This is a genomic window from Enterococcus sp. BWT-B8 (assembly GCF_020567625.1).
In the GTDB taxonomy this organism is placed as follows: domain Bacteria; phylum Bacillota; class Bacilli; order Lactobacillales; family Enterococcaceae; genus Enterococcus_L.
On record NZ_JAJDJV010000011.1, the window covers coordinates 57672 to 115342 of the forward strand.

The following is a 57671-nucleotide window of genomic DNA, read 5'->3' on the forward strand; positions in this document are numbered from 1 at the left end:
CATGACCCCTCAGATATGCGACGAGCATTCGAAGAAGCGTAGGAGCACGTTCTTACATGACCCTCAGACATGCGACGAGCATTCGAAGAAGCGTAGGAGCACGCTCTTACATGACCCCTCAGATATGCGACGAGCATTCGAAGAAGCGTAGGAGCACGCTCTTGCATGACCCTCAGACATGCGACGAGCATTCGAAGAAGCGTAGGAGCACGCTTTGTCACAGCATCATTTTCTCCTGCCATTTTAGTTCGCCGTCAATTTTTATATCAAGCTAAATCAACAGCTGCCTGATCAGCAACATCCGGTCCAATCTGCTGCAGATAGCAAGTCACTGCACCCTTATCTTTTTCTTCTGCATACGTCACAAGTTTTTCAGCAAATTCTTTTCCTTGTTCACTTCTGGATATTTCGTTGGTTAAAATCAGCATTTTTTCCATCTCATCATCCCCTCACAAGAAAAAAACAAGACCGGAGCAACGGTTAATCCTGCAGCTCCAGCCTTATAAAACAAAAGATTCTCAACCGCTTTTACTTATTGATTTTGGCATTCAGCTCAGCAATTTTTACAATTACATCTGTTGCCTTTTCCATTGCCTGAAGTGAAACATATTCAAAACGTCCATGCATGTTTTCTCCGCCGGCAAAAATATTTGGGGTCGGTATTCCCATAAAAGAAATTTTTGAGCCGTCTGTTCCACCACGAATCGGTTCAATGACTGGTTTTATATCCAGTTCAATCATCGCCTGTTTTGCCACTTCAATAATACTCATGTCTTTTTCAATAATTTCGCCCATATTGTAGTATTGATCAAACAAGTTCATCACAACACGTTCCTGATCAAACTGACTGTTTAATTTAGCCTGAATCTCCGTAATCATCTCTTTACGAGCTTCAAATTTCTCGCGGTCATGGTCACGGATGATGTAAATCATCTGTGCTTCTTCCGGAGTTCCTGACAATTGATGGAGATGGAAAAAGCCTTCTCTGCCCTCTGTCTTTTCAGGTACTTCCTCTGCAGGCAATTCATTATGAAAATCAATAGCCAGCTGTAACGCATTAATCATGGTGTCTTTTGCAGTTCCAGGATGAACATTTTTTCCAAGAAGCGTAATTTCTGCCTGTGCTCCATTAAAGGTTTCAAACTGCAGTTCCCCGACAGGTCCACCATCCACTGTATACGCAAAATCAACATTAAACTGGTCAACATCAAATTTATTTGCACCTATCCCGATTTCTTCATCGGGGCCGAATGCCACCCGAATCGTTCCATGTTCAATTGATGGATTCTTAATTAAGATTTCCATAGCAGTCATTATTTCAGCAATCCCGGATTTATCGTCAGCACCTAACAAAGTTGTCCCATCTGTCGTAATAAGTGTCTGTCCGGCATAATTTTTTAAGTTCGGAAAATCATTCGTATTTAGCGTGTATTTCCCTTCAGCATCTAATTTAATGGCCGATTTTCCATCATAATTTTCAACAATCTGAGGATTTACATTTTCTGCATTAAAATCAGCAGTATCCATATGTGCAATAAAACCAATTGTACGCACGTCTTTGTCTGTATTTCCCGGCAGCGTGGCTATCACAAAACCATTATCCTCATTATAAAAAACCTCTGACATTCCCAGTTCTTCCAGTTCCTTTTTCAGTGTGCGGGCAAAAGCAACCTGAGTCTCTGTTGAAGGGGTCGTTTTACTCAGCGGATTTGACCGTGTTTCAGTCTTTACATAGCGTAAAAAACGAGGTAATAAATTTTCGTACATTCTCATTACTCCTATCTAAGTTTAAATGGATTTGTATTTACTTCTGATTGAATAAATGTTACTTCCCAAGTATAGTCTTTTTTCCACTGATTGAACAGTTTGACCAACTCAGGCATACACAATTCTTCGATGTGGTGCCCCGGATCAATAACTGTGAGTCCTTCTTCTTCCATGTCATGAGCAGTATGATAATAGACATCTCCTGTGATGTAAACATCAGCGCCCTTATTTAAGGCCTCCCGGTAAAACTTTTCTCCGCTGCCGCCGCAGATCGCCACTTTTTTGATCTTCTTCTCCTCGTCCTTTGTAATCAGCCGAAGTCCTTCCACACCAAACTTATTTTTCACCAATTTTATAAATTCTGTCAGAGTCACTGCTTCATTCAGTTCTCCAATCCGCCCTAGTCCATATTCTTTTTTTAGGTTGCTAATAGTATAAACATCAAACGCTGGTTCTTCATATGGATGAACAGAATACATTGCATTGAGGACAGCTGTTTCCAGTGTTTCAGGAAAAATCACTTCAATTTTGGCTTCCTGAACGCTTTCTTCCTGATTCAGCCGACCGATTGACGGACTTGCTCCTTCAACTGGCGTAAAGCGTCCTGTTCCAATAATTGAATAACTGGTATTACGATAATCCCCCTGAGTACCTGCTCCCGCTTCCCCCAATGCCGCTCTCATTTCTGCTGCCTGCTCCACCGGAACAAAGACTGCCAGCTTTTTATAGGGAACGGTATGTGTTTTTGCCAGGTAGACAGTGGTCTCAATTCCAAGCAATTCGCAAAGCCAGTCGTTCAATCCATTTTCAACAATATCTAGATTCGTATGGGCTGCAAATACTGCAATATCATGCTTTAAAAGATCTGCATACATCTTCGTTTGCGGCTGATCCAAGTCTAATCTTTTAGCCGGTCGAAAAATTGGCGGATGTTTGGCAATAATTAAATCCACTTTTTTTTCAATTGCTTCTACCACGACTTCAGGACGCACATCCAGTGTGACCATCACTGTATTCAGTTCCTTGTTAGTTGTGCCGATATGCAATCCTACGGGGTCTCCTTCTTCGGCCAGCCATTGAGGACAGTAAGCTTCAAATTTTTCGAAAAATTGTTTCCCGGACAAACTCATTCTAAAGAACCTCCTCGATTTTTCTGATTTCTGATTCTATTTTTTTTATTTTTTCCGATTGATCTGCGGCTGACCTTTTTAGCTGTTCAACCACATTCTGCCGCTGTTTCAATTCCCGCTGCCATTTCTTCCGGAAAGCATCTCCTTTTTTAGTGATAAGAACAGGGCCAAACAATAATTCTGCTTCTGTATATTGAACAGTTCTCACTTCTCGTTTTGCACAGATAATCTCATAAATTTTTTGATTTTCTTCAAGGATAGCCTCTTCCAAAATGGTATATCCGCGCTGCTGCAGCCAGACGCGCAGTTCTCTTTCTCCAATGTTAGGTTGAAGAATCAGCAATTCACTGCCATTTATCCGTTTTGCGTTCCATCCCCGCTCCAGAATATCTCTGATGAGTACTCCGCCCATTCCACAAATTGAAACAGCATCAATTTTATCCTGCTCCTCAACCGCGTCCAAGCCATCAGCAAGACGGACCACTATTTTGTTCTCAAGCCCGCTTTTCCGAACTTGCTTTACAGCTGATGCATACGGTCCTCTGACCACTTCACCTGCTACAGCAAATTTTATTTTCCCCTGAAGCATCAGTGAAACAGGCAGATAGGCATGATCTGAACCGATATCAGCCAAGCGACTTCCAGTAGGAACAAAGGCTCCTACTTGGTTCAAACGTTTTGATAATTGATTTTCATTCATCTCTCAATTCCTCCATTAAACATTATAACATAAGAGAATTATTCTAAAAAATTTCAGCAGCAGGAAAATAACTTATTTGGTTTATTCCGTTGCTTGATTTTCACTCCTGTTCCATTCAGGGAAAATAACAAGATACGCAGCAGAGAAAGGCGAACAGTCAGCTCTATTTTTCTATGTTTTCCAGAGTGAAACCGTTACACCTTTGTCCTCTCCTTTTTGAGTAAAGCCATTTCCATCTCGAAGCTGGGTTAAAAAAAGCAGTCATTGAAAAGCAAACTGCTGTTCAATGACCACTCCCGAAATTCTATTTGTCAGACCTGTTTTATACGAAAGCTTATCAATGGCTTTCATTATTCAGATTGAACGAATAGTATGAGCTCATGAATGTTTGACAAAGGTCCGAACGCTCTTCGTCGTTCAGTTTTAATCAACTCTTTTTCTAATTCCTATTTTTCCAACCAGCTTTTCACTTCAGCCAAGGCTTCTTCAATCCCGGCAGGATTCTTACCGCCCGCTTGAGCCATATCAGGACGACCGCCTCCGCCTCCTCCGACTTTCGGAGCAATTGCTTTGATCAGCTCTCCTGCTTTCAATCCCTTATCATTTGCTGTTTTGGACATTGCCGACAATAAACTCACCTTGTCACCTTGAGCAGTAGCCAAAACTAATACATCTGAAAGTTCCTTCTGCTTCCATTGGTCAGCAAGCTGACGCAGCTGATTCATATCCTTAACAGTCACTTTTGCTGCGATATACGTATAGCCATTCGCTTCTTTCACTTCTTTGAACACATCGCCTGCCTGTTGATTTGCCAGCTTGCCTGCCAACTGTTCATTTTCTTTTTGAAGCTCACGCAGCTGCTGCTGCAGTTGTTCTGTCTTGGAGACAACATCCTTCAATTGTGGTGATTTTACAATTCCGGCAATTGTTTTCAACTGCTGTTCTTCTCCATGCATTAACTCGTAGGCTTCCTTACTCGTAACAGCCTCAATTCTTCTCACTCCAGCACCGATACCTGACTCAGAAACAATTTTAAAGATACCGATATCCTCTGTATTGCTTACATGCGTTCCGCCGCAAAGCTCAATGGAGTAACCGCCGATATTAACCACACGAACTTCTTTTCCATATTTTTCACCAAACAATGCCATTGCACCCATGTTTTTCGCTGTATCAATATCTGTTTCAATTGTTGTAACCGGAATTGCTTCCCAGATTTTTTCATTAACAATGGCTTCCATTTGAATCAGTTCTTCTGGAGTCACTTGTCCAAAATGTGTAAAGTCAAAGCGTAAATGTCCCGGCGCAACCAACGAGCCTGCCTGATTTGCATGATCGCCTAAAATATCCTTCAATGCACGATGCAGCAAGTGTGTTGCTGTATGATTTTTTAAAATGCGGTTGCGTTTATTTGTATCAACCTTCAATTGATACACGACACCTTCACTCAGTTTCCCTGTAATCTCAACTGTATGCAGAAATTGTCCGTTTGGTGCTTTGAGAACCTTCGTTACGTGAGCAACCACTTCGCCGCTTTGATTATTAATCGTACCCTGGTCAGCAACCTGTCCACCCATCTCAGCATAAAATGGTGTTTCAGCAAAAATCAACTGTGCTGTCCCTTCACTCATTTCATCAACAATATTTTCGCCGTCCAAAATAATCAGCAATTCTGAGTTTGCTTCAAGTTCAGTATAACCGACAAAAGTGCTTTTCACTTTAATATCAGTCAACACAGCTGACTGCACACCCATGGACGCTTCTGTATTTCTTGCAGCGCGTGCGCGCTCCCGCTGCATGTCCATTTCTTTCTCAAAACCGGAGTGATCAACTTTCAGTCCTTCATCTTCTGCCACTTCCTCTGTCAGTTCAACTGGGAAGCCATAGGTATCATACAGTTTGAAAATGTCTTTACCGCTCAATGTGTCTTCTTTAGAATCCTTAACAGATGCAATCAGCTCATTAAGAATTTCCAGTCCTTCATTAATCGTTTCATGGAATCGTTCTTCTTCAGTCCGTACTACTTTTTCAATAAAGTCTTTCTGTTGAAGAACTTCCGGATAGTAGCTGACCATAATTTCACCGACAACCGGTACCAATTTGTAAAGGAACGCTTCATTAATCCCTAATTTCTTCCCATGCATCACTGCTCGACGAAGCAAGCGTCTTAAAACATAGCCCCTTCCCTCATTTGATGGAAGGGCACCATCTCCAATAGCAAATGACAAAGCACGAATATGATCGGCAATGACTTTAAACGAAATATCAGTCTGAGGATTTTCTCCATATTTTGCTGAGCTGCTTAATTTTTCAACTGCACGAATAATCGGCATAAATAAATCAGTTTCAAAGTTTGTTGGAGCATCCTGAATAATGGAGACCATTCGTTCCAGTCCCATCCCCGTATCAATATTTTTATGAGGAAGCGGATCGTAAGAGCCGTCTGCCTGATGATTAAACTCAGAAAAGACTAAATTCCAAATTTCCAGATAACGCTCATTTTCTCCTCCCGGATAGTTCTCAGGATCATCTTCGGCAACATCCAAAAATGCTTCGCCGCGGTCATAAAAGATCTCTGAATCCGGACCGCATGGACCTGCACCGATATCCCAGAAGTTATCCTCCACATCCACAATATGGTCTGCTGACAATCCTACTTCCTCTGCCCAAATTCTTTTTGCTTCTGTATCTTTTGGATAGACAGTGACATACAGCTTATCCGGATCAAAACCAATCCAATCAGGAGAAGTTAAAAACTCCCACGCCCAAAGAATCGCTTCTTTTTTAAAATAGTCGCCAATGGAGAAATTGCCCATCATTTCAAACATAGTATGGTGGCGGGCTGTTTTTCCAACATTTTCAATATCATTAGTACGGATTGATTTTTGTGCATTGGTAATTCTCGGATTTTCGGGAACAACCGATCCGTCAAAATATTTTTTTAAGGTTGCTACCCCTGAATTAATCCAAAGTAGTGTGGGGTCATTAACCGGCACAAGTGAAGCACTTGGTTCAATAGAATGACCTTTTGATTTAAAAAAGTCCAAATACATCTGGCGGACTTGACTGCTTGACAACTTTTTCATCTTTCTATTCCTGCTTTCTTAATAAAGTTTTTCTTGTCTAACAAAGAGCTCTGGAAAACTTAATCTTACAGATACTATATAAAGCGACAAACAACTGGATCTTTGCTGAAACAGTCTGACAGCTGCTAATGATAGTCTGCATTTTATATGCTGGAGGTACTCCCCCTTATCTGAGCACACAAAAACACCATTGCAGTCAAGGACGAAATCTTCGCGGTACCACCTTGATTGCAATGATGCTGATCATTACCTCTTAAGCTCTGTAACGCAGAGTGGCGCCGATATTTCTACCGGTGTAACTAAAGAGAGCCGATTTAATCATATGTTGTTCTTTTCTCAGCTGTAAAGAACTTTCTGTAAACATAGAGAACTAAAAAGATATTCTTTAGATTTCTTCTCAAAGTATAAGGAAAATCACCTTAAAAGTCAACTACCAGTCTTGAGTAAGACAGGAAATTGTTCAAGCTCGCCTTAAAATTGTTCTATTGATAATCAACCAGTATAGCTTTCCTGTACAAATACATATCCGGGCTTAAAATCTGTTCCGCAGAAATGATATGTTCAGACTGATAATACGTGGATAATGGCAGCATATTTTCAATCAGTGATTGCTTTGGCCGCTGCCGCTCCAATTTTACAGAGCTGCTCTCTCGAGTCAGCTCATATCTGTTCATATGACTGTCAACAATCAATCCAAACATATTGGGCCCGTTAATTTTCTCCAGAATATGCTGTCCAGATGAATTAGGATAGATTTTCAATTCATTTCCCCACCGAAACAAGCGTCTTGTTCCCGCACCCGCCGCGAACTCCCAATGATCTTCTGATAGCATCTCAAAGCCTTTTTGAGCGATTCGTTTCTTTAACCCAGCATGCGTACAATCCTGAGAAGAATAAACAAGATAAGAATCTGTTGTCGGCACAAACTCTAGATAATAGCAGTTCTTTTTATGCAGCGTTTTTGGAAATTCCCAGAATATGCTTTCCTGAGCAGATAAAGGCGGAAATAGCATGGTCTTAATTTCTTCTTCAAACTGTAAAAAGGTACCGACTTCTCCTCTGAACGTTCCAGTCACTGTATCAAGAATACCAAGAATTGATGTGCCGGCAGGCAACGCATACTTCTGAACGAGCATCGGTGCAATTTTTCTTTTTCTAAGTTCACTTGTATGATCATTAATATACAAACTGATTCCTTCCAGAGTCGAAAAATCATAGGAATCTTCCACATTTAACCAATCAGCCGCTTCATCAATTTCTTGCTGGCTCAACATTGCTTTATATGTTTGATTCTCAATTTCAGCAGAATCAACATTTACCAGTTCGTGACTGCGAAGTCCTTCCACTCCAAGATCCCAGCCCAGGATAGCCTCCCGATTTCCCGGTATAAAAACAAATGTTTCGCCATCCAGTTCCAATTCGAAGGTTCGGCATTTTATTCCATAAAGCTCAAAATTTTTCAAACGAATATCTGTAATTTCTATATTTGGATCAACGTAATAAAGAAGAAGCTGTTGAAAGACTGTTTTCTTCACACTGTCAGACAGCTGTTTCCAGTTCACCCAGTCTAATTGTTCCATGAACACTGCTGAGAACCTCCTCGTAATTTTTTAATATTTCTGTTATGATAAGTATACCACTGAATCACATTTTATTTATCATAAAACATGGAGGAAAACTATGAAACTACATTTTGGAAATGAACGTTGGAATCAGGCAGCAGCTTTTGCACTCCGCTATGAGGTATTCGTAAAAGAACAGCACATCTCTGTACAGGAAGAATTTGACAGCCTGGATACACCTGATCGCAAGTACTTCGTATTATACGATGGAAAAGAAGCAGTCGGAACTGTTCGTTATGAAAAAGCAGAAGATGAAATTATTCAGCCCGATCGCTTGTGTGTGGAAGAAAATAACAGAAGAAAAGGCATTGGAACAAAACTAATGAATGCTCTTGAAGAAAAAGCAGTCAAAGACGGCTGCACGACCTCTACTTTATCGGCTGAAATAAGCGTTGTGCCATTTTATGAAAAACTTGGCTATACCAAACAATCAGGCACGTTTTTGGAAGATAATATCCTGTGTGTAAAAATGTCTAAAGAACTACCTGTTGAAGAGTAAAAGCAAAAAATGAATACATAGGGGTATTTTCTAAAAGCATGCGATACAAACGTCTTTTGTACTTACCTTCTAAAAATTCTATAGAAGAATACTGCCAACATAGCTTTTCATCAAGACTTCTTTTTGTCTATGACAACTTGTCCGATGCAGAAAATGTATGAAAAGTAACAGTTATGTTTAATTACTTTTAAACAACCAATAGAAAAAAACTACACCAAAAGTATCCTCTAAATACAATATGGTACTTATACATCTGTTTTGTATAGGCTAAACTGTTTGTTTTATTAGCCATTTTTTGCCCTTCTAATCGTTATTAAATATGGTCTGAACAACTATATTTTAACGATTAGAAGGGCTTTTTGGGATAACCTTTTGTTTCCCACCCGCATAGCAGGTGGATAGTTGCTTTACTCAAAAACACCAATGAAATGAACCCTTTTTTGGGCAAGCATTCCATTGGTGTTTTACTATAAGTTTGGGAAAGAATAAAGTTTCAAACTCTCTTCATATCTAACCCTGAATAAACGGCGGTACAAAAGCAAAAATTCTTTTTGCGACGAGTAACCGCAGGAGCAGCTCCTTTAGAATTAAGCCGAACTATCCTGAAAATAGGAGACGCTCCAGGTCCTTCACCCAGTAGGTAACAGGACGTCATCTATTCTGCTAAAGCAATCCTAGTGAAGCCTGTCAACTCTCGTATGTTTCATACGTAGAAGTTGAGGTGATCGAAGCGCAGCGTAGTGTATCAATTCTCAGCTATTTATTTTATGACTAGTGTTCCTTGACTAGTTTCGGATATTCCTTCTTGATTCTCGGAGCTGATCGCTTTTGGCCCGACCTCCTTTTTTAGTCATCCTGATTCAGTTTGCGAATCAGCTCGTCAATATGATTTCCGTATTCAACAGACTCATCTTTTTCAAAAATCAGCTCAGGCGTCTTGTATAAGCTCAGACGTTGCCCTAATTCCTTGCGAATCAACCCTTTTGCTTTATCCAATCCTTCCTGTGCCTTTGTCTGATCAGATGCCAGGCCAGACAGCAGGCTGTAATAAATCGTTGCCTGCTGCAAATCTCCTGTCACACGAACATCAGTAATCGTAATCCCCTGAACTCTGGGGTCTCTGACACGTTTTCTCAGGATATCATTGATTTCTCTTAATATTTCCTGTCCGACACGTCGGTCACGATAATTTGCCATGTTCTTTCTTCTCCCTTCATTCTGGAGCAGAATAGACTAGTTTCGTTTAATTTCTTCCATAACGAAGCCTTCAATCACATCGTCAACCTTTAAATCATTAAAGTTTTCGACCATTGCTCCACATTCAAATCCTAATTTTACTTCTTTTGCATCATCTTTAAAACGTTTCAGACTCGCAAGCTTGCCTTCGAAAATTACAATACCGTCACGAATAACATGAACTCCGCTGTCTCTGCGAATTGAGCCGTCTGTCACATAACAACCGGCAATTGTTCCAACTTTAGAAACTTTATACAATTCACGAACAACCATCTGTCCTGTAATTTTTTCTTCAAATTCAGGATCAAGCAATCCTTTCATAGCAGTTTCAATTTCATCAATTGCATTATAAATAATTCGATGAAGACGAATATCCACTTCTTCTTGCTCAGCCTGTTGTTTAGCCTGAGGTGTAGGACGTACATTGAACCCAATAATGATGGCATTACTTGCCGCAGCAAGTGTCACATCACTTTCATTAATTGCTCCTACTGCTGAATGGACGATTTTTACCCGCACACCTTCAACATCAATCTTTTGAAGACTGGCAGAAAGAGCTTCCGCTGATCCCTGTACATCAGCTTTGATAATAACATTAACTTCTTTCAGCTCGCCCTCTTTCAGACTTTCAAACAAGTTATCCAGAGTTACACGGCTGTTTGCTGAACGTTGTTCATGCAAGGCCCGCTTCGCTCTTTCTTCCCCTGCCTGACGAGCTGTTTTTTCATCTTCAAGTACGGCAAAACGATCTCCTGCCTGAGGTACATCATTCAATCCGGTAATTTCTACAGGTGTTGCCGGACCAGCAGTTTTGTCACGACGTCCGATATCATTTGTCATCACACGGACACGTCCATAAGTATTGCCGACAACAATCGGATCTCCGACTTTCAGTGTTCCCTGCTGTACCAGTAATGTAGCAACAGAGCCTTTTCCTTTATCCAGACGTGCTTCGATAACCGTTCCAATAGCATGCTGTGTCGGATCAGCTTTCAGATCTTCTACTTCAGCAATCAGTAAAATATTTTCTAATAACTCATCAATATTTTGATTGAACTTTGCCGAGATATTAACAAAAATCGTATCTCCGCCCCATTCTTCAGGAATCAGTTCATACTCAGACAATGCCTGTTTCACATGATCCGGATTAGCACCAGGTTTATCAATTTTGTTCACAGCAACAATGATCGGAACCTTCGCTGCTTTTGCATGGTTGATAGCTTCAACAGTCTGAGGCATCACACCATCATCTGCAGCAACCACTAAAATAGTGATATCTGTGATACTTGCTCCACGAGCACGCATACTGGTGAAGGCCGAGTGTCCTGGTGTATCAAGGAACGTAATTGGCTTCCCTTCAATTTCAATCTGATAAGCCCCAATATGCTGAGTAATTCCGCCAGCTTCGCCTGATGTCACTCGAGAATGACGCAGGGTATCCAATAAAGTTGTTTTCCCGTGGTCAACGTGACCCATGATTGTAACAACAGGAGGACGGCTTACCAAATTCTCTTCTGAAACAGCATCAGGTTCAAAGAATTTATCGATATCTGCAATATCAATTTGTACTTTTTCCTGAGGCTCAATCCCGTAATCTACTGCCAGCAGTTCAATCGTCTCTTTGTCCAATGACTGGTTCTGATTAACCATCACACCCATCATAAACAGTTTCTTGATGATTTCTGCCGGCTCACGGTAAATCTTTTTGGCAATATCCGCTACGTTCATACCCTCTGTATATTCAAGAATTTCAGGAAGCTCCTTGAATTTTCTAGCCGGTACCGGCGGCTTGGTAGACTCCTGGTACTTGCCTTTTTTCCCTTTTTTATTAAATCTGTTACGATTTTGGTTGTTAAAGTTATTACGGTTGTTTCTGTTTTGACCTCCACCGAATGAATTGCTTCTATTCTGGTTATTAGTGTTGCTGCGGTTTTGATTTTGACTGCTTTGTCCTGCTGCAGATCTGGTTTGACCTTGCTGACCCTGAGTCGGGCGTTGTTGCCCCTGCTGTTGTCCTTGCGGACGATTGTTTTGGTTGGAACGCTGTTGATTATTCTGACCTTGTTGTCCCTGTGGACGGTTGTTTTGATTTGGTCGTTGTTGATTTCCCTGACCCTGCTGTCCCTGCGGACGGTTGTTTTGATTTGGTCGTTGTTGATTTCCCTGACCCTGTTGTCCCTGTGGACGGTTGTTTTGATTTGGTCGTTGTTGATTTCCCTGACCCTGTTGTCCCTGCGGACGATTATTTTGATTTGGTCGTTGTTGATTTCCCTGACCCTGTTGTCCCTGCGGACGATTATTTTGATTTGGTCGTTGTTGGTTTCCCTGACCCTGCTGTCCCTGCGGACGATTGTTTTGATTTGGTCGTTGTTGGTTTCCCTGACCCTGCTGTCCCTGTGGACGATTGTTTTGATTCAAGCGCTGTTGATTCCCCTGACCTTGTTGTCCCTGTGGACGATTGTTTTGATTTGGTTGCTGCTGTTTGCTCTGATTCTGTTGAACTGCCGGCTTTGCAGTTTGCTGAGCTGCAGGTGCCGCCTTTTTTGTAAACGCAGAGCGCAGCTTTGTTTCATCAGACGGGTTGATCGCTCCCATATGATTCTTTACATCTATACCCAACTCATGCGCTTTATTTACAACATCTTTACTTGGTTGATCTATTTCTTTTGCTAATTCATATATTCTCTTTTTTCCCATGCAATCACCTTCCTAGCATTTCGTTAATTCCTTGAATTTCTTAGCAAATCCTTGATCGTTTACGCCAACAATCATTCGCTGTCTGCCAATCGCATGACTAATTTCTATCTGAAGTAATTCGTCATTCCAGGGAATTTCGTAATAAGAACATTTGTCCTTAATTTTTTTGCGTGTATTGTCGCTTGCATCTGCAGCAATAAACACAAATTCTGTTTTATTTTTTTGGATATCTTTCACTGTCATTTCTTCACCAGTGATCAATCTCCCTGCCCGCATCGCCAGTCCAAGTAAATTCAATGTCTTCTCTTTATTCATTGCCAAACAGCTCATTACGTGCTTTTTGATGTTCGACATAAGCCAGCAGTTCCTGATAAAAATCATCAGTCAGTGTTGTTTCCAACACTCGGTCCAGTATCCGGTTTTCCCACGCTCTTTTTATTTCTTCCGGTTCAAGTGCGACATAAGCACCTCTTCCCGGTTTCTTTCCAGAAGGATCAAGAGAAACCTCTCCTTCTTTTGAACGTGTAATACGAACCAGTTCTTTCTTAGGTTTCATCTCTCCGGACACAACAGATTTACGCATTGGAATTTTTCTTTTTTTCATAATATAGTTCCCTCCAAAAACGCTATTTTTCTTCTGCCTGTTCGTTGTCAAATTCTATATTTTCATATTCATCTGAGGTCAAATCAGCTTCCATCACTTCTTGATCTTCTTCATAGCTGTCTTCAAAATTTTCGTTATACTCTTCATCATATACTTCTTCGGAATATTCTTCTCCATCAGCATTTTCTGCCTGTTGAGCATAGAAATCTTCCATCTCTGATTCTGGCTTAATATCAATTTTGAAGTTTGTCAATTTTGCTGCCAAACGTGCATTTTGCCCGCGTTTTCCGATTGCCAGAGACAGTTGGAAATCAGGAACCACAACGGTGCAGGCTTTTGGATTTTCAGCAGCAAAAATTACATCAACTACTTGAGCCGGGTTTAGCGCATTGCTGATAAATACTGCCGGATCTTCATCCCACTCAACAATATCCATGTTCTCGCCTTTCAGCTCGTTAACAATTGCCTGAACACGTTGTCCTTTAGGACCGACACATGTCCCTACCGGATCAACATTCTGATCGTTTGAGCGTACAGCTACCTTTGAACGATCACCCGCTTCTCTTGCAATATTAACAATTTCTACAATACCATCATAAACTTCAGGAATTTCCTGTTCAAACAAACGTCGCAACAAATCCGGATGGCTGCGGCTTACAAACACCTGAGGACCCTTTGACGTATTTTCAACACGGGAAACGTAGACTTTGATTCGGTCATGAGGCTGATAAAATTCATTTGGCATCTGATCTTGTTTGGATAAAACTGCTTCAATCTTGCCTAAATTCACGTAGATATACCGTCGATCCTGTCGTTCAACGATTCCCTGCATGATATCATTTTCGTAAGCGCTGAACTCATTGTAAATAATTGTTCTTTCCGCTTCACGGACACGCTGCAAAATAACCTGCTTCGCTGTTTGAGCTGCGATTCTTCCGAAATCTTTAGGGGTTACTTCAAAACGAATTTTATCACCAACCTCATAAGCTTTGTTTATCGCCATTGCATCTTTTAAAGATACTTCCAATTGTGAATCAAATACCTCGTCAGTCACTTCTTTGACAGCATATACGTGGATATTGCCTTTCTTTTCATCGAACTCCACTTCAACATTATTGGCCTGTCCATAATGTCTTTTATATGCGGAAACCAGCGCTGCCACCAACGCTTCAATTACCGTTTCCTTTTTTATTCCTTTTTCAGCTTCTAATGCATCCAAAGCATTTAACATTTCTTTGCTCATTTTTTATTATTTCCTCCCATATTTAGTCAAAGCTGAACGCATCTGCTTCCATCAATAAAACAGACCGTTAGAAGTTAATACTTAAAACTGAATTGCTAAGCGAGCCTTTGCAATATTTTTTCGATCGATGACCAGTTCCTTTGTTCTTGTTTTCACTTTGACAGTCAGCATTACTGTATCCTTATCAAATTTTTCCATTGTTCCTTCAAACTGCTTTTCACCTTCTATAGCTTGATACAAAGAAACATGGATATATTCTCCGACAGCATTTTCATAATCCTGTTCCTTTTTCAATGGACGTTCAGCCCCGGGAGAAGATACCTCTAGAAAGTAAGCCTGAGGAATTGGATCAGGTTCCACCGCATCAAGCCGTTCACTTAGTTTTTCACTGACAAATGCGCATTCCTCAATATCTATGCCGCCTGTTTTATCAATAAATACACGTAAAAACCAGTTTTTACCTTCCTTGACAAACTCTATATCTACAAGTTCAAAATTCTGCTCTTTTAAGATCGGTGTGACTAACTCGGTAACAGTTTCCACGACACTACTCAAAATTTTCGCCTCCTTCGAGATTGATGTAACGTACCATTGGCAATACAAGGCTCATGATCAATGCCATTAAAAAGAGTGAGCAGAAATCCGCTCACTCCCAATTAGTATCATTACTTGTATATAAGTTTAACATATTCTCCTACAGGAATCAAATAGACTGTATGACTCTTTGCTTAAGCAGAGCCGTTTCCAGAAAAATACCTGATCTTTCACAGAATGATTGTCTTTCTACTTATAAAATCAGCTATCTTTATGTTGTTTTTAATGATCAATTGTAATATGCTGTGCTGACCGAATTAAACCTAAGTTATGCTTCTAACCCAAGAAATACGGAGCATATCCAGCAGTATTACATACGAAACTGCTGGATATACGACGAGCATTTACCAAAAACGCAGGGACAAATTATACAAAAGATCATTAAAATTTAAGAAATCCTTTTTTTTGCAACATCTTTCAATTTCAATGATTGCTTCTTCAGAAAGTACATTTATTTTAAGGTACCAGAAATTATGATCATATATTTGGGAAACCAATAGATTAATATGCTCTATTATAGTATTGCTCTCTTTTCCCAGATTAACCAGATGATAATAAGAAATTTCATTTGTTTCTATCTTCTTTGCTCTATTCATGATCAGAGTCGTTTTCCCAATTAAATATTTTACTTTTAATCTTACCGGATTGCTCTGCAAATTCCAACGTCACGTTTAAAGATAAAGATTCTAATTTACGAAGAAAAAAGCTGCGTACTGAGTAAAGATCTGCAGAACCAATTCCAGTAGTTTATCATAGAAACAATCGCAAGTAACCCGCAGCTGCTTCAAATCCCCAAAAAATGCGATCCTCTTTAAAAAATCAGCTTTCCTAATAATTTGATCAGTCTGTCCCAAATAAGTATTAAGAAAATAGTTCTCTGTTTTAGCAACATAGTTGAGCCTTTCTTTTTTGGGTTAATTATCTTACTATAGAGAAAATAGAGAAAGGACAGAGAAAATGAAACAAAATCAAGTAATCAAAGTATCGAACGAAACGCTTAAAAAAATGGCTGCGGCCTACGAAAAAAATAAACTAAGTAAATCTGTTCCCTATACCCTTTTCACAGCTAAAACCGGAACAACGACTATCACTGCTTATAATTCCGGTAAAGTGATGTTCCAAGGAACCGGTGCAGAAAAAGAAGCCCAAAAATGGGGAAATCCTGCGACCTCTGCAAAAACAGCTAACCCTTCCAAATCCCAGCAGCTGCCTCCGGGATTTGATCAGCTGTCTGTCATCGGCAGTGACGAGGTAGGAAACGGCAGCTACTTTGGCCCCGTCACAGTCTGTGCAGCCTATGTTGAAAAGAATATGATTTCAAAATTAAAAGCATTGGGCGTCCGCGACTCAAAAGAACTGACAGATGACCAAATCATTAAGCTCTCACATCTGGTGAAGGAATTGATTCCCTATCGTCTGCTTATTTTAGAGCCAAAAAAATACAATGAGATTCAACCAAAATACAATGCCGTACATATGAAAGTTGCACTGCATAATCAAGCAATTTATTTACTGCTGAAGGATTTGGTACCTGTTAAACCGGAAGGCATTCTGATTGATCAATTCACCCCGGAAGGCAACTATCGGAAATATGTCCGCAGCGAAAAAAATCAGGTAACAGAAAAACTCTATTTTATTACTAAAGGAGAACAGTATCACATTGCAGTTGCTGCAGCATCAATCATCTGTCGAGCGGCCTTTCTAGAAGAGCTGCAGAAGGAATCTAATGAATTGGGATATACAGTACCGTCTGGTGCAGGTGCAAAATCGGATCAGGTTGCCGCCCGAGTTTTAAAACAAGGAGGCATGGACCTATTGTCCAACTATGTTAAACTGCATTTTGCCAATACAGGAAAAGCCCAGAAAATTGCAGAGAAATAATAGAACAACCTCTTTTACAGAAGAACCAGACTAAAATACCTCTTATTATGCTGCATGTTCGCTTTTACTGACAGAGCCAAGCAGCAATTGATCTAAAGAAATTAAGGAGAGATGTATATGATTATTAGGGAAGCAATACTTTCTGATGCCGAAGCTTTACATGCAATTAACCAGGACTCCCTTGGCTATGACTACCCGCTGATTAAAACAAAGGAGCAGCTGGAAGATCTTCTTAATTTGACTGATAATAAACTATTCATCTGCACTATTGATGATCAAGTATGCGGTTATATTCATGCAGCGGTCTATCTAACCATTTATGCACCAAAGATGATTAATATACTGGCATTGTCTGTTGATACAGCATTTCAGGGAAAAGGCTGCGGAAAAGAATTAATGCAGTCCGTTGAAAAATGGGCAGCAGCAACAGGAGCAGGCGGAATACGTCTGAACTCCGGTGAAGAAAGAAAAGCAGAGGTTGTGACAGAAGTGTTAACTTTCATAAGGACAAATAAAAATACTAAATAAAATGGACTCGCCCATATCTAAAGAAAGCCCGCAATCACCAAGATTGTGGGCTTTCTCACTGCTGGTTACTTGTGTTCCTTATATTAAGGTAATTTTACTTTAAACTGTTTTTTATCTTAGTTTTTCCACAAACTATATATTTCTGTTCTTTTGCTGAATGCTTCTTGCCCACCTTCCATAATATCTACTATGCTACTCTGGGTTTTCTTATTGTCAACACTACCAGTCTGGATATTTATTTTCTTGTCATCATATGAAACAGTTACAATTTGTTCAGAATCACCTAATACTGGTATATTAGCATTATGTGTAGCAAAGATGAACTGTACATCGGATTTTCTTGTTTTGATTTCTTTTATGATTTCGTTATAGATAACTTGATTATCAAGATCGTCTTCTGGTTGGTCAATCATAATTAAATTATTCTCTTTTTGTGATAAAATGAACAACACTAATGCTGATGCCCTCTGACCAATTGAATGCTTAGCTAATGGTTTGCCATGATAATTTATTTCAATTTGATTTGGGGTAGAAATTTTTATTAATGAATTATAATTTTTTCTAGTTTTCTGCTTAAGTTTATCTAGATGAGTGCTAGGTAAAATTTTGGCAGCTCTTTTAGAATCAAATAGCAATATATCAGCAATTAGTGTGGGGAAATCATTAAATTCCGCAACTAAAGCTTCATATCCGCTAGCTGTTATTCCTGTTCCTTTGAAATGTAATTTTAAATTTTCTAAAAAGAAGTTCTTATTCCCTTTAAATGAAATGTCTAGTTCCAAGGAGCTTTGACTATTATTTATTTTTTCAATTTCTTGCTTATATTCATTCAGCTCTTTAACTAATGATTGGTTTCTTTCATCCAATAATGTTTGGATGTTAGTAATGATTTGAGCTCTTTCTTCTTCCTGACGTGTTTTCTTACCAATTTCATCAAGGATTCTTTCTTCAGTAATTTTTAGTTTAGAGAAATCATCTGGATTTAGATTAGGTATACTAATTTCTCGTTTGATTTCAGCAAACTCTTCTTCTAAAGAGTCGATTGTTTCTTGAATTTTAACTAGAAGCTTATCTATATGTTCGGACGAGCTTTCTATCTCGCTAACAATTTTTTGTAGCTTTGTTTTAGTAGCTGAGACTTTCTCTACTTCTTCGGATAATTCTTTAAATAGCTCTGGAACCTCTAGAGAAGTAATTCCTTTTAAATCGTCTAGCTCGTCAAGATATTCTGAGGCAATACTTTCTTTTAATGTAAGTTTATAATTCTGAGTTAGGTCAAGGACTCTTTTTACTGTTTCTTTATCTTTTTGAAAATTTACTTGTTTTGATAATTTTTTAGACAATCCCTTTTCTTCGAATATCTTAATTTTATGTTTTGTATCTTGAAGGTTTTTTTGAAGTTCAGAAAAACTATTTATTTTGTCCTCCAAATCAATAAAATTTTTGATTTTTTCAGATAGCTTATTTTCTATATCTAATAAACTTTCTTTCGAAGATTTTGTTCTTTTTCCGACTAACTTATCTAATAATTTCAATTCAAATCCGTTATCCATATTCGATAAGTCTTTCTGCCCAAAATATAGCGGAGCATTTAGAACAGAACTTATTTTGGCTCCAACTTCTTGATTATTTCCATCTGTTATATGTGGACTTTCTCCAAGGATGCGTTTTATTTTATAAAGATTTCCAAAATTATCTTGAAGTTCTAAAATAATTTGCCCTCCCGAACCAAGTAAGTTTTCCACTACATCTGTCTTATACTGCTTATCCGCTTCTGAGGGTGGCATGTCCAACGCATAACGAATTGCTTCAATAATACTTGATTTTCCACTTCCTCTAATGCCGATTAAGCTATTTAATTCTGAAGATAAATAAATCTTTTCTCCATCCAACTTCCCACCTAAAAACTCAACAGATTGAATATAGCCATGAACGGTTTTCTTCGCTTCAAGGGATGTTCTATTCTCAAAATCTTTTAGTGCAAGTACGACAGACTCAAAGTTATTATCACCAATCTTAATAAAAGATGGTTTCCCTTTTCCTATCTGTTCTATTGATTTACAGTCAGAACCTTCAACATAAGGAAGCCTGTAACCCATCCATTGTTCAAGTTGAGCTATTTTGTCTCGGGATCTTCCTTTCTGAAAACCAAGAACACGTTCTCGGAATTCACCTTTTGATGATAGGGAGGTGATAAGTCCACCGTCACATTCTTTTAAAAAGCCACTTTTTTGCTCTATATGAGCCATTAAAATGAAATATTCTTTTTCATAAGAATTTAGAGATTTAATTACTTGTGGTAAATCATGATTGCACCTTGTATTTTCATGCTCTCTGTTTTCAATTCCCTTAAAAACTTCGTCCAGAAAATTATTTATGTACTCCTTTTTTCCGCTAACCCAATCATTATCTTTAAAAATTATCAAGCAATGAATACCATTTGCTCCCTCCTTAACGGAAAGTTCTACTCCAGGGAAGATTAGAATATTTTGTTTATTTGCTTTCTTTTTGATAGCCTTATATTCTCCCAAGTCAAACTTATTATGATTTGTAATAACACCTAAACCGATATTTTCAGATTTTAATTTCTCTACATAGTCAGAAACGAATCTATCTTCTTCTCCTGAATAGATAAATTCTTTGTCAGCTTTAGTGTGTAAATGAAAATCTGCTCTAATCCATGCCGTACCTTTGCTAAACATGTCTGTCCTCCTCAATTGTAAAAGTAATAATATCTCACTTAAAGTATACCATCATATTTTAATAATACACGAAATAAAAAAATAATAAGCTTTGATAATTACTGGAAATTGAGTTTAATTCTATTTCTATTGAATAATACTAGTGAAACACTAATAAAAATAAATGCATTGAAGTAGTTGATTTTTTTGGTTATAGAATCCCGAAAAATCAACCATTATAAGCTGTTTCCTTGCCTACTTTCTTAGTCTTCTCAACTGTTAAGCCTTACTATATAGATGTAACAAAAATATTTATTTAGGAGGTTTTCAATATGGAAAAACTAAAGAAGAAACATCAATTCAAGAATTTGGAGAAGCTGGACAAGGTAAAAATAGGATATGCACGAGTTAGTAGTTTAGACGACAGACAAAAATTAGGCTTTGAAGTCCAAAAAGAAGCGTTAAAGAGTTGTAACATTATTTTTAGTGAGAAACAATCTGGAGATAACGACAACCGCCCCGAGTTTCTACGTATGATTTCAGATGTAGAAAATGGACTAGTGGATACGATTATTTGTAAAAGTTTAGCTCGTGCTTTTCGTAATACTGGCGACCAAAACAGACATTTGAGAGAAGTCTTTCCGCAATTCCAGACCCGTTTTATCACACTTGATACCCCTCATGTTGACACCTTTTTAAGTCCTAGCCAAGCCTATTCTATGGAAGTAGAATTTCATGGTATGTTTAACGGCTATTATCCAATTAAGGTTTCTGAAGAAGTTAGTAAAACATTTAAAACGATGATGAAAAAAGGTGAATTCGTGGGTGCATTTGCTCCCTATGGCTATGTTAAGGGAGACACAGAAGAAACAAAGCATAAGTTTTTCATTGACGAAGAGGCGGCCGAAGTTGTGCGAAAGATTTTTCACTGGTATGCCTATGATGGATTAAGTCAAAAAGCAATTACCGAGAAACTCAATTCTTTAGGTATTCTCTGCCCAGCTTCATACAAACGAAGCAAAGGAATGAACTTTGTAGGTAATTTCCCTAATAATGACGGCTTGTGGTACGTAGCGACAGTTAGGAAAATATTGGATAACGAAACCTATATAGGGCATATGATTCAAGGCAAATCAAGAGTGTTAAGTCCACTCTTAAAGAAAAGTGAGTATGTTCCTAAAGATGAATGGGTTATCGTTGAGGATACTCATGAGCCAATTATTTCAAAAATGCTGTTTGAGTCTGTTCAGTTCATACGCCTGAAAAGACATCGTGTTGTTAAGAACAAGTGGACTGTTGATATATTTTCTGGATTTATAAAATGCGCAGATTGCGGAATGGTCATGACTAGAACGAAAAACTACTATATGACGAAACGATATGGAAAGAGAGATATAACCTATTATGTTTGTTCTACCTATTCGGCTAAGTCAAAAAAGGCTTGTTCTGGACACAGAATTAGGAAAGAGCTTGTAGAAGATGCTGTTTTATGTGCTGTTCAAGAGCAGATACGGACTGTAAGTAAGCTTGAAGAGATACTAGACGATAGTCGGAGAGATAAAATTGCTAGCTCCAGTCTTAAGCATTTAGAAAAATCTTTGAGTACTAAACAAAATGAAGTATCCAAACTTGAAGGGATTGCAGATAGTCTCTACATTGATTGGAAAACTGACGTTTTGTCTAAAGATGAGTACATGCGCATGAAGCTATCTTTTGAAGAGAAAATTTCACACTTAAAACAAGTTATTAAAAACATTAAATTAGAGCTTGAAGGACAACAAAAAAGCCGTGATGAAATCACGCCTTATATAGAAGTTTTTCGAGAACATAGAAATGTAACGAAATTGAATCGAGCAATTTTGATTGACCTTGTTGAAGCAATTCATGTCAGAGAAGATAAAGGTATTGAGATTGACTTCAAGTTTGAGGATACCTATCAAAAAATTGTTGATTCAATTCAAAAATAATGAATGATAACGGGAGTTTCTACTCCTGTTATTATCTTGTCTTTATTGTTATTAACCGAAGTGTTCTGCCTCAAGAAATAAGGCGGAATATACGAAAATAGCTACTCATATTTTCAGTATAGTTCGCCTTATTTCCGAAGAGGCAACTTCTGGAACACCGTTTATTCGGCTTTAGCGGAGTCAGACATACTTATGTCACAGTCCCATATAGGCTTTGCAAAACGAAAAAATCAGGCAAATTACTATAAAATGATTGGGTAAATTACATTTGTGCTTGTTAGGAAAAATCTAAAAAAATTTACTGCCCTGAAAAAGTCCGTTTTACCTGTTGATCTCAATGAGCTCAGGCGAAACGGACTTTCTATTCCATTACCAAAATAAGTTCAGTTTAGTTCAGGTAACATTACTTTACTACTTTCTAAAATCTTCCAATACTAGTCCAATTATTGAAACCACCCCATTATCGGCAAACTTCACATAGATTCTCTTACCCAGACTTTCATCCTCTTTTGCAGTTTCCAATGTATCGTATAAATAAATTGTTTCATTATATTTACCTGAAAGTTCTGAAAGTTTCATGGAAAAATCATTTTCCGAAATATTATATGCAGATGCTAGCTGAGAGATCAGCTTCTTTTGATCCTTCCCATTGAATTGCTCTGTAGAGGCAATATTCTTTACAACAACAGCTTCTCGTGTTGAAGAAACTGTTTTCTTTCCCTTGTCAAGGGTATATTTTATCTCTACCTGAGCAGAAATCGGGTAATACCCTTCAGAAGTTTTGAAAACTAAATATTCACTGTAATCAACCTCTGCTGCTGAGGATTGACTATAGTATTGCGTGTAGTCCAACGTCTGATTATCCATGGTCAGCTGCTCAGTCAAAATGCCTGTTGCGTTTTTGAAAGCTTCCGTTAACATCAATTGAAGCTTCTCCTTCATTAACTCCTCTGCCTCTTCCTTAGTCATCTCCCCAATATCATAACTTGGAAATGACTTATCTCGATTTTCCGACCAGATTAATAAGTTGTCTTCTGATGACAACTTATTAGCAGATGATCCATCACATGCTGCTAAAAACCCACATCCAAGTAAGAGTACAAGTAACGAATGAATGATTCTTTTATTAAAAAACATAAATTTTCCCCTTTATCTTAATCAGATCAATTGCTTCTATTAGATAGCTGTTGGCAGTGATCAATCGACATAAGAATATACAGCTTAACTAATTCTCTACTGAATTTATTTTAGAAAAATCAAAAAAATTAGTGCTAAAAATACTTTTTTGACAAATGCACTATTTTCCCTCTTTTACTTTCTTTCATTTACTTATTTTTCTAGTCAAATACACTCAAATCCATCTGAATTAGCTGGCTTTGATCAAACTCACCTTCAACAAAGGTTAGACTCACAACCCGGTTATTTTTATCAGTTGGAACTTTATAAAAAGCTAATCCTTCGCTTTCTTCTCCTCTAGAAAGCTCATCATCATTCGCCTCAGCCAGTACTTTCAAATTTTCTACAGCTTCTTCTTCTGGAAAGTCTGATTGATTAAGCACTTGATTCCCAATTGTCAAGCTTGTCTTTTTAAACCAGACAGCAGGTTTTATTGAATTTTCGCCCTTATTCAATAGCTTAAACCTTACTGCCAAATACTCTTGATCAATGATTGTCACTTTGCGATAGCCAGTTACTTCAAACCGCATGGAAGCATTTTCTGCAAACATATTGGAGCTGCTGTCAGAAGCAGAACTATCTGAAATCCCCTCACTGTCTGCTGCTCCTTTTTCTACTAAACTATCAGCTGATTGATTAAGGATTTCTACTCGCTTTTCGTAATTTCTATCATCTGCTGAAAAATAATTAACTTGTACAACACTATTCTCCGTCGCAATATAGTAAAAGTGAGCCCACATACTCTCATTTTCAAAGCTTGTATTCAAAGTATATTTAAATGCCGGATAGCCATTTACTTCATATTCTTTCATAAAGACATCTTCAAGATTTTCATAACCATATGTCCGTTGAAGTTCTTCTCTTGTCTTTTCAGCGAAATTCTCTAAATCAACCTCTGCTTTTGAAAATGCCAAAATATACATAAAAGAATCACTCTTTGTATCCTCTGCACCAAAAGCTGCTGCATCACCAAAGTTTTCTTTTAATTTTGATTCCGTTTGTGTGTCCCAGTCGCTTGGAAGTTGAAATTCAAAGGTATGACCAGCACCATTGAATTTCACTTTTTCATCGGATAATGAATCAGAACATCCGCTAAGGAGAAGCAGTACCATTGCCAGAAATATATAAAAATTTTTATTCATTTGATGATTCCTCTTTTCTCCGTATCAATCGATCTTCGTACCTTCTATATAGCAAAAACAAAGCAATACAGCCTGCAAAAAGTATGAGACCTGTTTTTAACCCTTGTGGTAAAAAGACAAATTCTATCTCGTGAGTTCCAGCAGGAATTGCCAATGTCAAAAAGGCATTTTTGAAGGTTGGTATTTCTATTTTTTCACCATCAATATAGGCAGTCCAACCTGCATCATAAGGAATTGTTGTAAAGAGGACTTGATCCTTTGCCAATTTAACTTTTGCAGTTGCCGTCCTGCCTGTGGTTTCAAATGACACACCCTTTGCTTGAACTGCTTCAACAGCTTGTTCAAATTTAGTCGAATCTAATAGTAATACATCCGGCTTATAAATTTTAATCATTCTAGTCCCTGTAAATACAGCTTTAACCTCAACCGTTGTTCCTGTTTCATAATCACCCAAATTGTAGTATTGACCTGACGATGTGATAGTAGTCTCCCTTGTCACTCCATTAACTGTTGTTTTAACACTTCCTTCAAGCATGTACATCATATCTGTTGGATAAATACTTAAGTATGCCTGGTGACCAGCCGGTACATAGACAGACCACGTTATCACTTTTTCTTTTCCAGGACTGATTTCAGTATAGATTTGTTCCTTTCCAGAAGTTGCAACAACTGCATTTTCTATAGTTACTTGTCTTGGCTCCACCACTTCAGTCATTATTTCATTCGTTTCAGCTAAGTGGTTAAATAAAGCAGTTTGATTTTTTACTGCATCTGTTTCAAATATTCCATCATCTGTCAAAATTCCGAGCGGTAAAGCATAGCTGTTTTCATAAAGAGCATAATCACCGCTTTCAGAAATTTTTTCATAGCCGAATTTCATTGGGTCATCTTTAGCAATGTTATACTTGATTCCCAGTAAAGAATCCATGAAAAGTGTATTATTATCATAATTAATTGTCAGATTAGTCCCCAAGGATCGAAAGCCTAAATTATTCAAATACGCTGAAGAATGGCGGTTTCGAATTGAAGAAAACATTGTTACCCCACTATACCCATGAGTAAAGCTGTCATTCAAGTTTGCCCGATCAAGATTTTCCATTCGATAGAATGTATCATTTTCTTTTTTTGTCTGATTAACCAGCTTTTCAACATCGGAATAGGATTCAGAATAATAATATCTGCCAGGATATCCCCAATCAGCTCCCACACCTGCAATTAAACCTTTTGCATTAAAAAAAGTTTCAGTACTCATTAAAAGAAACAAAAATATCGGTATGTATATCCTCAGTTTATCTGTTTTTCCATATAACAGCAGACAAACCGCATAAAGAGCTAGAAATCCAATCGTCAGATAAAGCGACTCATTCGTGATATAGTTGTATCGTTTAGGATTTGACAAAAGAATTGCTGCAATAAACAGACTACCAATGATTAGTAGTATGTTCATTAGTTTATTTTGATCCTTTTTATCAAAAGCCTCAAATCCATAGCCGCCGAACAAAATGACTAAAAAGGAAAACAGAAAACTAAACCGGAATAAAAACATATTTGGAGCATGCAGACCATGCCAGAATAAATTTAACGGATCAATATAAACACTTGCAATAAGTAGAATGAACAAAGTACCATAGCATAATTTACTCCTTAGAGAAAATTTGTCTGAAACAAAGTAGAAGCAGCAGAAAATAAGTGGAAGCAATCCAATATATATAAAAGGTGCTGATTCATATTTACTGGTGTCATATACCGCAACCATACTTTTTACAATAAAATCCCAGCCCCCTGTATCTGGAGTAAACAGACGATCAATTTTATTTAAACCTTCACCATTGTTTGTTAAATCTAAAATGGTCGGCAGAACTGTAAGCATCGAAGCGCCACCAGCTAATAAAGAAGTAATCATATATGGGTAAATCGTTTTTTTATAACGAGACCAGTCAATAATTAAGTGCATGCAATAATAGAGGAAGGAAAAAACACCGATCATAAATGCCATATAAAAATTGGAAAGAAACAATAATAAGTAGCTCAAAAATAGAATTCCCGGCTTCTTTCCATCCAGTATTCGGTGAATTCCCAAGATAATCCAAGGCAAATAGACAAAGGCATCCAACCACATAATCACTGGTGAATAAGCAACAGTATATCCCATCAATGCATAGGTGCTGCTAAAAGAAAGCTGCTGCCAGCGTGACATCTTTTTATATGTCTGTTCCGCAAACACATAAAAAGATAAGCCAATAAAGCCAAATTTTATTAGAGTAATCACATAAAGTGCATCTGGCATAGCTGCATTATCAAACAAAGCAACTAAAGGTGTAAATATACTATTCACATAATATGCTGCAAATGCCCAGTAATTTAATCCTAGGGACCCGTACCATGTATAAAACATACTTTGTTCTCCATGAAGCACATTATTGAAACTGGCATGAAAATTGGAATATTGAGATAAAGAATCACTTGCCATGATACTTCGCTCACTACCTATGTATATCCCATTCATAGAGTAAACAATTATCATAATGATGACAGGTATTAAAAAACTCAGGATCAAAACCAACCAATTTTTCTGGATATATCCAACAATTCTTTTTTTCATATATAGTTCACTATCCTTTTATTCAATTTATAATCCCCATTTTTGAAAAGGGGTAATAACGAATGACAGCGACACCTTCAACCTGATCATCGCGAACAAAGCCAAAATGTCTGCTATCTGTAGAATGGTTGCTATTATCCCCTAATACAAAATAGCATCCATCCGGAATATTATCTAAGTATTCCAAATCATTCCAGACATTTTCTGTAATCGTCACTTTTAGCGTTCCATCCGGCAACTCTTTTGCTGGAATATCTTTTTCAGCTTGTTCCTTCTTTATTCGGCAATTAATGAATAGGGCATTTCCTTCAACCCATATTCGATCTCCAGGTATCCCAACCACACGCTTAGTATAAGAACTGTCTTCAGTATTTTCAGGATCGAAAGCAATTAAATCATATCGGTCAGGAATTTTTGTCTTCCAAATAATCAGCCGATCACTATTGGTTAGGGTTGGTTCCATTGAACTCCCGTCAATCCGATGCATCCTGATTTTCATGATGCCTATTACAAGCAATAAGACCATACAGATACAGAAGAAAGCAGAAATAAGGATCTCTTTCTGCTTTCCTATAAATTTTTTTTTCAACCTAGCTTGGGTAACTAGTTTCTTTTTATCTTTCTTCATACTTCTTTATTCCTTTATCATTAAAATTAGAAACGAACCATTGTATGGAAAGGAAACAGACGAAGTTTTACTACTCCTATAATGTCTTTTTCAGAGACAAAACCAAAATGGCGGCTGTCAATTGTATAAGACCGATTGTCTCCCAGAACAAAGTATTTCTTTTCCGGCACCCATTTTTCTCCAGTCAATTCAACCAAAGCAAAGTCTTCAGTAATTTGTGAAGAACCCTCACTTGAACTATTCAAATAACGCTCCAGCTCTTCTTTTTCATTTAGATAGAGCTGATTATTTTTATATAATAATCGATCTCCAGGCAATCCAATAACACGCCGAATATAACTCTCCCCTGAAGAATTTTTGTAACAAATCAAATCAAAATTTTTGATTTTTTCGACCTTACTTACAAATAATCGGTCTCGATTGTTCAATGTAGGGGTCATCGCATACCCTTCGACTTTTACTAATCTGAATGTAAAACATGATATAAGACCTATTAAAAAAGAAAAAACTACAATTGAAATACTCATTTGGACCAAAAACTGATTAAATTTCTTTTGCCCTTTTTGTTTTCCTGACAGATGTCTTCTTTTTTTGGATGATTTTCTTCCAGCTCTTTCTTTTGGAATGTCTGAAGTTATTTTCTTCCGCTTCTTTTTTATAGCAGTTTGTTTTTTATTATCTTCTATACGATAGTGTGGCGATCTGGCTGCCTGTCTCTTTTGGCTTTTAACAGTCATTTTCCTATTTGTTCTTTTTTTCATAGTTATTCACACTCAAGATAACTCATTTTTTTTGCTTCAGCGCATGTTCATTTACTTGGTATTCTTTAAATATTTCCTGCTGATTTTCTTTTATTTTTTCTATGTCTGATTGATACATTTCCATTTGTTCCAGGTTTTCCAAAATCACTCGAGCTTGAGCATTTAAATTTATCCCAAGATTTTTTGCTGAAGTGAAGTAACGGTTCAGCTTTTTCTGACCATCAACACTCAATCCCATATAAGCAGTCTCTACAGAAGCACTTGTCAACTGCTGGGATAAATCCCGAATATTCTTTTCTGTTTTTTCAATTGAAGCACCATTATTATAGGATTCAATCTGACTATCTATTTCTCCTATCAAATAATAGATTTTAGCTAATGCAGCTGCATTCGAAATACTCAAATTCGTCAATTGATAATAACGAGTATAAGATGCTCCTCCACCAAGTAAAACTGCCATAATAAGAAGGAAAATACCGTTCCTTCTTCGCTTTTTCTTGTATTGTTCTGCCTTTCTACAGATACGCTGCCATTTTTTGCGTTTTTTCTTGTTTTTCGGTCTTTTTTTCTTCAGCCCTTCCAGTTTCCTTCCGGCAACAATACTAAGAACTAAAAAGATTATACCTAACAACAACAAAAGAATTCCTAATGACAGCAGACCTATGAAGGCCATATCCAATTTACTCATATTCAAATTCATAGATCTTTCCTCATTTTCGAACTATTTTCTGCCTGTCTTTTTTTAGAAGGCCTTTACTTACTCTTTTTCTTTTTATTAGAGACCGTATGAACAATCAAGAATATGACAATAAGCAATGCCAATGCCGTACCTACAATTCCAGCAATCAGCTTCCAATCGATTCCTCTTTCTTGAACCAGTGAAACATCCTGCCCATTAAATTTATCTGCTTCTTCATCTGCAATGGCAAAATTCTCTGTCCATTCCCAATGTTTCCCTCCGGAGACAACAAGGATATGTGCTTTATACTTTCCAGGCTCCATGCGATCACCATTCATTGTGACTGGAAAATCAATATATGAATTAGGTGCCATTCTCATCCCGGCTTTTTTTACATCATACAGAACTTCTTCTGAATCTCCTGGCATAACCTGAACCTCTACAGTCATATCTTCCAGGTACTCTGCAACAATATTCGAAAAATTAACAAACACAGCATTTCGATAATTAGCCAGCCCCGCATACACTTTGTTCAGGATTAAATCCGGCTCCAGCACTGCTTCATTTTCCTGCAAAATCATGCCGATCATATAAGCATATTCATTAATAATCCCTGTTTGATCTTCTGGATGTTCTACTCGTTGTTTCAATTGAATACCGCCAACAATCTTCCCATCAAAGGAAACTTCCGGCATCTTTATATTCAGCTTTAAGGGAACCACTGAATTTGCAGGAATAGTAATCTCACTTTCAGCACTCACAATATCATTAAACTTATATTTTAATGACTTGTCATCTTCCATTGCAGTCGGTCCATGTTCAATCACACCATTACCGTTTGTTTTTGCACCATTCAGTGAAACATCTACAATCATTTCGTTTGCAGAATCGTTAATCAACTGAATTTCAACTAGTTGTTCCTGACTTGCTGTCATCAGCAAATCAAAATAGCCAACATCTTTTGAAAGTTGATTTTCTGGTTTAATAACTTGATAATTAAATCCACCCATTGGATCTGTTCCTTCATTTTCAGTGCTTACAGATTCTTCTGCATATGTGGAAACTCCAAAACTGAATAGCGACACTATGTACAGAAGGAATAATGGAAACAAAAAATTTTTTTCTTTTTTCATAACCTGACTACCTTGTGACCTTTCATATTTTTAATAAGAGAGGCTATGGCATTAGCATGCCTAGAACCCTTAAAACCGAATAAACAGTGTTCCAATCTTTGCATGATTCGAGCATTCGTAAGAAGCGTAGGATCAAGTTCTTATATGCCCCCTCAGACATACTTTGAGGATCGGAACCAAGTCCTTCAATTCTTAGCAGCTTTGCCATTTAGAAATTGATGAGATCAAAACGAAGTCCTTCAATTCTTAATGGCTCTGCCATTTCGGAACAAAGTGTAGCGAGAACCGCAGACGCAGAAAAACGGATACAGCGTAATGTTTTGTCTCGAGAATCGTTAGACTCACAGAGACAACAGTTCTTCTACGTAATGTTTTGTCTCGAGAATCGTTAGACTCACAGAGACAACAGTTCTTCTACGTAATGTTTTGTCTCGAGAATCGTTAGACTCGCAGAGACAACAGTTCTTCTACGTAATGTTTTGTCCCGTGAATCGTTAAACTCGCAGAGACAGCAGTTCTGCTGCGCATACAGTTCTACTACATCAAGTAAGCTGGTTTCATTCAAGGAATACTTATCGAAACTACGCATACCATTCTGCTAAAGTACGAATATAAGCAGAAGCGGCAAAGTAGAACCAGCACTTGTCGGTCCTAATCTGTGCCGAGTAATCGCAGGCAACATCTCGGAAATATAGAAAGCTCCAAGTAGATATCAATCCACAGCTATTCATTTCATGAATAATGTTCCATGACAATTTTCGGATTATCCTTCTTGGTATCATAAATCACTACGATTGACTTGTCAGAGTAGATGATACCTACTTGGGTCTCCGAGCTGAACACTTTTACTCCTGCGGTTACTCGTCGCATGAAGAAGCTTTGTCCCGACCTCTCAGTACTCTTTGTTTAATACTGTAAATTATCTAGTGGCTTCCAGTGTCCATTGAATTTTAGCAGTATATTTCGTTTCGAAAATTTCAATATCATCCTTTAAATTAAGTTTAACTGAAGTTGCTGCAGTCCCTGCATCCTGGTTACCGAATGTTAATTCATAATCACCTGCCCCTTTATTTGCTGCAGTATTTTCCAGCATAAGCTGTTTATTACCAGCAACATTGTAAGACAATGAATTAGTACCAAAATTCAAATCAGCTGATTCTGGTTGTAAATGACTTGGTTCAATAGAAGTTAATGCTAGATTTGTAAACGTCAACTCTGATCCATTCAACGCAACATCTGTACCTTCTACTTGACCAGTAAATTCTTGTGTCATTTCAGCATATAATTTATATGCACGATTCAATGTTGAACGTCCATCATAGAATTTAACAAAGTTTTCAACCAAATATTCGTCTGCATTTCCTTCATTTGCAACAAACGGCAATGCAAAATATTCAGTCGCGGCTGACCCGGCAACTACTTCATGTGAGCTGAAATCCAATGGTGTTACGGCTACAATACCAAAATCACCTGGATCAGTAACATCTGGAATGTTTGTAATTGTTGAACCAGTTGTTCCTGGTTTTGTGATAGTTGTATTGCTGCCGCCCTCTGTATTACGCGTAAATTCGATGTACGCATCTCCGTCATGCTGCAGATTGTCTACCGCTTTCGTATTTGGTGCTGCAATCGCAACTCCTGCTACAGCTAATAAAGCTGTACCACATAATTTACTTGTTAATTTCATTTGTGTTTCCTCCTAATAATGTGTGTTTTATATTTATGGTAACTCGGCTAAAATCCAAGTTATCACCGTTGAATAGGGTACCGGATCTATTTGAGTGCCTCCCGGTACAGTTAGCTTTATTGCACTATTTTCATAGACCTGCTGACTATTAAAAGCGGAGTCCAGAACTGGCTCATTGTTTGCGTCTGTTTTAGGACTTAATGTTGATGATTGTCCCTCTGAATGTCCTTCAGATGCCCCAAAAGAAATACTCCATGTTCCCGCGCCGCTGCCTGTCTCAGCAGTTGCCAAATCATACGTATCACCAATATTGCTTAAGCGAATAATTTCGCTGGAAACAACAGGTGCATCCGTTGTTGAATTTGGTGTACTTGTCCATGATTTATCAAATGACAATACTGCTCCATTTAATGAGCTGTTTGTCGTAGTTGAATTACTGAATTGATTTTCTTGACGAACCTGCAGCTTCCAGCCCTGTGCTGTCGCTGTTGTCCGATAATCAGATAATTGAATAAAGTTTCCTCGCGGACTAGTTTGCCCATCCAAAAACAGTTGTGCATTTACCGGATATGAAACTTCTTTATCAGAAATAACATTTGATGAAAAATTTAATTGTGGAACAAAATCAATCCGCAGCCTTCCGCTTGTACTTGGGCTTTCACCGGGATTAACTTCATTCTCGGGTTTTTCCGGATCAACAATGTAATCAATCTCCGTACTCCTCGTAAATTCAATTGCAGCATTCTTTTCAGTTCCTTCCGCAGGAACAAAATTGTTGAAGGAAACTAAAAGAGAAGCTGAAAGTAATACAGCAGGGAACAATTTTTTATTTAGCATTATCTGCTCCCCTTTCTCTTACCTTGTTCCTTACGTTTTATCCAAAAGAAGAAAAGAACAGCAGCTACAATTGCAATCCCGCTGAATGATAAGCCTGTTTTTACAAGCTCACCAGTTGAGGGATAAGTTCCTGTCGGTTTCCCAACAGTACTTGAACCGTCTGTTGCGGGCAGTGTTGAAGAAGAAGCCATTGATGAACTTGTTGTTGAAGAATTAGCTGGTTCAGTCGAAGAAGAAGTGACTGTTTCATCATAAAACGTAATCACACCATTCGTTTGAACGGAACCGCCATTGCCACTGGCCATTGCTTTCATTGACCCCCCTGAAAAGATACTCAACACCGCAATGAAGGAAGCGACAAGTAAAGCAAATAATTTTTTTCCCATGTTTATTCTTCCTCCATCCGTTTATGGTGTATTTTCCAAGTAATAAAGCATGGTTGCTTTATACTTTCCGAGTTTATTTACTGACCCTGCCGGCAATTCCAATTTAAAGCCTGTTCCTTCCGGTGTCCATGTTGAGCTGAGATCATATTCACCTTCATATGATTCAGTCACAATCTCTTCTAAATCTTCAGTAATGGTTAGTTCATTATTACCTGTTTGATAACGAATCGCATCAGGCAATACATAGGCTTCATCAGGATTTGCCTCATCAGGAAGCAAAGGTGATATTAATTTCACTGACAATGTCCAACTACGTTCACTATAGCGATAATCTGAAATAATCAGTTTATCCTTATTGTCAACATAATCAGACTCAGTATAGTTTTCATTATCAATCAGACTAGGATCATTTACTTTTACTTCATCTGTTACTTTAATAGACTGTGTACGGAAGTCCAGTGTTGGAACTGATTCCAATTTTAACAACCCAACAAAGATATATCGCACTGTTTTAGGTGTTCGTTCTACCAATACAGCAGATTCATCACTTGGACGATTTGAATCTGACAATGTGAACCTGCCTTTAGAAATGATTGTAGAAATCGCTGTAATCACACTGCTTTCCTGTGTCAGATTGATTGTTTTCCCTACTTCTCTGTCTGATAAAGTAACAGAAGATACATCAGGAACCGCTTTATAGGTGTCATTTCTGGACAAATAAACAAATTCTACAATGACGGTACTTTTAGCTTTTTCCAGAACATATTTCACTTCTGAACCGCCGCTGACAACTTCAACGCCTGTTTCATTTGATGGTCTTGTGATGATGTCATAACCATTTGTCTCCAAACTAGTGATTGCATCCAAGACTGTTTGTTCCAGCGTCAAGTCAACACTGTCACCAATTGATTTGGACAAATCTACTGCTGGTCGGATATCTGCATCCTGCTCATCTACAAAGCGAACTTTAAGAACAGCTTCTGCTATCACAAATGTATAACTCACAGCATTTTCGCCTCTTGCCACAGTGAGAGCTGTTTCATTTGATGGTCTTGAAATGACCGTATACCCTTCACTCTCTATGATAGCGACCATATTGCTGATTGATGATTCAGCTGTCAAATCAACAATATCTCCTACTTTTTTATTTAAAATAATCGGAGTCTTCAAATCACTGAAATCAGCAGCAAAGATGAAGCTTACTTTTACAGTTGCATCTGCTTTCTTCAGAACATATTCAACTGTTCTTCCGCCAACAGTAATTTCCACTGCATCTTCAGTACCTGGACGTTGAATAATATCATAACCAGCATCTGTTAATGCAGTTAATTGGTCTGTAACATCTGATTCTTGTGTCAAATCAATCTTGTCAGCTACTTTACCCGGAATAACCACAGGTGTCGCAACTTCTCCAGTTTCATCAACAAAGTTTATAGTCAATGCTGCTGCTGAACGAACAAACACATATGCAGCTGCTGAACCGCCAGAAAGCACTTCAACAGCCGTTTCATTTGGCGGACGAGATTGAACATCATAACCCAGAGCTTTTATTTCCTCAATCGCAGCTAAAACTTCTGCTTTTTGAGTCAAGTCAACAAATTGACCAATCATTTCTCCAGTAATTGAAATAGATGTACGTATTGTCTGATTCTGATCATCCACAAAATGAACAGTTACATCAGCCTGTGTTTCACCAATTGCCACTTTTACAGGTACTTCTTTAGTTACACCCTGCGGAGTCGTCAAGATAACATAAACTGTTACTTCTTCTCCTGGTACAGTTGTATCCGGTAATCTTGAAATATCAACAGATACGCTGACAGGCTCATCCAAGATTGTATTTCCTGTATCGGTATGAACATTTTTTATTAAAGATGAAAGAATTTGGCTCTCTGTCAATGCAGCAAATTTAGTTCCTTTTGGATAAAGAATATCTTCTCTTGCATCAGCATACGGTATGCCGTCATAACGGACTTGTGATTGACTTTCTCTGTCACGGCCCAAATCAACTTGTTCTTCAGGCGTAAGAGAAATCAATGCAACCTCAGTTTTTGTTGAATAACTGTAAACTGTTTGTGTCTTGGTACCGCCCATTTCAAAGTTCGTCATGTATCCATTATTTTCACCAGAATACTGATAACCATAAAAATCCTTGTTTGCTTCAAAATCAAATGATAAATTAGGCTTGGCCACAACTTTGATATCAAATACTTCACCATCAAACTCATCACTTTTTGGATTTTTTGCAATAACTCTGACCTTGTTACCCGTTGCTTCAATAGTAAAAAGATCAGTTACATCAGCTCCAGTTGAATAGTTATAAACCTTTGTAGCATTTTGATCTACATCATAATAGTCTGGAACTTCAGACTGAACTTCAAACTTATCATTTCGGTTATCTATACCATTAGCTGCATCAAACATATTTGGGGAAGTTCCTTGGCGAATGGTATATTGTAAATCCATATATCCATTATTACCATTCGAAATGCTATTTCGATCACCATAGACAATAGGTCGAGAAGGAGCAATTCTTACTAAAGAATTGGAGTCATACGTAATACCCATCGCACCTGAAGTATCATTTTTAAATTGAACAGACATATTTATTTCGCTGCCTTTGACTAATTTTGTTAACTTAGTATTTGGCGTCAGCAAAGATGTTCCACCCGCATACAGTTCAATAAAATCTGGATTGCTCTCGCCATTTTTAGTAGATTTTTTTATACCAATAAAGTTATTTGAAGTGGTATCATATTCCCGAATATAGATATCACTAAAATCAGTCAGATTGGAATGCTCAACAGATACTGCTTTTTGTTTATTAATATTAAGGAAATTCCAAGTACCTTTAAATTGATCAATCCGGGCATTAGTCTCACTATCGTAAAATTCATAATGATAATCAAAACTATCACCTTGAGAATATTTGTTATTCAAAATATTTTTATTACCGGATGAAGTTTGGTTTCCGCTTCCTAAAAAAAGAAATAACTTTCCCCAATTAGGAGCTGAGCTTGAAGATACAGGCATTGCTGCATCTGAATTTGTTAGCTCAGCATCAGCTGGATCCACAGCAATAAAATTTACATATTCAGCTGTAATATCAATTTGATCCATTACCAGTTTTAAATCAATTGATCTGCCATTATATATACCAGCATTTTTTATTTTTACAGAAGGTTTTTCATTAATAGGTAATGTTGAACTAAATGGCTTAAAACGATAATACTTTGTATTAGTAGGAATAGCTGACTCACCAACCCTAACAACTGTTTGGCTAACCACATAGTCTGTATTCCCCTCAACTTCATAAGAAGTGTTATCTGAAAGTCTAAAAACCGTCCCATATTCTCCTGGTACTTCTACAATATTTCCATCAGGGTCCGTACTATTCCCTTTAAGAATATTTACCAGTGGAGTATTCGTTTGATCAAATGCTGAATATCCTTCTGGAAAAGTAATTGGAGCTGCATTTATTGTACTGTTTGCCCTGAAATATAAAATTCCTGACAAAACAAGTCCAACCATGGTAATTAGTCCAGCTCCTAACTTTAATGTCTTATTTTTCATAATTTCCCTCCTTTCTTCTATTAATTGTCAATCTAATTACTTATAAAGCTGTGTCTGAAAATTAAAAAGACAGTAAATTACTTCAAATAGATAACTTTGAGACACAGCTAATTTTATCTTGTTTACCTTCTAAAATAGTGAACCTTGTAAAGAAATTTTTCCATAGTTTTCCATTTTGAACTGTTGTGATAAGTCGCCAGTTACTGAAAGTGTTTTACTATTACAAATTTTTCCGAAGTTTATAGCAAATTCTCCACCACTAAATGTTGAAGATGGTGCATCCAAATATTCTCCACCAACTTGTGTCCAAGTATAAATGTCGTTTACTCCTGTCGCATTAATCGTTGTATCTGTCGAATAGAAAAGCTTTGCCCCAGCTTTCTTATTGGTAACTTCAAAATTTGCAGGTGCATTTAAGTTGATAACCGCACCTTTATATTCGCTGCGGAATGTACCTATTGTGCTGTTTCCTGTTGCTACAAATTCAGAATCAGGTTCCATATTCAATTGAGCTCCATAGTATTGGAAGTAAACAGCAGGATAATTTCCACCGCCACGTCCGTTAAAGTATGCTTTTGCTCCGCTTGCCAAGTTCAATGAAGGTGCTTTGTTTACATAGTTAGCACGTGGGATAAATCCAAACGCTGTCCCTGCAGCATCTACATCTAATGTAGCTCCTACACCAACATCAACCTTGTGAACTTTATCGTAGAATACTGGATAATAGTAATTCACATTACTTTGAGGGCCAATCTTCACATTTACAGTTGCTCCGTCACCAATTTTTACTTCTCCGTTTGCTTTGCAATTTACTAATGAACCATTGAAATAGAATGCTGAGAATTGAGAATGATCTTTATTTGCCGCAATTCCTGTATAAGTGGACCCTGCTTCAAACTCCAAATCATGAACCCAAGCATTTTCAGCTCTAGTATTGATTACATTTGTTCCTGAGAATGTTAATTTCCCTTCACTTAAATGAACAAAACGAGCACCATCATAGTTAACATTTTGAGCTACAACATCCCATCCATAGCTTAAAGGACCATTTCCTGCTCCACCAGTGAAGAACCGTCCATTACCGCTATCTCCAATAATACGAGCATTTTTAATAGTTAAAGTATTTTTCCCTTTTGTATTTTGCTTTCCATAAATAGAGAAGTGTCCAGAATTAATTACTACCCCCTGCCCTTTTCTACCACGAATTTCTACGTCACGGTTTGGAATATGAGTAACATTTTTGTTGAATGCAATACTTTGTGTAACAATGATTACTTTAGTATTTACATCCTTTAACGCAGATTCAAATTGAGCAAATGTCGATACTTCAACTGTACCTGATGCAGCTGCTTCAACTGTTTGGGCTTCCAATGGCGTGCCTGGCGCTGCACCAAAAGTAACTGCACTGATTGCCGCAACTGTTGCCAATGTCAGAAGCCCGTGCTTTAAAATTCTTGCCTTTTTCAAAATAATTTCCTCCTATATTTCCCTGTGTTTTTTGCCTGAAACTGAAAAGTATTCCTCCTTCCATTTTTGATCAATTAGCCAGTTTCGCGGCAAATTTCATCGTTCGTTATACACATCCCAATCCCCCCTTTTCCCTAAATAACCAGTTTATAGCCCATTGACCGCACATTTTTTATGTATTTAGGATCTTTTTCATCGGTTTCGATTTTTCTTCTCAGGTGGAAGATCATGTTGCTGACGCGATACTTGCAAAGCTTTCCGCTTTCTTTCCAAACATTCTCATAAAGCTCTTCATAAGTTACTGTTTCTTTCGCATGTTTATGTAAATACTGAATTGTCATAAACTCAAGCTTTGTCAAATCAATTTCTTTTCCATCCTTCAGGCGCACACTCAAGTTCTTAGGCAGCAGTTCAAAATTGGTTTCTGCTTCATTCTTTTTCCTACTGACTGAATCACTTTCATTGATTATTTGCGTTCCTTCTATAGTAGAAAATTCCATCATTTTATGTCGTTCAAGTGCATTTTTTACAATAAGACTAAACTCATCCAAATCGTTGGAACTGTCTACAACACCATCAGCACCTAACTGTAAATAAACAATTCTCATTGTTTTCGGAACTGCAGTATTAGGAGACAAGACCCAGACGAGCACGTCTGATTTTTCTCTAATCTTCATTAGCAAATTACACACCCAACTGACATCCGTAGCACTTGTTTCTTCCAAAACAATCCCTTCTAATGAAGAAAGATCAGAAAATTCTTCTTCATCGAGTTTCCGAAACTTATACAATTGGTTATCCAAAATACTATCGATGTACCCACTTTTTTGATTATTTGACACCAAATATCCAATCTGATGCATCTTATCTCCTCCTCAATCTCAAAAAAAGTATTTGAATTTATTCTTACAACCGTTTGGCTCTACAAATTGAACCTTTTACGTTATAATGAACAAAATAGTGGGTGCCTTGTTTCATATGGCTTATTTGACGGTTAGCAATATGAGAATTAAGTGGTCAAAAACGTGACGTTCTTTAATATGGATAAATCTTCTTTTTCTTTTATGATGCAGTTAAAAGAAAAGTTCTTTCCAAGCTTGCCTGTACAATAAAAAATAACAAGTTTGACCATTATTTGACGACTTAAAAGACTAAAAAAAAAGAGGGACTGTGACATAAGTATGTCTAAGTCCCCTAAAACCGAATAAACGGTGTTCCAGAAGCTGTCTCTTCGGAAATAAGTCGAACTATACTGAAAATATGAGTAGCTATTTTCGTATAGTCCGACTTATTTCTTGAGACAGAACACTTCTGTCACAACCTCTCTTTCTAGTTTAATTATTTTCAGATTTATACAATTGCCTAATCTGCCATTTCCAACCGTCGATCCATTAATGTTATTGCCTGCATTCGATTCTCCCATAAGGAGTCTGCATAGATATCTAACGTCATTTTTGTAGATGAATGCCCTAATAGCTTACTGATCGTGACGATATCTACTCCACTTTCTACACATCGGGTCGCAAAAGTATGTCTCAACATATGAAAATGAATAGAAGTCATTCCTATTGCAGACAGCAGCCTTTTAAACCGATAGCTGATTACTCTCGGTTCAGCAAAACTGCTCTTACAGGAAACAACATACTCTGAATCACTTTCCTTTCGTTTTTCCATTAAATATCTTTTCAAATTATGTGCTATTGGAATAACCCGCTTGGAAGAAGCTGTTTTCGGCTCGTCAATAACAATCTGAGTCTTCTGCTCTCCATCAGCATTAATAATTCTGTAGATGGTTCGACTAACATATAGTCTATTTTCTTCAAAATCGATATCAGACCACCTTAAACCACTGATCTCTCCTATCCGCATGCCTGTGTAAAGCGAAAGAATAGCCGCAGAGCAGCGCTTTTCCTTCAATGCAGCTTCCTCAATTTTTGTCTGAATACTCTTTGACAAAGCCTTAACATCCTCACTTTCACTTTTCTTAAAGCTGATATTAAGACACGGATTAATCAACAGCTGGTTCTCAACAACTGCCTGCTTCAATGCGCTTTTCAACACCGTTAGTATTGCGCGAATAGAGGAGCTGGAGATGTTTGTGCCTTCCAAAAAATAGATAAATTCCTGTATATGGCGGGTTTGAATTTGGATAAGCTTTTTCTGTCCTAAAAAAGGTAAAATATATTTTTCAATTCTCAATCTATAATTTAGATAAGTGGATATTTTAATACGGCCTCTCATTGGACCATTCAACCAATACCACAGCCATTGTTCCAGTGTTCCTTCGTAAATCTTTAAACTACCGTAACTTGCAACATATTGAACCTTCATCTCAGCCAATCTTTGCTTAACAACAGTATATTTCCTGCCGTAAACATAACCATAGACTATTTTCCCTCGTTCATCTCGTGCTTTGATGTAACGACCTTCCCACCGTCCATCTTTTCTCTTATAAATATTTTCTCCTCTTCTGCTCATAAAATAACATCCCTTTCGACAAAAAAATGACGGCTTATTTGACGGCTTAAAAATATGTATAAAATTTCAGTGTTATTTTCTAAATATGGATTTTAAAAAATGTTTTTTCACATGACATCTCCAAACATATCATTTCTTACCAAAAACATTTGAAATTATTCTCAAAAATATATTTTTAGTGTAGACTAATCCTTGCTCTTAAGTTAAAATGAATGAATAATTGAATAGAAAAGTGGGTGCCGAATTATTATTTTTTACATTTTTTCTTTTAACTGCATCATATAAGAAAAAATAACATATAATTTGATAACAAACCCTTTAAAACAATGATATAACACTCGTTCCTCTATGTCTATGTCTCATTTCATACTTTTAATAAAAAAATTTAAAATCACTAAATTTTTGTAACCCGAAACACTCTTTAACAAAAGTTTTTTTTACTCGTTCTATTTCTATTTAATAAAAATACTGAATAATAAACTAAAATAATTCGTTTGTTTTACAAAATAGCTTTCTCTCAGGAAATAAACTCTCATTTTTTTAATGGATAAACAAAAAAATGATGGCTTCATCCGAATATTTCACTTCTTCATAGTTTTTTTATTTCAGTAAAAAATAATACATGCCTATCATAATTTCTCATAAAAGAAACCAGGACTATTGAACCGTCTATCCGAGAGTTAGACCAAAATCTAGCTCTCGGATAGTACTACGAATTCAAATCCTGGTTTCTTTTTTGTACCTATCCTTAGTTTTAGTTTTTCTCCTGAATAAGCCGAATCAGCTCTTGACTAAATTCAGAGCATTTCAACTGGGTGGCATTTCTTATTTGATCAGCAAAATCTTTTGTTACAGTCTTTGCAATGATCGCTTTTTCGATACTTGCGATAATCTCTTCACTGACTTCATTCCAGCCTATATACTCAAAAAGGAGAGCGCCTGACAGTAGTAGAGAAGAGGGATTTAATTGATCCAGCCCAGCGTATTCAGGTGCTGTTCCATGAGTTGCCTCAAAGATAGCATGTCCTGTTTGAAGGTTCATATTTGCTCCTGGCGCAATACCTATTCCTCCAACCTGAGCCGCCAACGCATCAGAAACATAATCCCCATTAAGGTTGAGGGTTGCTATTACATCATATTCTTTAGGGTGCAATAGAATTTCCTGTAGAAAAATATCAGCAATACGATCTTTTATAATAATTTTCCCTTGTTTTTGTGCTGTTTCCAAAGCTTCGTCTGCTTGTTCTTTCCCATGTACTTCTTTAATTTGCAGATAGTTCTTCCAAGTAAACGTTTGCTCAGAAAATTCTTCTTCAGCCAATTCATAGCCCCACTGCTTAAATCCGCCTTCTGTAAACTTCATAATATTCCCTTTATGAACCAACGTGACCGATTTTCTTTTTTGTTTAATTGCCTGCTCAATTGCTCCACGCACCAAACGGACGGTCCCTTCCTTCGAAACAGGCTTAATCCCAATAGCCGATGTATTTGGGAAACGAATCTTGTTACTGCCAAGTTCATTTTTCAGGAAAGCAATTAGTTTTTCAGCTTCCGGGCTGCCTGAAGGAAACTCAATTCCAGTATAGATATCTTCCGTATTTTCCCGAAAAATCATCATATCTGTATGTTCAGGATGCTTCATTGGAGAAGGAACTCCTTCAAAGTAGCGGATCGGGCGATAACAAATGTAAAGATCCAGTTCCTGACGCAAAGTCACATTTAAAGAGCGAAATCCTCCGCCAACAGGGGTCGTCAATGGCCCCTTTATTGCTGCAAGATGAGTACGAAGTGTTTCAAGTGTCTCTTCCGGCAGCCAGCTTCCTGTTGTATTAAATGCTTTTTCTCCTGCCAGCAGCTCCTGCCATTGTACTTTTCTTTTTCCATGATATACTTTCTGAACAGCGGCATCAAAAACTGCACGACTGGCTGCCCAAATTTCAGGTCCAATCCCATCACCTTCAATAAAAGGAATAATGGGGTGATCAGATACTATTAAATTTCCCTGTTTCATTCCAATTTTTTGTCCCTCACTCAAGCTTCCATTCCTCCTTGTCTCATTATTCCCGAATTCACCGGATAATGTCTGTGTGTTTCTCCAACATAAAGAGATCTTGGCCGTATCAGACAGTCTTCAATCTTTTGCTCTGAGACATGCCCCAACCAGCCGGAAACTCTGCTCATTGCAAATAATAGTGTAAACAAATCACTATCGATATTCAGGCAATGATATACAGTTGCAGAATAAAAATCCACATTTGGTATTAATCCTTTTTTATATTTTAAATACTGTTCAATCTGGCAGGATAGAAAATACCATTGCTGACGACCTGTCGCTGTAGTCAGTTCCTGTGCCAGTCTTTTCAAATGCTTCTTCCTCGGATCCTCCACCTTGTATACACGATGTCCAAAGCCCATAACTTTTTCTTTCCGATCCAGCTTTTGATCCAGATGATCTTCAACAGATAAGTCTCCTGCCGCAATTTCTGTCAGCATATCAAATACTTTTTCATTTGCTCCGCCATGCAGCGGACCTTTCAATGAACCAATTGCAGCAGTAATACAGGAGTAAACATCTGAAAGTGTCGAAGAGCAGACTCTTGCAGTAAACGTACTGGCATTAAAATCATGATCTGCATGAAGCACCAATGCCTCATTCATCCCTTTTATCTGCATTTCCTCAGGTTCCTCACCTGTGAGCATATATAGAAAATTCGCCGCAAGCTCTGTTCCATCCTGTTTAGGTGATATTGGATCCAGACCTCTCCTCAGTCTTGAGTAAGCTGCTACAATTGTCGGTATCTTGGCTTGAATAGATACGCTCTGACGATAAACAGCCTCCTGACTTGTCTCCTCTGCATCCGGATCAAAAACACCTAACAGAGAAATTGTTGATCGGAGTACACTCATCGGATGAAGGTTTTCATGTGTTTGAATCTTTAAACAAGTAATAATCGTATCAGAAATAGGCATCTGAGCATATAAATCTTCCTTGAATTTCTCCAGTTCTTCCATAGTTGGAGCCTGTAAATACCAGAGTAAGTAAATGACTTCTTCAAAAAGAATTTCCTTTGCAACTAATTCATCAATGTTATAGCCTGCAAACAGTAATTGATTATCAACAATAGCACTGATTTTTGTTTCAGAAACGACGACACCGTCCAAACCTCTATGAACCTGCATGTGAGTTCCTCCTTATCTTCTATTATACAGTGACTTCTTTCGCCAGCTTTTTACGGATGACCATCGGCAAAATCCCACCATTCTGATAGTAGCTGACATCCACTGCAGAATCAAAACGAACAATCGCAGTGAACTGAATCTTTTCTTCAGCCTCTCCATAAGCAGTAATACTAGCCTCAGTTCCAGTAACAATCCGATTGGGAAGCTGAATATCAAAACGTTCCTTGCCAGTCAGTCCCAAAGTCTCAGCATCTTCACCGAGTTTAAACTGTAATGGCAGTATCCCCATCATAACCAGATTCGACCGATGAATCCGTTCATAGCTTTTGGCAATGACCACACGGACACCCAGCAGCTGAACCCCTTTTGCAGCCCAGTCTCTAGACGAGCCCATTCCATAGTCCTCTCCTGCAAGAATAATTGTTCCTGTTCCATCCTTCTTGTAATTCATTGCAGCATCATAAATGGGTAATACTTCATCTGTTGGAAAATATCGGGTAAAGCCGCCCTCAATTTCCGGAATTAATTGGTTGTGTATACGAATATTGGCCAAAGTTCCACGCATCATAACTTCATGATGCCCCCGACGAGAGCCATAAGAATTAAAATCCCTGAGTTCCACTCCCTGCTCGGACAGATATTGCCCGGCAGGACTGTTTTTTTGTATATTTCCAGCTGGAGAAATATGATCAGTCGTGACAGAATCGCCAAACTTAGCCAAAACGGCCAGATTATTCAATGAAGGAACACTTTCCTTTTCAATTTCCATTCCTTCAAAGTATGGAGGATTCGCAATATACGTAGAGTCCTCTTCCCATGTATATAATGGAGTGTCGACAGACTCAATGTTATTCCATTCTTCATTATTATTAAAAACTTGCTGATAATGAAGCTGGTATAAGTCCGGAGTTACCCATGAATCAATGCATTGTTGAATTTCTTCATCAGTCGGCCAAATATCATTTAAGTAAACAGGTTTGCCTGTAGTATCTACCCCCAACGGTTCATTCATCATGTCGATATCCACGGTTCCCGCCAGTGCATAAAGTACTACTAACGGGGGTGAAGCCAGATAATTAGCCTTTACCAAAGGGTGTATACGCCCCTCAAAATTTCGATTTCCACTTAATACACCAGCAAGCAGCAGTTCCTCCTCAGCCATCATATCTTCTATTTCTTCTCTCAGATTTCCTGAATTTCCGATACAAGTTGTACAGCCGTAACCGACAACATAAAAGCCTAATTTTTCCAAATAAGGAAGAAGTCCTGAATTTTCCAGATACGCAGTTACCACCTTGGAACCAGGAGCCAGAGAAGCCTTGACATAAGCTGGAACAGTCAAGCCTCGTTCTACAGCCTTCTTAGCCAATAATCCGGCACTTAACATAACATGAGGATTGGATGTGTTTGTACAAGAGGTAATCGCTGCGATAGCTACTGCACCATTTTCCAGCTCGTACTCTTTGCCATCCAGTACTACGGGAACCGATCTTTTTTCAGAACTATTTGATGTATCCATATCTTCTTTTGCTTTATATTCATTGCTAAAAGCTTCTTTCATCTCTGCCAACGGTATTAAATCCTGCGGTCTTCTGGGTCCTGCCAGATTTGCTTGTATCTCATTTAATGAAATGCTGACCACTTGAGTATAGGAAATTTGATCCTCTGCTGAATAATAGAGGTTATTTCTCTTTAAATATTCCTCTGTGACGGCAATTCCTTTTGTGTCTCTCCCAGTAAGCTTCAAATAGCGAATTGTCTCATCATCTACAGGGAAAAAGCCGCAGGTTGCACCATATTCCGGTGCCATATTTGCAACTGTCGCACGATCTGCCAAAGACAATGATTCCAAACCCGAACCAAAAAATTCAACAAATTTCCCAACCACTTTGGTTTCCCTAAGCACTTGCGTAACCTTTAATGCCAAATCTGTTGCAGTAGCTCCTTCCGGCAAATGTCCGGTCAACTGAACCCCTACAACTTCCGGTATCGGGAAATAAGAGGGTTCGCCAAGCATACAGGCTTCCGCTTCAATCCCTCCAACACCCCAGCCCAGTACACCCAAGCCGTTAACCATAGTAGTATGAGAGTCCGTTCCAACCAGTGTATCTGGATAAATCAGCGTATTTTTCTCATCTATTTCCTTTTGAGCAACCACATCTGCTAAATATTCGATATTCACCTGATGGACAATCCCTGTTGCAGGCGGCACTACACGATAATTATCAAATGCTTTCTGTGCCCAATTCAGGAAACGATAACGTTCTTCATTTCGCTGAAATTCCATTTTCATATTCCGCTCCAACGCAAATTTCGTTCCGGCAACATCTACCTGAACAGAATGATCAATGACTAAATCAACAGGTATTTCCGGATTGATATGTTGAGGATCTCCACCAAATTTGGCATAGGTTTCCCGCAAAGCTGCCAAATCAACAATTGCCGGCACTCCCGTAAAATCCTGCAAAATAACTCGAGCTGGTTTAAAAGGAACTTCTCCCGTATTTTTACCTGATGCATTCCACGATGCCAGATTTTTAATATGTACTTCTGTCACTTCGCGACCGTTTTCCTGACGGATAAGATTTTCCAGCAGTACTCTAATACTATATGGCAGTGAAGTAATCGTCACATCCATAATCTTATTCAAAGAATCCAGTGCAAAGTAATGATACGTGTGACCATTTTTTTCAAATGTCTTTCTTGTTTGATTACTCATTGACCACCCACCTCTTTCTACCCTTTCTTTTTTTCATCATTTTCTAATGTTAGTAATTATAACCACTTCTTTTTAAAATGTAAACACTTTTACGCAAGATCTTATGGTACTATATAACACCGACTTTACAGGCAGATGTCAGACTTTTTTATAAATATTTCAGTTATTTATTTTTCTTCATTTTATGAAATTTCGATTAGAATGACTATCTATTTAGAATCCTGTTTGTTTTTTTACTACGTTGAGAATATGACATGCTTATATAATGGCTATGCAAAAGATGAAATAATGAAGGTTTTTGTATCATTTAGATGTTTTTTACTCATTTTTGATTAAAACAGTAAAAAAGAAGGGAAAATGATTCTCAAAAAAATCATTTTCCCCTCTTCAATATAAGAAACTACAGTTGTTTTTGCTGCTGTCACAAAGCTTTTCTCTCAAACGGATCAGCTTCAAATAAACTAAATCAACTATCTTAATGCTGCTGCTGCCAAAGCTCTTTGCACCTCAAGTACATTCTTATCTTTCCCAAATTGCAGTACTTCAACCGGTTCCATCCCGCTTGAAATCCAAATATTTAATTCTGAATCTAAATCAAAATGTCCAGAAGTTTCCACTGAGAAACGTGAAATGGATCGATAGGGAATCGATTTATATTCCGATTTTTTACCTGTCATGCCCTGTTTATCCACTAAGATCAGCCGTTTATCTGTAAAAACGACCAAATCCCGAATCAGTTTGAATGCAAGTTCCACCTGTTCTCCAGGTACCAAAAATTTTTTTAGCTTTTCCTCAACCTTCTCATTGGAATGGGTTGAGGCATTACCGATTAATCCACTGAATAAGCCCATTAATATTCCTCCTTATTGCTATTGTCTGAATTATATCAAATTCTCCAGCATCCGACAAAACTACTTTTATCACAATCAGATAACATATCTATTTGTTAAATGTTCGTTACTAATATTCTAGTTTTTCAAAAAGGCTCTCCATAACAACTAAAAGTTATTTTTGTTATCATTAAAATCAGTTTTCTACTATACTAATAGGTGTAATCTACCCAAAGGAGTTTGTTTATTATGATGATGTATTTTAATGTTTCTTTAGCTGTTCTTTTCTTTTTGGGGGTTCTGCTAATTCCTGTCTGGTGCAACTATCGAAAAAAAAGAAACTGGTTGTTGTATGAATTTATCTGGTCACTCTGCTGTTTTGTCATCTACTTGCTCTCACTGGAAATCAGTAATCGAACTTATTTTATTATTCTCCCTTTTACCTTTTTCTGGTTCTTCTTTATACCTTATAAAAAGGAGAAGAGACGACTGACAAACGGTCTACTGTTCAACTTGTTTCTAATCAGTATCGGAATCTATTTAACCCTGCTGGTGTTCAGTACAGAAAGTCCTCTGCTGATTATTCTTTTAGGCGCTGCTTTAGTTCCGATCCTCCTGCTGCTTATGATTGGACTCTATACACTGATTATTTTTCTGTATTGGAATGCCATAGTTGTCCGGAAACGCGAAGGGCATTCACTGAGTAATTTGCTGACCTTTCTGTTGGCAATTGGACTAACTGCTTTCCTTATACTCAACTATGTTTCAGGTCGTTTTCTTCCAAACTGGGCAGCTACCCTATTTTCTATTTTACCGGTAATTTTGGTCTATTTCGCTATTGTATTCTATAATTTTCTAACGCTCTCCATTCTTTATCAGTTTAACCGGCCAAAATACAATCAACAGTACATTATTGTCCTTGGAGCCGGTCTGATTGAAGGAAAAAGAGTTTCCCCATTACTCGGCAGCAGAATCGAAAAAGCCATTCAATTTTACCAAAAACAAAAAAAGCAGACGGAGGTACCACCGAAATTACTAATGTCAGGCGGCAAAGGCGATGATGAACAGCTTGCAGAAAGTGTGGCCATGAAGAATTATGCTGTTAATCTGGGCATTCCTGAAAGTGACATTTTAATAGAAACAAACTCAACAAACACACTTGAAAATATGCTTTTTTCAAAAGAAATCATGGAAAAAGATTTCCAAGGAACAGATTATCATGCAATTTTCTCAACAAATAATTTTCATTTGTTTCGCGCTGGTTTATTTGCCAGAAAGGCTAATATCAAAGCAGACGGAATCGGCTCCAAAACAGCTTTTTATTACCTTCCCAATGCATTTTTAAGAGAATTCATTGCTGTCGTGATGATGAGAAAAAGAAGACATTTGATTATCTGTACCACGATTGCTGTATTCGAAATCTTACTGGCACTGCTGCAGTTTATAACTACTACCTTATTTTAGATAAAGCAAAAGGGACTGTGACATAAGTATGTCTAAGTCCCCTAAAACCGAATAAACGGTGTTCCAGAAGCTGTCTCTTCGGAAATAAGTCGAACTATACTGAAAATATGAGTAGCTATTTTCGTATAGTCCGACTTATTTCTTGAGACAGAACACTTCTGTCACAACCTCTTTTACATACAGCTATAAATCTGGAGAAATGCCTGAAGTAACAAGGCATTTCTTTTTGTGGTTCGGCAGTTGTATCCGGTTGAGACAATTGGGCAGAGATGAGCATTTACGGACCAAATAACCTGAACCCCCACATTCACTTGTTCCAGCTTTTAATACACTGCCGCTAAAAGCATCCTGTATATTCTCTGCTTTTAATACGAAGAAATTACGAGGAAAATAATTTTACAGCTAAAATAGTATGAACTACACCCTGCTACAAAGGAGGGAAATAATGGAAGAAAAAGATACAGATAAGCTGCTTCATTCTTTGAAAAATGCAAAAAGCTTCAAATCGGCCATTTCTGAAACAAAGCCATATACTGTCGATGTTGAAATAAAAAATTATTTAAACAGCTGGCTTGAAAAGAAAAATATTTCTAAAAGTAACGTCCTAAAAAATGCAGGAATCACCGAGGCTACAGGATACCAGTACTTTGACGGAAAACGTAAACCGCCTAGAGAAAAATTAGTTGCGATAACAATCGGACTGGATTTGACATTAGAGGAGACAAATACGCTCTTTAAACAAATCGGCTATGCCCAGCTGTATCCAAAACATCCTTGGGACGCAGTCATTATTTATGGTATTACGCATCACTTATCAATCGAAGCAATTGACGATCTGCTTTATGAGGAAGGGTTGAAGACGTTTATTTGTTGATTGTTATAGTTTTGAACACTAATTTGTAAACCAAGCTTATTTGGAAACCGAGCAAAAATAAAAAACCGAGCTTGGCTTGCTCGGTTTTTCTGTGTGACAAAACTATATGATATGCTTAAATATGGATTGGCAAACCTAAAGCCAATTCAGAAGCATCCATAACAATTTCACCTAGAGATGGGTGAGGATGGATAGTCAATGCAATATCTTCTGCATTCATACCGGATTCTACTGCCAGTGCCATTTCAGAAATCATGTCACTTGCTCCTACTCCGGCAATCTGTGCGCCAATAATCACATTTCCCTCTACTGTAGTAACCAGACGTACAAATCCTTCTGTTTTACCTAAAGAAATAGCACGCCCATTACCTGCGAATGGGAATTTATAGCCTTTCGCTTCAATTCCAGCTTCTTTCGCTTCAGCCACTGTCATACCAACAGATGCCAATTCAGGATCTGTAAAGGCCACAGCCGGCATTGCTTTATAGTCAACGGCTACTTTTTTACCGGAAATTGCTTCTGCAGCAATTTTAGCTTCATAGCTTGCTTTGTGTGCAAGAGCAGCGCCCGGTACGATATCACCAATTGCAAAAATGTTTGATACATTGGTGCGGCCCTGTTTATCAACATTGATTAAGCCGCGTTCGCCAATCTCAACACCAGCCTGTTCAAGACCCAAATCTTCAGTGTTTGCCCGACGACCTACAGTTACCATTACATAATCAGCAGTGACAGATTCTTCCTTTCCATCCACTTCATATTTCACAGTCACACTGTCACCATTGTCAATGGCTTCTTTCGCCATTGCAGAAGTCACAATCTTAACGCCTTTTTTCTCGAAATCATCAACCACAATTTTAACCATGTCTTTTTCATATGTTGGTAAAATTGAAGGCGTTCCTTCAATTATTGTAACTTCAGAACCTAGGTTTGCATATGCTCCGCCCAATTCAGCACCGATAACACCGCCGCCGATAATCACGAATTTTTTCGGAACTTCTTTTAAGTTCAAACCGCCTGTTGAGTCCAGTACACGCCCGCCAAACTTAAAGCCCGGGATTTCTATCGGACGAGAGCCTGTAGCAACAATCGCATTGTTGAAAGAATACGTTTGAGCAGAATCAGGATGAATCACACGCAAGGTATGATCGTCTACAAAGAATGCTTCGCCTTCAATAATTTCCACTTTGTGTTTCTTCAACAGCATACCAACACCGGAAGTCAATGTCTTTACGACCTTATTGTCTTTCCATTCCTGTGTTTTTGTAAAATCAAGTTTTACATTTTCACTGGTAATACCAAATAGTGTTGAGTCCAGTGATTCCTGATAATGGTGACCCGCTGCGATCAGCGCTTTGGACGGAATACATCCAACATTCAAGCAGACACCGCCAATAAACTCGCGTTCAATGATGGCAACTTTCTGTCCCATTTCAGCAGCACGGATGGCAGCTACATAGCCGCCAGGTCCCGCACCGATTACAACTGTATCTAATTCAATGGCAAAATCTCCTACTACCATTTGTTAATCATCCTTCCATCAAAAGTAATTCAGGGTCAGCCAATAAACGTTTGATGTTGTTCATCGCTTTTTGAGCAGTTGCTCCATCAACGATTCGATGATCAAAGCTTAGTGACAATTTCATTACGCGTCCAACAACGATTTCTCCATCTGCATTCACTACAGGCTGTTGAGCAATTGTACCCACGCCCAAGATCGCTACTTCAGGGTAATTGATAACTGGAGTGAACCAGCCGCCGCCGACTGAACCGATATTACTGATTGTAATTGATCCATCACGCATATCCTGAGCTGCTAATTTACCATCATGAGCAAGCGCTGCTTTTTCATTGATTTCATCAGCAATCGCAAACATACTCTTTGTATTTGCGTTTTTAACATTTGGTACATACAAGCCATGATCTGTATCAGTAGCAATACCGATATTGAAATAATGTTTGTATACAATTTCCTGCTTTGCATCATCAATTGATGCATTTAAGACAGGGAACTTTTGAGCTGTTGCTGTCAATGCTTTAACAACATACGGCAGGAATGTTAACTTCGTACCATTTTCAGCAGCAACATCTTTAAACTTCTTGCGGTGATCCCACAGCTTAGATACCTCCACTTCATCATGCAGCGTAACATGAGGAGCTGTATGCTTGCTGTTGACCATTGCTTTGGCAATTGCTTTACGTGTTGGTGTCATCGCTTCACGCGTTTCCATTTCTCCCAAGTTTGAAGTAAATGGTTGAGCAGGTTTCACCGGAGCTGCAGCTGGTGCCGCTGTTTCTTTCACGGCGTTTGCTTCTACTGCTGCAGAAGTTGAGACCGCAGGCGCTGAACCTCCATTAGTCAAGAAGTTGTCGATGTCCTCTTTGACCACACGTCCGCCTTTTCCTGTTGCAGCAATTTGTGTAATATCTACGTCTTTTTCTCGGGCATATTGACGAACAGAAGGCATTGCCAATACACGTTTATTAGGATCGGCAGCTGTAACAACGTCAGAAGACGCTGCAGGCGCTGCTTCTGTTTTAGATTCTGTCGAGGCTGTTGCAGGAACACTTGCTGGTGCAGCATTATGTCCCGGTGCATCAATCTCAACCAGTACATCGCCGACATTGGCTATTGTGCCTTCAGAAACAACAATGTTTTTCACTGTTCCTGTCACTGGTGACGGAATTTCTTCTACTGATTTGTCATTTTGCACTTCCAATAATGTATCATCTTCATTAATTGTATCGCCGGCTTTTACAAACCACTTAACGATTTCTCCTTCAGCAATTCCTTCACCAATATCCGGTAATTTGAATTGGAAGACCCCTTCGCCTGAACCAGATGATTCTGCCGGAGCTGCAGGCTGTGCTGGTGTTTGTTCCTGAGAGGCTGCTCCACTGCTGCCTTCATTGTCTTCATGTCCCGGTGCGTCAATTTCGACCAGTACATCACCGACATTGGCTACTGTGCCTTCGGGAACAACAATATTTTTCACTGTTCCTGTCACTGGTGACGGAATTTCTTCTACTGATTTATCATTTTGTACTTCTAATAATGTATCATCTTCATTAATTGTATCGCCGGCTTTTACAAACCATTTTACGATTTCACCTTCAGCGATTCCTTCACCGATATCCGGTAGTTTAAATTGATAAGCCATCGTTTTTTTCTTCCCTTCTTTACTAATTAAAATTCAACGATTTCTTTCACTTTTGCTTCAATATCAGAAGCATTAGGCAGCCAAATATTTTCCGCTTGACCAAATGGGAAGATGGTATCTGGTGCTGATACACGGCCAATTGGTGCTTGTAGAGAAAGAACAGCTCGTTCTGAAATTTCAGAAACAACTTGTGCAGCTACGCCTGCCTGTTTCTGCGCTTCCTGAACGACAACCACACGGCCTGTTTTTTCAACAGACGCAATAATTGTTTCAATATCAAGAGGAGCTACAGTACGTAAATCGATAATTTCAACAGAAATATTTTCTTTTTCAAGCGTTTCAGCAGCTTTGACTGCTTCACGAACCATGGCACCGTAAGTAATGATAGAAACATCGCTTCCTTCACGGGTAACAGCTGCTTTGTCCAAAGGTACTTCATATGCTTCATCCGGCACTTCCTCACGGAAAGAACGGTACAATTTCATATGTTCAAGGAAAACAACCGGGTCATTACTGCGGATTGAAGAAATCAGCAACCCTTTTGCATCGTATGGATTTGATGGAATAACTACACGTAACCCCGGTGACTGAGCCATCAGTCCTTCCAGATTATCAGAATGGAGTTCGGGAGTGTGTACTCCTCCGCCAAATGGTGAACGAATAGTTACCGGGATATTTCTTGTACCGCTCATACGATAACGAGTACGAGCCATTTGAGCAACTACTGCATCCATTGTTTCAAAAATAAAGCCGAAAAATTGAATTTCAGGAACCGGACGATATCCTTCCAAAGCAAGACCAAACGCCAATCCGCCAATACCAGACTCAGCTAACGGCGTATCAAATACACGATCTTCGCCGAATTTTTCCTGTAAACCTTCTGTCGCACGGAATACACCGCCGTTTTTACCAACATCTTCACCAAAAACCAATACGTTTTCATCATTCTCTAACTCAAGAGCTAGGGCATCAGTAATAGCTTGAATCATTGTTTTTTGTGCCATGATTATTTCGACTCCTTCGCTTCGTAAATTGCAATTTGTTCTTTAATACTTTGTGGTTGTACTTCAAACATATGTTTCAGGAAATGAGAAACTTTTTGTTTGCCCACTTTATCTGCTTCAGAAATTGCTGTTTTAATTTCTTCTTTTGTTTGTTCAATAATTTGTTCTTCTTTTTCTTCAGACCATAATCCCTTTTCAGTAAGATAATTACGGAAACGGATCAATGGATCTTTTTGTTGCCACTCATCGTCCATTTCTTTTGAACGGTAACGAGTTGGGTCATCCCCTGACAATGTATGTGGACCATAACGGTAAGTTAATGTTTCAATTAAGACAGGGCCGTTTCCTTCTGCTGCCCAGTCACGTGCTTCCTTAGCAACTGTGTAAACAGCCAAAGGATCCATTCCATCTACTTGGATACCTGGAATTCCTGCTGCCACTGCTTTTTGTGCCAGCGTTTTAGCCGCTGTTTGTTTTTCACGAGGAGTTGAAATCGCAAAACCATTATTTTGAATGATGAAAACGCCATTTGCCTGATACGCTCCTGCAAAGTTGATTGCTTCATAGAAATCTCCCTGTGAAGAACCGCCGTCACCAGTATAAGTGAAGACAACATTTTTTTTGCCGCGTTTCTTCATACCCAAAGCAACGCCTGCTGCTTGAATGTATTGTGCACCGATAATGATTTGTGGAGGCATAGCATGCAGATCATCTGCGTACATATTTCCTCCGGCATGTCCTCTTGACCATAGGAAAGCTTCTTTTAAAGGAAGACCATGTTGAACCAATTGCGGCACATCACGATATCCAGGTAACAGGTAATCCTCTTTTTCCATAGCGAAATGACTGGCCAATTGACTTGCTTCCTGTCCTGCTGTTGGAGCGTAGAATCCTAAACGTCCCTGACGGTTTAATGCAGTTGAACGTTGATCCAGCACTCTCGACCAAACCATGCGTGTCATTAATTCAACTAATTCCTCATCTGATAAATCCGGAATCAGCTCTTTGTTTACAACTTTCCCATCTTTATCCAGTGCCTGGTAAGTCGGGAACTCTGCGTTGACTTCATCCATTAGCTGATTAAAGTCAATAGGTTTTTTCTTGTTTGCCATTTTGTCACACAATCCTCTCTATTAACAATTCTTTTTTATTTTAGAGAAAAATGAAACAGCATTTAAAACTGTATCATTTTCTCTGCTACGTATACAAATTATCATTTATTTCAAAAAAGAGCAAGTAAATAAACTCAATGAATTCAAAAAGATTTCTAAAAGGAAAAACCCTTATAAAACAGTAACTAGTGATGAATATCACAAGTTTGAAATACATCCTCTCTGTTTCAAATCTGTTTTTAAGTTTTCTCACCTCCTGTTATAGTGTTTTATATCAAAAAATTATAACAGAAGCCTGCCTGTTATATCTTTATACTTATATTGTACTTGCTCATTGTTTAACTTTCCAATGATACCCTTTTCAAAAACAAGTGTTTTTTATCAATTATTTTATATTTCTCCAAAATTTCTGACATTGTCTTTCAACTATTACTTGTGATCCTTATTAAAGTAGTCTTTCAAATTCCTCAGGCAGGAAAGTATTAGCGGCTTATACAAAAATCATAGAACGGAATATCAATTTATCCCTTGGATTGACAGAATTACCTTCGGATTTTGCCGATTAAACAAATAACATCACTTAACCCCTTTGAGATGAAGGGCTACTCCCCGTCTCAGATAGTTTTTAAAAGCAAAAAAGGGACTATGACATAAGTATGTCTGAGATCCCTAAAACCGAATAAACGGTGTTCCAGTCTTTGTATGATTCGAGCATTCGAAGAAGCGTAGAAGCAAAGCCCCTCCATGCTTCGAGGATCGGAACGAAGTGAGAACCGTAGACTCAGAAAAACGGATACAGCGTAATGTTTTGTCTCGAGAATCGTTAGACTCGTAGAGACAGCAGTTCTGGAAATAAGTCGAACTATACTGAAAATATGAGTAGCTATTTTCGTATATTCCGACTTATTTCTTGAGACAGAACACTTCTGTCACAACATATTCTTTTTTAAATCCATTCTTTCGTCAAATGAATGTATAAACGTTTGGCAAATTCGACTGTAATCAGATACAGGATGATGATAGCAAAGAACCATCCCCAGTATGCTGTTGGCAATGCGGTAAATTCGAAAATCTCGCGTAATGGACTGATAACCAGACCGAAACCTAAAAGTATTGCTCCAAGACTTGTCAGAATTACCGGCACAGAAGCCGTACTCTGAATAAACGGCAGTTTGCGTGTCCGCACCATGTGTACAACCAATGTCTGACTGACTAAACCAACCATAAACCAACCCGTCTGGAACAGACTTTGGTTTGCAATCGTGTTTGCCCCAAACACAAACCACATCACCAGATAGGCCATAATATCAAAAATGCTGCTGACAGGTCCGATACAAAGTGTAAATTTAGCTAAGCTCTTGATTTCCCAGCGAACAGGTCTTACTAATTCATCTTCATCCACATTATCCCAGGGGATCGTCAGCTGAGCAACATCATAAATCAGGTTTTGAATCAGCAATTGTATGGAAAGCATCGGCAGGAATGGCAGGAAGGCACTCGCCACTAAAATAGAAAAGACATTCCCAAAGTTCGAGCTGATTGTGATCTTGATATATTTCATCATATTGCTGAAAACTTTTCGGCCTTCAATCACGCCTTCTTCCAGCACATTCAGACTCTTCTCAAGTAAAATAATTGAACTGGCATCTTTAGTAATATCCGCAGCTGTATCAACAGAAATGCCAACATCTGCTTTTCTAAGTGCGGGTGCATCGTTAATACCGTCTCCCATAAAACCAACTGTATGCCCATTTTTCTGAAGTGTTTCAATAATTCGAGATTTTTGCATTGGATTCAGTTTAGCAAACAAATTAGTCAGCTCAACTTCTTTTTCCAATTCCTCATTAGACATTTCATCAATTTCTGATCCCAGTACAACATGAGAAACCTCAATCCCAACATCCCCGCAAACTTTTTTGGCAACAATATCATTATCTCCGGTCAGAACCTTCACATTTACACCGTGCTCGTGCAGTGAACGAATGGCAGTAATTGCAGATTTTTTTGCCGGATCAAGAAATCCCATAAAGCCGATCAGCGTCATATCTTTTTCATCATCCGCACTATATATCGCTTCATTGTGAACATCTTTTTTCAGTGCTACAGCAATAACCCGCATTCCCTGTTCATTCATCTTACGGTTAACATCACGCATTTTCTGACGCAGTTCTTCGGTCAATCCAACAATTTCTCCATTAATTTCTGCATGAGTACAAACAGCTTCCATCTCTTCAACGGCTCCCTTAGTTACCATAAACTGATGTCCATCCGCATTTACAACAACGGTTAACCTTCTTCTCGAGAAATCAAAAGGAATCTCATCCAGTTTTGTCACAGTTTGAAAAGGAGTCTCTCTTTTATTTTCAGTATAGTAATTAATAACAGCTATATCCATCAGATTTTTCCAGCCTGTTTGATAATGAGAGTTCAAAAATGCCATATCCAATACTTGCTTATTCTCATCCCCCAAAGGATTTAAATGCTTCACCAGTACTACGCGATCTTCTGTTATTGTTCCGGTCTTATCTGTACACAGCACATCC

General features: G+C 38.2%; 42 protein-coding genes (1 of these 42 only partly in view). 6 read left to right on the forward strand and 36 right to left on the reverse strand.

What is annotated here, in order from left to right:
* Window positions 1-266: 266 nt before the first annotated feature.
* From LI951_RS11060 to LI951_RS11085, 6 genes are all read right to left on the reverse strand, one after another.
* On the reverse strand, window positions 267-437 hold the full coding sequence (locus LI951_RS11060) for a hypothetical protein (protein ID WP_202067361.1): 171 nt from the start codon (window positions 435-437) through the stop codon (window positions 267-269).
* A gap of 91 nt (window positions 438-528) precedes the next feature.
* Entirely contained in the window at window positions 529-1767 is a 1239-nt protein-coding gene (gene pepT, locus LI951_RS11065; RefSeq protein WP_229442205.1) for a peptidase T, read from the reverse strand.
* An 11-nt stretch (window positions 1768-1778) separates the two neighbouring features.
* Window positions 1779-2897 carry a Nif3-like dinuclear metal center hexameric protein gene (locus LI951_RS11070; RefSeq protein WP_229442206.1) on the reverse strand — a complete coding sequence of 373 codons (1119 nt, stop codon included), beginning with the start codon at window positions 2895-2897 and terminating at the stop codon, window positions 1779-1781.
* 1 nt (window position 2898) lies between these two features.
* Window positions 2899-3597 (reverse strand): tRNA (adenine(22)-N(1))-methyltransferase, encoded by a 699-nt coding sequence (locus LI951_RS11075; protein ID WP_202067364.1) that lies wholly within the window; start codon window positions 3595-3597, stop codon window positions 2899-2901.
* A 446-nt stretch (window positions 3598-4043) separates the two neighbouring features.
* Window positions 4044-6683 carry an alanine--tRNA ligase gene (alaS, locus tag LI951_RS11080; RefSeq protein ID WP_229442208.1) on the reverse strand — a complete coding sequence of 880 codons (2640 nt, stop codon included), beginning with the start codon at window positions 6681-6683 and terminating at the stop codon, window positions 4044-4046.
* Between the two features lie 482 nt (window positions 6684-7165).
* Window positions 7166-8263, reverse strand: coding sequence for a DUF7278 family profilin-like fold-containing protein (locus LI951_RS11085; protein WP_229442257.1), 1098 nt, complete (start codon window positions 8261-8263; stop codon window positions 7166-7168).
* 100 nt (window positions 8264-8363) lie between these two features.
* On the opposite strand from LI951_RS11085, the gene LI951_RS11090 reads away from it, so the two are divergent.
* Window positions 8364-8804: a GNAT family N-acetyltransferase gene (locus LI951_RS11090; protein ID WP_202067366.1), complete on the forward strand. Its 441-nt coding sequence runs from the start codon at window positions 8364-8366 to the stop codon at window positions 8802-8804.
* An 846-nt stretch (window positions 8805-9650) separates the two neighbouring features.
* On the opposite strand, the gene rbfA is transcribed toward LI951_RS11090, so the two are convergent.
* The 6 genes from rbfA to rimP all read right to left on the reverse strand — a co-directional run bounded on the left by rbfA (window position 9651) and on the right by rimP (window position 15139).
* A complete protein-coding gene (rbfA, locus tag LI951_RS11095) occupies window positions 9651-10001 on the reverse strand; it encodes a 30S ribosome-binding factor RbfA (protein ID WP_202067367.1) in 351 nt (116 codons plus the stop codon).
* Window positions 10002-10037: 36 nt separating this feature from the next.
* Window positions 10038-12737: a translation initiation factor IF-2 gene (infB, locus tag LI951_RS11100; protein ID WP_229442210.1), complete on the reverse strand. Its 2700-nt coding sequence runs from the start codon at window positions 12735-12737 to the stop codon at window positions 10038-10040.
* Between the two features lie 12 nt (window positions 12738-12749).
* Window positions 12750-13052, reverse strand: a complete 303-nt coding sequence (locus LI951_RS11105) for a YlxQ-related RNA-binding protein (RefSeq protein WP_202067369.1) — start codon at window positions 13050-13052, stop codon at window positions 12750-12752.
* Window positions 13045-13341: an RNase P modulator RnpM gene (rnpM, locus tag LI951_RS11110; protein WP_202067370.1), complete on the reverse strand. Its 297-nt coding sequence runs from the start codon at window positions 13339-13341 to the stop codon at window positions 13045-13047. Before rnpM ends, LI951_RS11105 begins: the two co-directional genes overlap by 8 nt.
* Before the next feature lie 22 nt (window positions 13342-13363).
* Window positions 13364-14584 (reverse strand): transcription termination factor NusA, encoded by a 1221-nt coding sequence (gene nusA / locus LI951_RS11115; RefSeq protein WP_202067371.1) that lies wholly within the window; start codon window positions 14582-14584, stop codon window positions 13364-13366.
* An 81-nt stretch (window positions 14585-14665) separates the two neighbouring features.
* Window positions 14666-15139, reverse strand: a complete 474-nt coding sequence (rimP, locus tag LI951_RS11120) for a ribosome maturation factor RimP (RefSeq protein WP_202067372.1) — start codon at window positions 15137-15139, stop codon at window positions 14666-14668.
* Between the two features lie 996 nt (window positions 15140-16135).
* Here rimP and rnhC point away from each other — a divergent pair.
* Both rnhC and LI951_RS11130 read left to right on the forward strand, forming a co-directional pair.
* Window positions 16136-17059 (forward strand): ribonuclease HIII, encoded by a 924-nt coding sequence (gene rnhC / locus LI951_RS11125; protein WP_229442212.1) that lies wholly within the window; start codon window positions 16136-16138, stop codon window positions 17057-17059.
* Between the two features lie 117 nt (window positions 17060-17176).
* Window positions 17177-17587, forward strand: coding sequence for a GNAT family N-acetyltransferase (locus LI951_RS11130; RefSeq protein WP_229442214.1), 411 nt, complete (start codon window positions 17177-17179; stop codon window positions 17585-17587).
* 116 nt (window positions 17588-17703) lie between these two features.
* Here LI951_RS11130 and LI951_RS11135 read toward each other — a convergent pair whose 3' ends face one another.
* A complete protein-coding gene (locus tag LI951_RS11135; RefSeq protein WP_229442216.1) occupies window positions 17704-20289 on the reverse strand; it encodes a TrlF family AAA-like ATPase in 2586 nt (861 codons plus the stop codon).
* Between the two features lie 311 nt (window positions 20290-20600).
* Between LI951_RS11135 and LI951_RS11140 the strand changes: the two genes are divergently transcribed.
* Window positions 20601-22235 carry a recombinase family protein gene (locus LI951_RS11140; protein ID WP_229442219.1) on the forward strand — a complete coding sequence of 545 codons (1635 nt, stop codon included), beginning with the start codon at window positions 20601-20603 and terminating at the stop codon, window positions 22233-22235.
* Between the two features lie 411 nt (window positions 22236-22646).
* Here LI951_RS11140 and LI951_RS11145 read toward each other — a convergent pair whose 3' ends face one another.
* The 18 genes from LI951_RS11145 to LI951_RS11230 all read right to left on the reverse strand — a co-directional run bounded on the left by LI951_RS11145 (window position 22647) and on the right by LI951_RS11230 (window position 47534).
* Window positions 22647-23372 carry a hypothetical protein gene (locus LI951_RS11145; protein ID WP_229442221.1) on the reverse strand — a complete coding sequence of 242 codons (726 nt, stop codon included), beginning with the start codon at window positions 23370-23372 and terminating at the stop codon, window positions 22647-22649.
* 200 nt (window positions 23373-23572) lie between these two features.
* The gene (locus LI951_RS11150) at window positions 23573-24553 is read right to left on the reverse strand and encodes a hypothetical protein (RefSeq protein ID WP_202067376.1); all 981 of its coding nucleotides are present in this window, start codon (window positions 24551-24553) and stop codon (window positions 23573-23575) included.
* Complete coding sequence (locus tag LI951_RS11155) at window positions 24546-27155, reverse strand: YfhO family protein (protein ID WP_229442223.1); 2610 nt, start codon at window positions 27153-27155, stop codon at window positions 24546-24548. Before LI951_RS11155 ends, LI951_RS11150 begins: the two co-directional genes overlap by 8 nt.
* 22 nt (window positions 27156-27177) lie before the next feature.
* On the reverse strand, window positions 27178-27783 hold the full coding sequence (lepB, locus tag LI951_RS11160; protein WP_229442225.1) for a signal peptidase I: 606 nt from the start codon (window positions 27781-27783) through the stop codon (window positions 27178-27180).
* Window positions 27784-27809: 26 nt separating this feature from the next.
* Window positions 27810-28544, reverse strand: coding sequence for a signal peptidase I (lepB, locus tag LI951_RS11165; protein ID WP_229442227.1), 735 nt, complete (start codon window positions 28542-28544; stop codon window positions 27810-27812).
* A 22-nt stretch (window positions 28545-28566) separates the two neighbouring features.
* On the reverse strand, window positions 28567-29244 hold the full coding sequence (locus tag LI951_RS11170) for a hypothetical protein (RefSeq protein WP_229442229.1): 678 nt from the start codon (window positions 29242-29244) through the stop codon (window positions 28567-28569).
* Window positions 29245-29297: 53 nt separating this feature from the next.
* Window positions 29298-30356, reverse strand: a complete 1059-nt coding sequence (locus LI951_RS11175; protein WP_229442231.1) for a DUF916 and DUF3324 domain-containing protein — start codon at window positions 30354-30356, stop codon at window positions 29298-29300.
* 919 nt (window positions 30357-31275) lie between these two features.
* A complete protein-coding gene (locus tag LI951_RS11180) occupies window positions 31276-32043 on the reverse strand; it encodes a WxL domain-containing protein (RefSeq protein ID WP_202067382.1) in 768 nt (255 codons plus the stop codon).
* A gap of 33 nt (window positions 32044-32076) precedes the next feature.
* Entirely contained in the window at window positions 32077-32880 is an 804-nt protein-coding gene (locus tag LI951_RS11185; protein ID WP_229442233.1) for a WxL domain-containing protein, read from the reverse strand.
* Window positions 32880-33266: an LPXTG cell wall anchor domain-containing protein gene (locus tag LI951_RS11190; protein ID WP_202067384.1), complete on the reverse strand. Its 387-nt coding sequence runs from the start codon at window positions 33264-33266 to the stop codon at window positions 32880-32882. The genes LI951_RS11185 and LI951_RS11190 overlap by 1 nt, the downstream gene beginning before the upstream one ends.
* Window positions 33267-33287: 21 nt before the next feature.
* A complete protein-coding gene (locus tag LI951_RS11195; protein ID WP_229442235.1) occupies window positions 33288-36839 on the reverse strand; it encodes a MucBP domain-containing protein in 3552 nt (1183 codons plus the stop codon).
* Window positions 36840-36968: 129 nt separating this feature from the next.
* A complete protein-coding gene (locus LI951_RS11200) occupies window positions 36969-38306 on the reverse strand; it encodes a pectate lyase-like adhesive domain-containing protein (protein WP_202067386.1) in 1338 nt (445 codons plus the stop codon).
* 134 nt (window positions 38307-38440) lie between these two features.
* On the reverse strand, window positions 38441-39169 hold the full coding sequence (locus tag LI951_RS11205; RefSeq protein WP_229442237.1) for a winged helix-turn-helix domain-containing protein: 729 nt from the start codon (window positions 39167-39169) through the stop codon (window positions 38441-38443).
* A 499-nt stretch (window positions 39170-39668) separates the two neighbouring features.
* A complete protein-coding gene (locus LI951_RS11210) occupies window positions 39669-40784 on the reverse strand; it encodes a tyrosine-type recombinase/integrase (RefSeq protein WP_202067387.1) in 1116 nt (371 codons plus the stop codon).
* 754 nt (window positions 40785-41538) lie between these two features.
* Window positions 41539-42819 (reverse strand): NADP-dependent isocitrate dehydrogenase, encoded by a 1281-nt coding sequence (gene icd, locus LI951_RS11215; protein WP_229442239.1) that lies wholly within the window; start codon window positions 42817-42819, stop codon window positions 41539-41541.
* Window positions 42816-43964, reverse strand: coding sequence for a citrate/2-methylcitrate synthase (locus LI951_RS11220; RefSeq protein ID WP_202067389.1), 1149 nt, complete (start codon window positions 43962-43964; stop codon window positions 42816-42818). Before LI951_RS11220 ends, icd begins: the two co-directional genes overlap by 4 nt.
* 22 nt (window positions 43965-43986) lie before the next feature.
* Complete coding sequence (gene acnA, locus LI951_RS11225; protein WP_229442241.1) at window positions 43987-46683, reverse strand: aconitate hydratase AcnA; 2697 nt, start codon at window positions 46681-46683, stop codon at window positions 43987-43989.
* Window positions 46684-47153: 470 nt separating this feature from the next.
* Window positions 47154-47534 carry a PH domain-containing protein gene (locus tag LI951_RS11230; RefSeq protein WP_229442242.1) on the reverse strand — a complete coding sequence of 127 codons (381 nt, stop codon included), beginning with the start codon at window positions 47532-47534 and terminating at the stop codon, window positions 47154-47156.
* Window positions 47535-47762: 228 nt separating this feature from the next.
* Between LI951_RS11230 and LI951_RS11235 the strand changes: the two genes are divergently transcribed.
* Window positions 47763-48977: a YdcF family protein gene (locus LI951_RS11235; RefSeq protein WP_229442243.1), complete on the forward strand. Its 1215-nt coding sequence runs from the start codon at window positions 47763-47765 to the stop codon at window positions 48975-48977.
* Between the two features lie 445 nt (window positions 48978-49422).
* Window positions 49423-49851: a helix-turn-helix domain-containing protein gene (locus LI951_RS11240; protein WP_202067393.1), complete on the forward strand. Its 429-nt coding sequence runs from the start codon at window positions 49423-49425 to the stop codon at window positions 49849-49851.
* 115 nt (window positions 49852-49966) lie between these two features.
* Here LI951_RS11240 and lpdA read toward each other — a convergent pair whose 3' ends face one another.
* The 5 genes from lpdA to mgtA all read right to left on the reverse strand — a co-directional run.
* Entirely contained in the window at window positions 49967-51373 is a 1407-nt protein-coding gene (gene lpdA / locus LI951_RS11245) for a dihydrolipoyl dehydrogenase (RefSeq protein ID WP_229442244.1), read from the reverse strand.
* A 7-nt stretch (window positions 51374-51380) separates the two neighbouring features.
* The gene (locus tag LI951_RS11250; protein ID WP_229442245.1) at window positions 51381-53012 is read right to left on the reverse strand and encodes a dihydrolipoyllysine-residue acetyltransferase; all 1632 of its coding nucleotides are present in this window, start codon (window positions 53010-53012) and stop codon (window positions 51381-51383) included.
* A gap of 26 nt (window positions 53013-53038) precedes the next feature.
* Window positions 53039-54016 carry an alpha-ketoacid dehydrogenase subunit beta gene (locus LI951_RS11255; RefSeq protein ID WP_202067396.1) on the reverse strand — a complete coding sequence of 326 codons (978 nt, stop codon included), beginning with the start codon at window positions 54014-54016 and terminating at the stop codon, window positions 53039-53041.
* 2 nt (window positions 54017-54018) lie between these two features.
* A complete protein-coding gene (gene pdhA / locus LI951_RS11260) occupies window positions 54019-55128 on the reverse strand; it encodes a pyruvate dehydrogenase (acetyl-transferring) E1 component subunit alpha (RefSeq protein ID WP_202067397.1) in 1110 nt (369 codons plus the stop codon).
* 946 nt (window positions 55129-56074) lie between these two features.
* A protein-coding gene (gene mgtA, locus LI951_RS11265; protein ID WP_229442258.1) for a magnesium-translocating P-type ATPase crosses the window boundary here: on the reverse strand, window positions 56075-57671 show its 3' portion. It continues 1016 nt past the right edge of the window; the window shows 1597 of its 2613 coding nt (coding positions 1017-2613); the start codon falls outside the window, past its right edge; the stop codon is at window positions 56075-56077.

Coding starts and splice junctions, on each gene's coding strand:
- LI951_RS11060 (WP_202067361.1), bottom strand. CDS start 437: ATGGAAAAAATGCTGATTTTAACCAACGAAATATCCAGAAGTGAACAA.
- pepT (WP_229442205.1), bottom strand. CDS start 1,767: ATGTACGAAAATTTATTACCTCGTTTTTTACGCTATGTAAAGACTGAA.
- LI951_RS11070 (WP_229442206.1), bottom strand. CDS start 2,897: ATGAGTTTGTCCGGGAAACAATTTTTCGAAAAATTTGAAGCTTACTGT.
- LI951_RS11075 (WP_202067364.1), bottom strand. CDS start 3,597: ATGAATGAAAATCAATTATCAAAACGTTTGAACCAAGTAGGAGCCTTT.
- alaS (WP_229442208.1), bottom strand. CDS start 6,683: ATGAAAAAGTTGTCAAGCAGTCAAGTCCGCCAGATGTATTTGGACTTT.
- LI951_RS11085 (WP_229442257.1), bottom strand. CDS start 8,263: ATGGAACAATTAGACTGGGTGAACTGGAAACAGCTGTCTGACAGTGTG.
- LI951_RS11090 (WP_202067366.1), top strand. CDS start 8,364: ATGAAACTACATTTTGGAAATGAACGTTGGAATCAGGCAGCAGCTTTT.
- rbfA (WP_202067367.1), bottom strand. CDS start 10,001: ATGGCAAATTATCGTGACCGACGTGTCGGACAGGAAATATTAAGAGAA.
- infB (WP_229442210.1), bottom strand. CDS start 12,737: ATGGGAAAAAAGAGAATATATGAATTAGCAAAAGAAATAGATCAACCA.
- LI951_RS11105 (WP_202067369.1), bottom strand. CDS start 13,052: ATGAATAAAGAGAAGACATTGAATTTACTTGGACTGGCGATGCGGGCA.
- rnpM (WP_202067370.1), bottom strand. CDS start 13,341: ATGAAAAAAAGAAAAATTCCAATGCGTAAATCTGTTGTGTCCGGAGAG.
- nusA (WP_202067371.1), bottom strand. CDS start 14,584: ATGAGCAAAGAAATGTTAAATGCTTTGGATGCATTAGAAGCTGAAAAA.
- rnhC (WP_229442212.1), top strand. CDS start 16,136: ATGAAACAAAATCAAGTAATCAAAGTATCGAACGAAACGCTTAAAAAA.
- LI951_RS11130 (WP_229442214.1), top strand. CDS start 17,177: ATGATTATTAGGGAAGCAATACTTTCTGATGCCGAAGCTTTACATGCA.
- LI951_RS11135 (WP_229442216.1), bottom strand. CDS start 20,289: ATGTTTAGCAAAGGTACGGCATGGATTAGAGCAGATTTTCATTTACAC.
- LI951_RS11140 (WP_229442219.1), top strand. CDS start 20,601: ATGGAAAAACTAAAGAAGAAACATCAATTCAAGAATTTGGAGAAGCTG.
- LI951_RS11145 (WP_229442221.1), bottom strand. CDS start 23,372: ATGTTTTTTAATAAAAGAATCATTCATTCGTTACTTGTACTCTTACTT.
- LI951_RS11150 (WP_202067376.1), bottom strand. CDS start 24,553: ATGAATAAAAATTTTTATATATTTCTGGCAATGGTACTGCTTCTCCTT.
- LI951_RS11155 (WP_229442223.1), bottom strand. CDS start 27,155: ATGAAAAAAAGAATTGTTGGATATATCCAGAAAAATTGGTTGGTTTTG.
- lepB (WP_229442225.1), bottom strand. CDS start 27,783: ATGAAGAAAGATAAAAAGAAACTAGTTACCCAAGCTAGGTTGAAAAAA.
- lepB (WP_229442227.1), bottom strand. CDS start 28,544: ATGAAAAAAAGAACAAATAGGAAAATGACTGTTAAAAGCCAAAAGAGA.
- LI951_RS11170 (WP_229442229.1), bottom strand. CDS start 29,244: ATGAATTTGAATATGAGTAAATTGGATATGGCCTTCATAGGTCTGCTG.
- LI951_RS11175 (WP_229442231.1), bottom strand. CDS start 30,356: ATGAAAAAAGAAAAAAATTTTTTGTTTCCATTATTCCTTCTGTACATA.
- LI951_RS11180 (WP_202067382.1), bottom strand. CDS start 32,043: ATGAAATTAACAAGTAAATTATGTGGTACAGCTTTATTAGCTGTAGCA.
- LI951_RS11185 (WP_229442233.1), bottom strand. CDS start 32,880: ATGCTAAATAAAAAATTGTTCCCTGCTGTATTACTTTCAGCTTCTCTT.
- LI951_RS11190 (WP_202067384.1), bottom strand. CDS start 33,266: ATGGGAAAAAAATTATTTGCTTTACTTGTCGCTTCCTTCATTGCGGTG.
- LI951_RS11195 (WP_229442235.1), bottom strand. CDS start 36,839: ATGAAAAATAAGACATTAAAGTTAGGAGCTGGACTAATTACCATGGTT.
- LI951_RS11205 (WP_229442237.1), bottom strand. CDS start 39,169: ATGCATCAGATTGGATATTTGGTGTCAAATAATCAAAAAAGTGGGTAC.
- LI951_RS11210 (WP_202067387.1), bottom strand. CDS start 40,784: ATGAGCAGAAGAGGAGAAAATATTTATAAGAGAAAAGATGGACGGTGG.
- LI951_RS11220 (WP_202067389.1), bottom strand. CDS start 43,964: ATGCAGGTTCATAGAGGTTTGGACGGTGTCGTCGTTTCTGAAACAAAA.
- acnA (WP_229442241.1), bottom strand. CDS start 46,683: ATGAGTAATCAAACAAGAAAGACATTTGAAAAAAATGGTCACACGTAT.
- LI951_RS11230 (WP_229442242.1), bottom strand. CDS start 47,534: ATGGGCTTATTCAGTGGATTAATCGGTAATGCCTCAACCCATTCCAAT.
- LI951_RS11235 (WP_229442243.1), top strand. CDS start 47,763: ATGATGATGTATTTTAATGTTTCTTTAGCTGTTCTTTTCTTTTTGGGG.
- LI951_RS11240 (WP_202067393.1), top strand. CDS start 49,423: ATGGAAGAAAAAGATACAGATAAGCTGCTTCATTCTTTGAAAAATGCA.
- lpdA (WP_229442244.1), bottom strand. CDS start 51,373: ATGGTAGTAGGAGATTTTGCCATTGAATTAGATACAGTTGTAATCGGT.
- LI951_RS11250 (WP_229442245.1), bottom strand. CDS start 53,012: ATGGCTTATCAATTTAAACTACCGGATATCGGTGAAGGAATCGCTGAA.
- LI951_RS11255 (WP_202067396.1), bottom strand. CDS start 54,016: ATGGCACAAAAAACAATGATTCAAGCTATTACTGATGCCCTAGCTCTT.
- pdhA (WP_202067397.1), bottom strand. CDS start 55,128: ATGGCAAACAAGAAAAAACCTATTGACTTTAATCAGCTAATGGATGAA.